52 protein-coding genes and 3 tRNA genes (2 of these 55 running past the window's edge) are annotated in these 56,117 nt (G+C 71.3%); 28 read left to right on the top strand and 27 right to left on the bottom strand.

Annotated features, from left to right (window positions below; genetic code table 11):
• A protein-coding gene (locus ACIHFD_RS43275; RefSeq protein ID WP_397371868.1) for a VOC family protein crosses the window boundary here: on the bottom strand, positions 1-168 show its 5' end (the start). The gene continues 600 nt to the left of window position 1, outside the view; the window shows 168 of its 768 coding nt (coding positions 1-168); the start codon lies at positions 166-168; its stop codon lies beyond the left edge, outside the window.
• A gap of 173 nt (positions 169-341) precedes the next feature.
• On the opposite strand from ACIHFD_RS43275, the gene ACIHFD_RS43270 reads away from it, so the two are divergent.
• Positions 342-971: an alpha-ketoglutarate-dependent dioxygenase AlkB gene (locus ACIHFD_RS43270; protein ID WP_397371867.1), complete on the top strand. Its 630-nt coding sequence runs from the start codon at positions 342-344 to the stop codon at positions 969-971.
• A gap of 14 nt (positions 972-985) precedes the next feature.
• Here ACIHFD_RS43270 and ACIHFD_RS43265 read toward each other — a convergent pair whose 3' ends face one another.
• From ACIHFD_RS43265 to ACIHFD_RS43250, 4 genes are all read right to left on the bottom strand, one after another.
• Entirely contained in the window at positions 986-2,047 is a 1,062-nt protein-coding gene (locus tag ACIHFD_RS43265) for a WD40/YVTN/BNR-like repeat-containing protein (protein WP_397371866.1), read from the bottom strand.
• 57 nt (positions 2,048-2,104) lie between these two features.
• Positions 2,105-3,010 carry a D-alanyl-D-alanine carboxypeptidase family protein gene (locus ACIHFD_RS43260; RefSeq protein WP_397371865.1) on the bottom strand — a complete coding sequence of 302 codons (906 nt, stop codon included), beginning with the start codon at positions 3,008-3,010 and terminating at the stop codon, positions 2,105-2,107.
• 97 nt (positions 3,011-3,107) lie between these two features.
• Complete coding sequence (locus ACIHFD_RS43255) at positions 3,108-4,298, bottom strand: glycosyltransferase family 4 protein (protein WP_397371864.1); 1,191 nt, start codon at positions 4,296-4,298, stop codon at positions 3,108-3,110.
• The gene (locus tag ACIHFD_RS43250; RefSeq protein WP_397371863.1) at positions 4,295-5,140 is read right to left on the bottom strand and encodes a sulfotransferase family protein; all 846 of its coding nucleotides are present in this window, start codon (positions 5,138-5,140) and stop codon (positions 4,295-4,297) included. The genes ACIHFD_RS43255 and ACIHFD_RS43250 overlap by 4 nt, the downstream gene beginning before the upstream one ends.
• An 89-nt stretch (positions 5,141-5,229) precedes the next feature.
• Here ACIHFD_RS43250 and ACIHFD_RS43245 point away from each other — a divergent pair, with 89 nt between their 5' ends.
• The gene (locus ACIHFD_RS43245; RefSeq protein WP_397371862.1) at positions 5,230-6,408 is read left to right on the top strand and encodes a hypothetical protein; all 1,179 of its coding nucleotides are present in this window, start codon (positions 5,230-5,232) and stop codon (positions 6,406-6,408) included.
• On the opposite strand, the gene ACIHFD_RS43240 is transcribed toward ACIHFD_RS43245, so the two are convergent.
• The 3 genes from ACIHFD_RS43240 to ACIHFD_RS43230 are packed head-to-tail and all read right to left on the bottom strand — an operon-like array spanning position 6,402 to position 9,483.
• Positions 6,402-7,235 carry a carbohydrate ABC transporter permease gene (locus ACIHFD_RS43240; RefSeq protein ID WP_350727033.1) on the bottom strand — a complete coding sequence of 278 codons (834 nt, stop codon included), beginning with the start codon at positions 7,233-7,235 and terminating at the stop codon, positions 6,402-6,404. The two genes, ACIHFD_RS43245 and ACIHFD_RS43240, sit on opposite strands and share 7 nt — an antisense overlap.
• Positions 7,232-8,152: a carbohydrate ABC transporter permease gene (locus ACIHFD_RS43235; RefSeq protein WP_397371861.1), complete on the bottom strand. Its 921-nt coding sequence runs from the start codon at positions 8,150-8,152 to the stop codon at positions 7,232-7,234. The genes ACIHFD_RS43240 and ACIHFD_RS43235 overlap by 4 nt, the downstream gene beginning before the upstream one ends.
• Positions 8,149-9,483: an extracellular solute-binding protein gene (locus ACIHFD_RS43230; RefSeq protein ID WP_397371860.1), complete on the bottom strand. Its 1,335-nt coding sequence runs from the start codon at positions 9,481-9,483 to the stop codon at positions 8,149-8,151. The genes ACIHFD_RS43235 and ACIHFD_RS43230 overlap by 4 nt, the downstream gene beginning before the upstream one ends.
• Before the next feature lie 207 nt (positions 9,484-9,690).
• Between ACIHFD_RS43230 and ACIHFD_RS43225 the strand changes: the two genes are divergently transcribed.
• Positions 9,691-11,187: an alpha-N-arabinofuranosidase gene (locus tag ACIHFD_RS43225; RefSeq protein WP_397371859.1), complete on the top strand. Its 1,497-nt coding sequence runs from the start codon at positions 9,691-9,693 to the stop codon at positions 11,185-11,187.
• Positions 11,188-11,406: 219 nt separating this feature from the next.
• On the opposite strand, the gene ACIHFD_RS43220 is transcribed toward ACIHFD_RS43225, so the two are convergent.
• Positions 11,407-12,390 (bottom strand): LacI family DNA-binding transcriptional regulator, encoded by a 984-nt coding sequence (locus ACIHFD_RS43220; RefSeq protein WP_397371897.1) that lies wholly within the window; start codon positions 12,388-12,390, stop codon positions 11,407-11,409.
• Positions 12,391-12,750: 360 nt separating this feature from the next.
• The gene (locus tag ACIHFD_RS43215; RefSeq protein ID WP_397371858.1) at positions 12,751-13,191 is read right to left on the bottom strand and encodes a MarR family winged helix-turn-helix transcriptional regulator; all 441 of its coding nucleotides are present in this window, start codon (positions 13,189-13,191) and stop codon (positions 12,751-12,753) included.
• A 118-nt stretch (positions 13,192-13,309) separates the two neighbouring features.
• Between ACIHFD_RS43215 and ACIHFD_RS43210 the strand changes: the two genes are divergently transcribed.
• From ACIHFD_RS43210 to ACIHFD_RS43200, 3 genes are all read left to right on the top strand, one after another.
• Positions 13,310-13,816: a nuclear transport factor 2 family protein gene (locus ACIHFD_RS43210; RefSeq protein WP_397371857.1), complete on the top strand. Its 507-nt coding sequence runs from the start codon at positions 13,310-13,312 to the stop codon at positions 13,814-13,816.
• 259 nt (positions 13,817-14,075) lie between these two features.
• On the top strand, positions 14,076-15,701 hold the full coding sequence (locus tag ACIHFD_RS43205) for an ABC-F family ATP-binding cassette domain-containing protein (RefSeq protein WP_397371856.1): 1,626 nt from the start codon (positions 14,076-14,078) through the stop codon (positions 15,699-15,701).
• A complete protein-coding gene (locus ACIHFD_RS43200; RefSeq protein ID WP_397371855.1) occupies positions 15,694-17,427 on the top strand; it encodes an ABC-F family ATP-binding cassette domain-containing protein in 1,734 nt (577 codons plus the stop codon). Before ACIHFD_RS43205 ends, ACIHFD_RS43200 begins: the two co-directional genes overlap by 8 nt.
• A gap of 37 nt (positions 17,428-17,464) precedes the next feature.
• Here ACIHFD_RS43200 and ACIHFD_RS43195 read toward each other — a convergent pair whose 3' ends face one another.
• The gene (locus ACIHFD_RS43195) at positions 17,465-18,277 is read right to left on the bottom strand and encodes an LLM class flavin-dependent oxidoreductase (RefSeq protein ID WP_397371854.1); all 813 of its coding nucleotides are present in this window, start codon (positions 18,275-18,277) and stop codon (positions 17,465-17,467) included.
• Between the two features lie 415 nt (positions 18,278-18,692).
• Between ACIHFD_RS43195 and ACIHFD_RS43190 the strand changes: the two genes are divergently transcribed.
• The gene (locus ACIHFD_RS43190; protein ID WP_397371853.1) at positions 18,693-18,965 is read left to right on the top strand and encodes a hypothetical protein; all 273 of its coding nucleotides are present in this window, start codon (positions 18,693-18,695) and stop codon (positions 18,963-18,965) included.
• A gap of 189 nt (positions 18,966-19,154) precedes the next feature.
• Here ACIHFD_RS43190 and ACIHFD_RS43185 read toward each other — a convergent pair.
• From ACIHFD_RS43185 to ACIHFD_RS43170, 4 genes are all read right to left on the bottom strand, one after another.
• Positions 19,155-19,229: transfer RNA gene (locus ACIHFD_RS43185), tRNA-Val, on the bottom strand.
• A gap of 1 nt (position 19,230) precedes the next feature.
• Positions 19,231-19,304: transfer RNA gene (locus ACIHFD_RS43180), tRNA-Cys, on the bottom strand.
• A gap of 16 nt (positions 19,305-19,320) precedes the next feature.
• Positions 19,321-19,392, bottom strand: a tRNA-Gly gene (locus ACIHFD_RS43175).
• A gap of 65 nt (positions 19,393-19,457) precedes the next feature.
• On the bottom strand, positions 19,458-20,093 hold the full coding sequence (locus ACIHFD_RS43170; protein WP_355198235.1) for an ACT domain-containing protein: 636 nt from the start codon (positions 20,091-20,093) through the stop codon (positions 19,458-19,460).
• Between the two features lie 241 nt (positions 20,094-20,334).
• On the opposite strand from ACIHFD_RS43170, the gene dusB reads away from it, so the two are divergent.
• Complete coding sequence (gene dusB, locus ACIHFD_RS43165; protein WP_397371852.1) at positions 20,335-21,447, top strand: tRNA dihydrouridine synthase DusB; 1,113 nt, start codon at positions 20,335-20,337, stop codon at positions 21,445-21,447.
• Positions 21,448-21,468: 21 nt separating this feature from the next.
• On the opposite strand, the gene ACIHFD_RS43160 is transcribed toward dusB, so the two are convergent.
• Positions 21,469-22,248 carry a phytanoyl-CoA dioxygenase family protein gene (locus tag ACIHFD_RS43160; RefSeq protein WP_363972350.1) on the bottom strand — a complete coding sequence of 260 codons (780 nt, stop codon included), beginning with the start codon at positions 22,246-22,248 and terminating at the stop codon, positions 21,469-21,471.
• Between the two features lie 56 nt (positions 22,249-22,304).
• Between ACIHFD_RS43160 and ACIHFD_RS43155 the strand changes: the two genes are divergently transcribed.
• Entirely contained in the window at positions 22,305-23,201 is an 897-nt protein-coding gene (locus ACIHFD_RS43155; RefSeq protein ID WP_397371851.1) for a helix-turn-helix domain-containing protein, read from the top strand.
• Between the two features lie 10 nt (positions 23,202-23,211).
• Here the strand turns inward: ACIHFD_RS43155 and ACIHFD_RS43150 are convergent, their stop codons facing one another.
• A complete protein-coding gene (locus ACIHFD_RS43150; protein WP_363972344.1) occupies positions 23,212-24,366 on the bottom strand; it encodes an ROK family protein in 1,155 nt (384 codons plus the stop codon).
• Between the two features lie 166 nt (positions 24,367-24,532).
• Between ACIHFD_RS43150 and ACIHFD_RS43145 the strand changes: the two genes are divergently transcribed.
• From ACIHFD_RS43145 to ACIHFD_RS43115, 7 genes are read left to right on the top strand one after another with little or no spacing between them, the layout of a single operon-like run.
• Positions 24,533-25,834 (top strand): glycoside hydrolase family 36 protein, encoded by a 1,302-nt coding sequence (locus ACIHFD_RS43145; RefSeq protein ID WP_397371850.1) that lies wholly within the window; start codon positions 24,533-24,535, stop codon positions 25,832-25,834.
• Positions 25,831-26,757: a carbohydrate ABC transporter permease gene (locus tag ACIHFD_RS43140; RefSeq protein WP_397371849.1), complete on the top strand. Its 927-nt coding sequence runs from the start codon at positions 25,831-25,833 to the stop codon at positions 26,755-26,757. The genes ACIHFD_RS43145 and ACIHFD_RS43140 overlap by 4 nt, the downstream gene beginning before the upstream one ends.
• Before the next feature lie 14 nt (positions 26,758-26,771).
• Positions 26,772-27,581: a carbohydrate ABC transporter permease gene (locus ACIHFD_RS43135; RefSeq protein WP_397371848.1), complete on the top strand. Its 810-nt coding sequence runs from the start codon at positions 26,772-26,774 to the stop codon at positions 27,579-27,581.
• 14 nt (positions 27,582-27,595) lie between these two features.
• A complete protein-coding gene (locus tag ACIHFD_RS43130; protein ID WP_397371847.1) occupies positions 27,596-28,900 on the top strand; it encodes an ABC transporter substrate-binding protein in 1,305 nt (434 codons plus the stop codon).
• An 8-nt stretch (positions 28,901-28,908) separates the two neighbouring features.
• A complete protein-coding gene (locus tag ACIHFD_RS43125) occupies positions 28,909-30,453 on the top strand; it encodes an alkaline phosphatase D family protein (protein WP_397371846.1) in 1,545 nt (514 codons plus the stop codon).
• A gap of 10 nt (positions 30,454-30,463) precedes the next feature.
• Complete coding sequence (locus ACIHFD_RS43120; RefSeq protein ID WP_397371845.1) at positions 30,464-32,401, top strand: NPCBM/NEW2 domain-containing protein; 1,938 nt, start codon at positions 30,464-30,466, stop codon at positions 32,399-32,401.
• Positions 32,402-32,406: 5 nt separating this feature from the next.
• Positions 32,407-34,008 (top strand): beta-N-acetylhexosaminidase, encoded by a 1,602-nt coding sequence (locus tag ACIHFD_RS43115; RefSeq protein WP_397371896.1) that lies wholly within the window; start codon positions 32,407-32,409, stop codon positions 34,006-34,008.
• A 10-nt stretch (positions 34,009-34,018) separates the two neighbouring features.
• Here the strand turns inward: ACIHFD_RS43115 and ACIHFD_RS43110 are convergent, their stop codons facing one another.
• From ACIHFD_RS43110 to ACIHFD_RS43095, 4 genes are all read right to left on the bottom strand, one after another.
• Entirely contained in the window at positions 34,019-34,537 is a 519-nt protein-coding gene (locus ACIHFD_RS43110; protein WP_397371844.1) for a DUF2087 domain-containing protein, read from the bottom strand.
• Between the two features lie 607 nt (positions 34,538-35,144).
• Positions 35,145-37,652, bottom strand: a complete 2,508-nt coding sequence (locus ACIHFD_RS43105; protein ID WP_397371895.1) for a DEAD/DEAH box helicase — start codon at positions 37,650-37,652, stop codon at positions 35,145-35,147.
• Positions 37,653-37,693: 41 nt separating this feature from the next.
• On the bottom strand, positions 37,694-38,191 hold the full coding sequence (locus ACIHFD_RS43100; protein WP_397371843.1) for a GNAT family N-acetyltransferase: 498 nt from the start codon (positions 38,189-38,191) through the stop codon (positions 37,694-37,696).
• A gap of 73 nt (positions 38,192-38,264) precedes the next feature.
• On the bottom strand, positions 38,265-39,536 hold the full coding sequence (locus tag ACIHFD_RS43095) for an acyltransferase (protein WP_397371842.1): 1,272 nt from the start codon (positions 39,534-39,536) through the stop codon (positions 38,265-38,267).
• 194 nt (positions 39,537-39,730) lie between these two features.
• Between ACIHFD_RS43095 and ACIHFD_RS43090 the strand changes: the two genes are divergently transcribed.
• Both ACIHFD_RS43090 and ACIHFD_RS43085 read left to right on the top strand, forming a co-directional pair.
• Positions 39,731-40,966 carry a sensor histidine kinase gene (locus tag ACIHFD_RS43090; protein ID WP_397371841.1) on the top strand — a complete coding sequence of 412 codons (1,236 nt, stop codon included), beginning with the start codon at positions 39,731-39,733 and terminating at the stop codon, positions 40,964-40,966.
• Positions 40,957-41,604 carry a response regulator gene (locus ACIHFD_RS43085; RefSeq protein ID WP_397371840.1) on the top strand — a complete coding sequence of 216 codons (648 nt, stop codon included), beginning with the start codon at positions 40,957-40,959 and terminating at the stop codon, positions 41,602-41,604. The genes ACIHFD_RS43090 and ACIHFD_RS43085 overlap by 10 nt, the downstream gene beginning before the upstream one ends.
• A gap of 104 nt (positions 41,605-41,708) precedes the next feature.
• Here ACIHFD_RS43085 and mihF read toward each other — a convergent pair whose 3' ends face one another.
• The 3 genes from mihF to ACIHFD_RS43070 all read right to left on the bottom strand — a co-directional run bounded on the left by mihF (position 41,709) and on the right by ACIHFD_RS43070 (position 43,857).
• Positions 41,709-42,014, bottom strand: coding sequence for an integration host factor, actinobacterial type (gene mihF, locus ACIHFD_RS43080; RefSeq protein ID WP_043641121.1), 306 nt, complete (start codon positions 42,012-42,014; stop codon positions 41,709-41,711).
• A gap of 102 nt (positions 42,015-42,116) precedes the next feature.
• A complete protein-coding gene (locus tag ACIHFD_RS43075) occupies positions 42,117-42,521 on the bottom strand; it encodes a heme-binding protein (RefSeq protein WP_357735945.1) in 405 nt (134 codons plus the stop codon).
• Positions 42,522-42,639: 118 nt separating this feature from the next.
• The gene (locus ACIHFD_RS43070) at positions 42,640-43,857 is read right to left on the bottom strand and encodes an ROK family protein (RefSeq protein WP_397371839.1); all 1,218 of its coding nucleotides are present in this window, start codon (positions 43,855-43,857) and stop codon (positions 42,640-42,642) included.
• Between the two features lie 23 nt (positions 43,858-43,880).
• Here ACIHFD_RS43070 and ACIHFD_RS43065 point away from each other — a divergent pair, with 23 nt between their 5' ends.
• From ACIHFD_RS43065 to rbsK, 10 genes are all read left to right on the top strand, one after another.
• Positions 43,881-45,116 (top strand): MFS transporter, encoded by a 1,236-nt coding sequence (locus ACIHFD_RS43065; protein ID WP_397371838.1) that lies wholly within the window; start codon positions 43,881-43,883, stop codon positions 45,114-45,116.
• A 286-nt stretch (positions 45,117-45,402) separates the two neighbouring features.
• The gene (locus tag ACIHFD_RS43060; protein WP_397371837.1) at positions 45,403-46,461 is read left to right on the top strand and encodes a LacI family DNA-binding transcriptional regulator; all 1,059 of its coding nucleotides are present in this window, start codon (positions 45,403-45,405) and stop codon (positions 46,459-46,461) included.
• Positions 46,458-47,375: a carbohydrate ABC transporter permease gene (locus ACIHFD_RS43055; RefSeq protein ID WP_397371836.1), complete on the top strand. Its 918-nt coding sequence runs from the start codon at positions 46,458-46,460 to the stop codon at positions 47,373-47,375. The genes ACIHFD_RS43060 and ACIHFD_RS43055 overlap by 4 nt, the downstream gene beginning before the upstream one ends.
• On the top strand, positions 47,375-48,193 hold the full coding sequence (locus tag ACIHFD_RS43050; RefSeq protein ID WP_397371835.1) for a carbohydrate ABC transporter permease: 819 nt from the start codon (positions 47,375-47,377) through the stop codon (positions 48,191-48,193). Before ACIHFD_RS43055 ends, ACIHFD_RS43050 begins: the two co-directional genes overlap by 1 nt.
• 9 nt (positions 48,194-48,202) lie before the next feature.
• On the top strand, positions 48,203-49,510 hold the full coding sequence (locus ACIHFD_RS43045) for an ABC transporter substrate-binding protein (RefSeq protein WP_397371834.1): 1,308 nt from the start codon (positions 48,203-48,205) through the stop codon (positions 49,508-49,510).
• Positions 49,507-50,466: an ADP-ribosylglycohydrolase family protein gene (locus ACIHFD_RS43040; RefSeq protein ID WP_350727066.1), complete on the top strand. Its 960-nt coding sequence runs from the start codon at positions 49,507-49,509 to the stop codon at positions 50,464-50,466. Before ACIHFD_RS43045 ends, ACIHFD_RS43040 begins: the two co-directional genes overlap by 4 nt.
• 6 nt (positions 50,467-50,472) lie before the next feature.
• A complete protein-coding gene (locus tag ACIHFD_RS43035; protein ID WP_397371833.1) occupies positions 50,473-51,450 on the top strand; it encodes an ADP-ribosylglycohydrolase family protein in 978 nt (325 codons plus the stop codon).
• A complete protein-coding gene (locus ACIHFD_RS43030; protein ID WP_357735971.1) occupies positions 51,447-52,586 on the top strand; it encodes an ADP-ribosylglycohydrolase family protein in 1,140 nt (379 codons plus the stop codon). The genes ACIHFD_RS43035 and ACIHFD_RS43030 overlap by 4 nt, the downstream gene beginning before the upstream one ends.
• Entirely contained in the window at positions 52,583-53,980 is a 1,398-nt protein-coding gene (locus tag ACIHFD_RS43025) for an ADP-ribosylglycohydrolase family protein (protein ID WP_397371832.1), read from the top strand. Before ACIHFD_RS43030 ends, ACIHFD_RS43025 begins: the two co-directional genes overlap by 4 nt.
• Positions 53,977-54,861, top strand: a complete 885-nt coding sequence (rbsK, locus tag ACIHFD_RS43020) for a ribokinase (protein ID WP_397371831.1) — start codon at positions 53,977-53,979, stop codon at positions 54,859-54,861. Before ACIHFD_RS43025 ends, rbsK begins: the two co-directional genes overlap by 4 nt.
• On the opposite strand, the gene ACIHFD_RS43015 is transcribed toward rbsK, so the two are convergent.
• The 3 genes in view from ACIHFD_RS43015 to ACIHFD_RS43005 are tightly spaced (at most 54 nt apart) and all read right to left on the bottom strand, a layout consistent with a single transcriptional unit that may run on beyond the window.
• The gene (locus tag ACIHFD_RS43015) at positions 54,858-55,424 is read right to left on the bottom strand and encodes a dihydrofolate reductase family protein (RefSeq protein ID WP_397371830.1); all 567 of its coding nucleotides are present in this window, start codon (positions 55,422-55,424) and stop codon (positions 54,858-54,860) included. The genes rbsK and ACIHFD_RS43015 overlap by 4 nt on opposite strands.
• A gap of 54 nt (positions 55,425-55,478) precedes the next feature.
• Positions 55,479-56,003 carry an NUDIX hydrolase gene (locus ACIHFD_RS43010; protein ID WP_397371829.1) on the bottom strand — a complete coding sequence of 175 codons (525 nt, stop codon included), beginning with the start codon at positions 56,001-56,003 and terminating at the stop codon, positions 55,479-55,481.
• Between the two features lie 34 nt (positions 56,004-56,037).
• On the bottom strand, positions 56,038-56,117 hold the final stretch of the coding sequence (locus ACIHFD_RS43005; protein WP_397371828.1) for a FadR/GntR family transcriptional regulator. It continues 610 nt past the right edge of the window; the window shows 80 of its 690 coding nt (coding positions 611-690); its start codon lies beyond the right edge, outside the window; its stop codon occupies positions 56,038-56,040.

Raw genomic sequence — 56,117 nt, 5'->3', positions numbered from 1 at the left:
GACCGTCCTGCCGTCGACCTGGCAGAAGCGATACTGCATGTACTCGGGGCCCAGCGTGACGGACTCCCAGCCGAACAGCCCCGTGTAGAAGACGTTCGCCGCCTCCGCGTCGGGGGTGTTGACCTCGATCCAGCAGGGGGCTCCCGGTAGGTAATCGGTGGTGAGCATGGCCTGCTCCTTCGTGTGACGAAGCGATGGGTGGCCTCTTCGCCTCACGGTGCGGGCTGAGGGCGGCGATGCCACTCGTATCCGGCGATTGCCAGCCTCGCACGACCCATCGGCAAAGGCGAGCCGACACCCCAGTCGAATGCGTGTTTGAACAAAGGCATACACTTGACCGCATGACAGCCTCGTTCCAAGCATCTCTGCTCGGCCTCGACGAGGAGCTCGGGGTCGGGCCGCTCGGCGCCACGGTCCGTAGGACTCACCTCGACCACGGCGCCTGGATCGACCTGCGGCCGGGCTGGCTCACGGGGGCCGACACGCTGTTCGAGGGGCTGGCCGGGACGGTGCCGTGGCGGGCGGAGCGGCGGCGCATGTACGACCGGGTGGTGGACGTGCCGCGGCTGCTGAAGTTCTACGACGAGGACGAGACCCTGCCGGATCCGGTGCTCGAGGACTGCCGCCGGGCCCTCGACGATCATTACGGGGAGGAGCTGGGGGAGCCGTTCCGTACGGCGGGGCTCTGCTTCTACCGCGACGGGCGCGACAGCGTGGCCTGGCACGGCGACACGATCGGGCGGGGGAGCACCGAGGACACCATGGTGGCGATCGTCTCGGTCGGCACCCCCCGCCCGCTCCTGCTCCGGCCCCGCGGCGGCGGGCCGTCCATCCGGCGGGATCTGGGGCACGGGGATCTGATCGTGATGGGCGGGAGTTGCCAGCGCACGTGGGAGCACGCGATCCCGAAGACCTCCCGGCCGGCGGGGCCGCGCATCAGCATCCAGTTCCGCCCCCGCGGCGTCCGCTGACACCCCCTACGCAGTTATCGGAGGGTCAGGTGGGCGAGGCGGCCCTGGTCGCCGGAGGCCCAGCAGGAGAGGTCGCGGGTGCAGGACACCGTGTCGAACGATCCGTTGTCGAAGGTCTCCCAGGTGCGCCCGCCCGACCACGTCACGTCGCTGCCCGAAGGCCCCACCGCGATGGCGGCGAACGGCAGGTGGGGGAGCCACGCCACGCCGGAGCGGTAGGCGGGCGGCGGGGTGGTGGCGGGTTGCCAGGTGGTGGCGCCGTCCCGGGTGAGGGCGGCGGCGCTGGGGGAGGGCTGGTCGGGGCGGTAGTCGCCGCCGACCGCGAGGCCGTGGTGGCGGTCGCGGAAGGCCAGGCCGAAGACGCCGCGGGCCGGGTCGCCCGCGGGGATCGGGGTGTCGGAGACCGTCCAGGTGCGTCCGCGGTCGCCCGAGTGGAACACCCGTGACCGCTCCGCCCCGCCGCTGGCCAGCCAGGCGTCCCGGCCGCCCGCGGTGACCAGGCACTGCCCGCTCGCCGCGAACCCCGCTTCGCCCGGCAGCGCCTGCGGCATCCCGTCGGCCGGCAGCACCCGCCAGTTCCGCCCGCCGTCGTCCGTGGCCAGGATCCGGAACCTGCCGTCCACCGGGTCGCTCATGGCCAGCCCGTGCCGCCGGTCGAAGAAGGCCAGGCAGTCGTAGAACGCTCGGGGCTCGTCGTTCCTGAACGTCTCCGTCCACGTGCGCCCGCCGTCCTCCGTCCGGTAGACGCGCGAATCCGTGCCTTCGCCGATCGACAGCGCCACGGCCCTGCGCTCGTCGAACGCCTCGATGTCGCGGAACTGGAGCGCGGAGGTGTCGGGCGGGGAGACGTTCTGCCAGTTCCGCCCGCCGTCGACGGTCCTCAGCACGGTGCCGCCCGAGCCCGAGGCCCACACCACGTCCCGGCTGACGGGCGACAGGCCGCGCAGGCGCGCGGTCACCCCGGTCTCCTTGAGCTCCCAGCCGAGCTTGGGGGTCCCGGCGTGGGCGGCGGGGACCGGGGCGGCGAGTACGGCGGCGGCAGCTGACAGCGCACTCAACGCGATTCGAAGCTTCATGTCGGGCAAACTAGTCCAAAGGATCAACACCGTCCATGGTGTCCGCCCGCGCTTCGGTCAGGCGGACTCGCGGGCCGCACCCCAGGACAGCAGCGCCTCCGCCGTGTCGAAGCGGCGGCTGGAGTCCGACTCGCCGAGCAGCACGCCCACCAGCGTGTGGCCGCGCTTCTCGCCCGCGAACGCCAGCGTGAACCCGGCCGCCCGGGTGAACCCGGTCTTCAGCCCGAGCGCACCCGGCGTCCCGAGCAGCTTGTTGGTGTTGCGCCAGCTGTACGAGCGGTGCTCGGAGGTGGCGTCCAGCGAGTGGTACCGGGTCCCGGCCACTTCCTTGATCAGCGGCACCTGCACGGCCTTGGCCGCCAGCATGCTCTGGTCGCGGGCGGTGGAGTAGCCGTCCCCGCCGCGCTTGGGCAGGCCGTCGGCGTTGACGTACTCGGTGTCGTTCATGCCCAGCTCGCGCGCGGTCGCGTTCATCTTGCCGACGAAGCCGCCGACGCCGGGGCCGTAGGTGCGGGCGAGCGCGTGGGCGGCGTCCGCGCCGGAGGGGAGCATGAGGCCGTACAGGAGCTCGCCGACGGTGAGGCGGTCGCCGGGCCGCAGGTCGGCGGTGGTGCCGCCGCCGTCCTCCGCGTACTGGACGTCCTCCCGCTTGACCTGCACCACGTCCGTGGGCTTGGCGGTCTTCAGGACGACGTACGCGGTCATCATCTTGGTGACGCTGGCGATCGGGAGGCGGTCGTCGGCGTTCTTGCTGAACAGTTCCTTGCCGGACGAGACGTCCATCAGGTAGGCGGCGCTGCCGTACACCGAGGGCGCGTCCTGCTGGACGGCGTGGACGGGTCCAGCGGCGGGCCCAGCGGCGGGCACGGCGGCGGGGGCGCTGGCGTGTGCGGGTGCGGTGAGCCCCGTGACCAGGGCAAGGGCACCTGCCGCAGCGGCCAGGTGGGCTTTCCGGATACGCATCGCTCCAGATTGCCGCGCCCTTTGAGATGCTTTTGCCGAAATGGGCGATATTTCGCGACAAAGGGCGCGGAAAGCCCGGCCATGCCGAAGGAATCGGTCAGGTAAATCTTTTCCCGGACGTCCAGAAGTTGTCGGCCACGCGCTCACCCGCCAGCAACTCCGAGAACAAATCCTCCCACAATGGCATCACCAATTCAGGCGCGTACGCACGCGACGCTTTGTGCGCCGCCTTCCCCATCCGCACCCGCAGCTCCCGGTCACCCATGACCCGGCTCAGCGCGGCGGCCAGCGCGTCCACGTCCCGTGGCGGCACGAGCACGCCGTCCACCCCGTCGGTCAGCACGTCCCGGGGGCCGGTCGGGCAGTCGAAGGCGACCACGGGCAGCGCGTGCGTCATGGCCTCGATCATCACCATCGGCAGGCCCTCGAACCGGGAGCTCAGCGCGTACACGGAGGACTCCGCCAGCTCCCTGTCCAGCCGGTCGGTGCGCCCGGCCAGCGACACGTGCTCGCCCAGCCCGAACCCGTCGATGAGCCCCTGCAACTGGCCCTTGCGCGGCCCGGTGCCGAAGATGCGCAACCGCCATTCCGGATGTTCCCGCACCACCTGCGCGAAAGCCGTGATGAGCAGGTCGAACCCCTTCTGCGGCACCAGCCGCCCGGCCGCGACCACGACGGGATTGACCTGCTGGGAACGTTCCTGGTCGGCCTGATGGACCGCGTTCGGGATCTGCACGATGGGGGTCGAGGGCAGCAGGCGCTGGTACTCGAGGCGGTTGGTGCGCGTCAGCACGGTGACCGCGTCGAACCGGCCGTAGTGGCGGGCGATCTCCCTGCGGATGGTGTCGGGGTACGCCGACAGGTTCATGTGCTCCTGGGCGACCTTGACGACGTCCTTGGCGGCGCGGCGGGCGGCGATCAGGTTCAGGGCGGGCCTGGTGGTCACGAGGACGCCGTCGCGCAGGCCGGAGACGTACTCCATCGCCGCCCACTCCACCCGCTCGGTGAAGTAGTCGGCCGCGAACTCGCCCCTCGGCACGATCTTGCCGCGTACCTTTCGCCAGGCCCGGCGCCCGAACGAGTCCGGCACCCTGCCGTCGCGCTGGTCCACCAGCGCGGTGATCCCGACCCGCGGGTCGAGCGCGAACTGGGGGGTGTCGCGCCGCCGCACCAGGCTGACCAGCTCGACGTCGTGGCCCGCGGCGGCCATCGCGTTGGCCTGGTTGACGACGGTGCGGATGGTGCCGCCCATGCCGTACGCGTGCAGCATGAGGTAGCGGATCTTCACGTGAGGTACCCCCAGGTCCGGCACATGGGTTTCAGCGCGTCCGGGACCTGGTCCGCGGAGGGGAGCTCCCGCGCGGGCTGCACGGCGCCGGAGCGGATCTTGTCGCGCCAGTCCCCGAGGCCCTTCTCCAGGACGGACTGCTTCCCGTACGCGAGCATCCCCGGCTCCCACTCCAGGCCCAGGAACTCGCAGATCTCGCGGGTCACCTTCTCCGGGTCGGCGCTCAGCTCCTCGTACCTGACGGTCAGGCCGGGCAGGGCTGACCTGGCCCGTTGCACGGCCTTCATGTACCGCAGCGCGTCCAGCGCGGCCTCCTCGGGGGTGCGCCTGTCGGGGCTGGCCTCATGCCAGGACGCGGCGATCGAGGCGGGGTGGCGGAGCAGGAAGACGAAGCGCGCGTCGGGCCAGCAGGCGGCGATGCGCTGGTAGGCGAAGGCGTTCGCGGGGGTCTTGTCCACGATGAACCGTTTGCCGCTGCGTACCAGCTCCCGGTGCAGGACGCGGTCCCACAGCAGATGCTCCAGATCGGCCTGGTTGTGCCCGAGGGCCGCCATCGCCTTGGCCGCCAGGCTCGTGTCGAACTGCACGCGGAGGCGGCGTACGTGCAGCTCGTGAGGGGCGTGCAGGGCGGAGTGGGCGTTCAGAATCGCGCGCAGGAGCGTCGAACCGGACCGCACGGGGGACAGGAGGAACACGGGGGAGTCGAGCAACCGGTCGGTCGCCGGATCCGCGGGCGGTCTGATCTCGGGAACGGGCTGGGGAGGAGCCGCTTTTCCTGCACGTTCGATCTGGAATCCGGTGAACCTGACCAGCGCTTTGTTCATTTTGCGCTGCCAGTTCATGCCGAGGGAGACTACCCATCGTTCCTGGCAATTCCCTGGCAACGGTAAACGGCGGACGTAATCCGATATTTGCCGATACGCTCGCGCGCGTGGACGATCTCGATCGCGTTTCCTGGGGCAAGCTGAAGCACGCCTACGGCCGGGCCACGGACGTGCCCGGCCAGATTCGGGCGCTCGCGTCCGCCGACGAAGGCGAGCGCCAGAAAGCCATGTCGGCGCTCTACGGCAACATTTTCCACCAGGGCACGCGCTTCCCGGCCACCCCGCACGCGGTGCCGTTCCTGGCCCGCCTGGCCGCCGACCCCGCCACGCCCGATCGCGAGCTGATCCTCCATCTGCTCGCCTCCCTGGCCCTCGGCTACGAGGAGGGCCACCTGCCGGAAGGCGTCGGCATCGCGCGCTGGCGCGAGGAGAGCGCGGGCGTGCAGTCCAGGACCAAGGAGGAGGCCGACGCCCACCTCGAGCAGTGGGTGGCCGAGGCGCCGAACGACGCCGTCCGCAGGGACCGGGCCTACGTCCGGCAGACGTACGACCACAAGCTGGAGCGCATGTTCGACGCCGCCATGCTGGCCTCCTACGACGCCGTCAGGGAGAACCTGCCGATCTCCCTCCTGGCCGACGGGGATCCGCACGTCAGGACGGCCGCGGCGTACCTCGTGAGCTGGTTCCCGGAGGAGGCGGACACCACCGGGCCCGCGCTCGCCGGCCTCGTCGAGGCCGACGCCGAGCCGGTCACGGTCGCGACGGCGATGTTCGCGCTCTCCCTGCTGCCCTGGTTGACAGAGGCGTCGGCAGAGGCGTCGGCAGGGGCGATCGAGCCCGGGCTCGGCCACGCCGACGGCCTCGTGCGCGACGCCGCCGCGCTGGCGCTGGTCAACCTGCACGGTGAGGACGCGCCCCCGCAGGCCCGCGACGCCGTCGTCAGGCTGCTCACCGCCACCGGCGACACCCCGCTCCCGTACGCCGAGGGCGACCTGGCCACGCTGGCCGCCCGCGTCAGCAAGCGACGCCTGCCCGGTGAGGCGCCCGCCAGGGCCCAGGCCCTCATCGCCCGCCTGGCGGCCGCCAAGCCCGTGGACGCCTTCCCGATCGCGGGCGACCTCCTGGAGACCGTCGCAGACGCGCCGGAGCTACGGCGCGCCGCCCTCACGGCCATCGCCGACCTGAGTGACGACGCGTGGAGCTGGATCAACCTCCAGGAGGTCCTGCGCGCCCACGGCGTCCCGGACGACCGGGACGCCCTGCGGGAGCACCTGCGGGATCACTGACCGGCCAGGCCGGTGTGGGCGACGCCGCGTACGATCTGCCGCTGGAAGAGCACGAACACCACCAGCAGCGGCAGCCCTGCCAGCACGACCGAGGCCATGATCTGCGCGTACCGCAGCCCGAACGTCCCCTGCACCACGTTGGCCAGCCCGACGGGCAGCGTCATCGTGTTCGGGTCGGTGGAGACCAGGAACGGCCAGAGGAAGTTGTTCCAGGTCGTGATGAACGTGAAGATCGACACGGCGGCCAGCACCGGGCGCGACAGCGGCAGCACGATCGTGAAGAACACCCGCCACCGCCCGGCCCCGTCCACGAAGGCCGCCTGTTCCAGCTCCGGCGGCACGTCCTGGAAGAACTTGAACAGCACGTACACGATCAGCGGTGCCGCCACCTGCGGCAGGATGATCGCCCACCAGGTGTCGACCAGCCCGAGCGCCACCATCTCCGCGAACAGCGGCGCGATCAGCACGTGCGGCGGCACCATGATCCCGGCCAGGATCACCGCGAGCAGCACCCGCTGCCCCTTGAACTGCGTGCGCGCGAACCCGTAAGCCGCCATCGCCGAGAACAGTACGGTCAGGAACGTCACGATCACCGCGGTGACGGTCGAGTTGATCGCCCACTTGACGATGCCGCCGGTGCCCAGGACCAGCCGGTACGAGTCCAGCGTGATCTCGCTGCCGAACCACTGCAGCGGGACCTTCGTGGTCTCGGTCTCCGGCTTGAGCGAGGTGGCGATCGCCCAGGCGATGGGCGCGAGCCAGACGACCGCCAGGGCCAGGGCGACCACCAGCAGGACGAGCTGGCTGAAGCTGAACCGCTTGGTCATGACGAGACCTCCGTCCGCTTGCGGAACAGCCGCAGCTGCGCCAGGGAGACGATGACGATCAGGACGAACAGGATGTACGAGACGGCCGAGGCGTAGCCGGTGCGGTAGCCGGTGAAGCCGACGTCGTAGGCGTACTCGATGATCGGCCTGGTGGAGTCCTGCGGCCCGCCGGCGGTCATCAGGTAGATCTGGTCGAACACCTTCAGCGACGCCAGCAGCTGCAGCACCACGATGAGCGCGGTCGTGCGGCCGAGCAGCGGCAGGGTGATCGAGCGCAGCTTGTCCCAGGCCGAGGCTCCGTCGATGGCGGCGGCCTCGTACAGGTGCTGCGGGATCGACTGCAGCGCGGCCAGGTAGAGCAGGAAGTTGAAGCCGACCGTCCACCAGACCGTGGTCAGCACCATCGACCACATGGCGACCGACGGGTCGCCCAGCCACAGCGTGTCGGTGCCGAGCGTGCCGTTGAGCAGGCCGTAGTCGGGCGGGTAGATCATCTGCAGCCACAGCAGCGACACGACGGCGGACGGCAGCAGGAACGGCCCGAAGAACGACAGCCGCCACAGCCACTGCACGAACCGCAGGTGGTGCACCAGCAGCGCGAACCCGAGACCGAGCAGCACCAGCGGGACCGTGCTCAGCACGGTGAACACCAGCGTGTTCCACAGCGAGTGCCACATGCGCGGGTCGGCGAACGCCTCGGCGTAGTTGGCGAACCCGACCAGGTGGTTGTTGCCGCCCGCGATGTTCACGCTCGACAGGCTCATCCGGAAGCCGAGCACCGTCGGCCAGACCAGGAAGGCCAGGTAGATCAGCAGGAACGGCGCCACGAACAGCAGCCCGTGCTGCGTCCAGCCGCGCCGGACCTTCGCCTGGGCGACGGGGGTGGCGGTCGCGGGGGCCGTGACAACGGTGGTCATTGGCGCTCCTCGGCGGGGAAGGGGTTCGGGGCGGACAGCAGCCGGTCGAGCGCCGCCTTGGCCGCGGCCAGGCCCTCCTCCGGCGTGTGATCCCCGGTGATGACCGGGGAGAAGGCCTGCCCGAACTCGAGCCACAGCCGCGACGCCGACCCGGTGAACCACACCTGCGGGTCGAGCGCGACGTCGGTGATGACCGAGCGGTACTCCGACTGCGGCTGGAGAGACAGGTACTCGGGCTCCTCCAGCGCCGGCAGGTACGCGGGCACGTGCCCGGCGACCGCCCAGTCCGCGCTGTTCTTGACCAGGTAGGCGATGAACCGGTAGGTGGCCCGCTCCACCTCGGGGTCGCGGTTGCGCTGGTGCGGCAGCACGAACGAGTGGCAGTCGGCCTGCGCCGCCCCCGAGCCGAACACGTTGGGGAACCGGGTCATGCTGAACGGCGTCTTGCGCTCCTTGAGCCCGGTGGTCTCCCAGTCGCCGTTCCACAGGAACGCGGCCTGGCCGTTGGTGAAGTTGGCCACCGAAGCCCCGTAGTCGGTGCGCCGGTCGCACAGCCCCTCCTCCCCGAGCCGGCGCATGAACCGCAGCACCTCGAGCGCCTTGGCGTCGTCGATGGCGATCTTGGTGCCGTCGTTCGACAGCAGCGTGCCACCGCTCTGCGGGTAGAGCGAGTACCACACGCGCCAGGGGCCCACGGTGCCGATGCCGAGCGCGTCGTAGGCCAGCGGGGGCTTGCCGCCCATCACCTCCTTGGCCTTGTTCAGCGCCGCCACCAGCTCGTCCACGCCCGTCGTGGGCTTGAGCTTGCCGTCGGGGCCGAGCAGCCCGGCCTTCCCGCAGATGTCGGTGTTGTAGTACTGCACCATCGGGTGGGCGTCGAACGGGATCGCGTACAGCACTCCGTCGAGGTGGGCACGCTCCCAGATGGGCGGGCTGAAATCGGCGGCCCGCAGGCCGACCTCCTCCAGCAGCTTCACGTTGATGGGGTCGAGGATCTGCCCCGCGCCGATCCCGGCCAGGCGGGCCAGGTGGAAGGTGGCCAGATCGGGGGAGCGGCCGCCGGAGCCGGCCATCGCGATCTTCGTGTAGTACGGCTCGCCCCAGGCGAGCACGTTCTCCTCGACGAAGACGTCCGGGTTGTCCTTGGCGAACGCCTGGACCATCTTGTTCATGATGATCCCGTCGCTCGCGCCGAGGAAGTGCCAGTACTGGACGCGGGTCTGGGACGAGCCGAGCCCGACGGGGATGGCGCATCCGGTGGCGGCGGCGCCGGCGAGTGCGAGGCTTCCGCCGAGAAGCAGGCGGCGGGAGATGTGAGGGGGATCTTGCACGGTGGCCTCTTCCTGCGAGCTGTCGCTTTCCGCTGAGGTCGGGGGCCGTTTGTTTCGTTGGGGTTACCCGAGTGTTAGCGGTAACAACCGGCGTGTCAAGTCCCCTCCCTGACCAGCGCCACCTGGTGGCGCACCCCTTGACCGGCCTCCTTGTTATCGCTAACAATCTGGATCACGTAACGCCCGCGAAACCCAGGAGATCTCTCCGTGTACCAGGCAAAACTCACGCTCGATCCCGCGTTCAAGGTCGCCCCGGTCCGGCGGCGCACCTTCGGCACGTTCGTCGAACACCTCGGGCGCTGCGTCTACACCGGCATCTACGAGCCGGGCCACCCGTCCGCCGACGAGGACGGCTTCCGCGGCGACGTGCTCGACCTGACCAGGGAACTGGGGGTTTCCACGGTCCGCTACCCGGGCGGCAACTTCGTCTCCGGCTACCGCTGGGAGGACGGCGTCGGCCCCGTCGATCGGCGCCCCCGCCGCTTGGACCTGGCCTGGCACAGCACCGAGACGAACGAGGTCGGCGTGGACGAGTTCGTGCGCTGGTGCCGCAAGGCCGGCGTCGAGCCCATGATGGCGCTCAACCTCGGCACCCGCGGCATCGAGGCGGCCCTCGACCTGCTGGAGTACTGCAACCACCCGTCCGGCACCGCGCTGTCCGACCAGCGCATCGCCAACGGCTCCAAGGAGCCGCACGCGATCAGGATGTGGTGCCTGGGCAACGAGATGGACGGCCCCTGGCAGACCGGGCACAAGACCGCCCACGAGTACGGCCGGCTGGCCGCCGAGACCGCCCGCGCCATGCGCATGGTGGACCCGTCCCTGGAACTGGTCGCCTGCGGCAGCTCCAGCTCCAGCATGCCGACCTTCGGCGCGTGGGAGGCCACGGTGCTGGAGGAGGCGTACGACGTGGTGGACTACATCTCCTGCCACGCGTACTACGAGGAGAAGGACGGCGACCTGGGCAGCTTCCTGGCCTGCTCGACCGACATGGAGTACTTCATCCGCTCGGTCGTGGCCACCGCCGACTCCGTCGGCGCCAGGCTGAAGTCGCGCAAGCGGATCGACCTCTCCTTCGACGAGTGGAACGTCTGGTACCTGTCGCGCTTCCAGAACGCCGCGCCGCCCGCCGACTGGCCGATCGCGCCGCGGCTGCTGGAGGACCACTACCACCTGGCCGACGCCGTCGCCTTCGGCGGCCTGCTGATCACCCTGCTGCGCAACAGCGACCGGGTCACGGCCGCGTCGCTGGCCCAGCTCGTCAACGTCATCGCACCCATCGTGACCGAGCCCGGCGGGCGGGCGTGGCGCCAGACCACCTTCCACCCGTTCGCGCAGGCGTCCCGGCTCGCGGCCGGCGACGTGCTGCGGGTGGAGCCGGTGTCGCCGTCGTACGAGACGGCGCAGTTCGGCGAGGTGCCGCTGCTGCACGCGGTGGCCACGCACTCGGAGGAGGGCACGACGCTGTTCGCCGTCAACCGCTCGACCGACGGGCCGCTCTCCCTGGAGATCGACACCCGGGCGCTCGGCGGCGCCCGCATCGTCGAGGCCACGACCCTGACGGACCCGGACGTCTACGCCCGCAACACCGCCGACGACCCGGACCGGATCGCGCCCCAGGCCAACACGGACGTGGAGCAGGACCCGGCCCGCGTGCTCCTGCCCCCGGTCTCCTGGAACGTGATCCGCCTGGCCCGCCCGTAACCACCACACCGGGCTGACCACTGGTGCTCAGCCCGGCACCTTCGCGGGGCTGACCGCTCATGCTCGGCCCGGCACTTTTGCTGGCTGACCGCTCGCGCTCGGCCCCGCACCTTCCCGGGGCTGACCGCCGATGCTCGGCCCGGCACCTGCGCCGGGCTGAGCACGGGACCACGCCGCAGACTTCACCGGCGGATCCTCGCCTCCGGTCCTTGCCGCCTCCTACGCCTCCGGGGCCGGGGCGGTGCTCTCCCTCACGACCAGCTCGGGCTCCACCAGCCGCCGCGCGTCGACCGACGCTCCCGCCATCCGGTCCAGCAGCAGGTGGAAGGCGTGCCGGCCCACCTCGTGGAAGTCCTGGCGTACGGTCGTCAGCGGCGGCCAGAAGTACGCCGACTCGGGGATGTCGTCGAACCCGACCACGCTCACGTCCTCCGGCACCCGCCGCCCGGCCTCACGCAGGGCGCGCAGCACGCCGAGCGCCATCTGGTCGTTGGCCGCGAACACGGCGGTGACCTCAGGATTCCGGGCCAGCTGCTGCCCGAGCTGGTAGCCGGAACGCGAGCTCCAATCACCCCGCAGCACGTCGGGCACCGGCCGGTCGGCGGACTCCAGCACGCCCCGCCACCCCTCGATGCGCCCGTTCGCGTCGAGCCAGTCGGCGGGCCCGGCCACGTGCCACACCGTGCGATGGCCGAGGCTGAGCAGGTGCCGGGTGGCCCTGGCCGCGCCCGTACGCTGATCCACCTTGGCCACGGGCACGGGGATGTCGTCCCCGGCGTCGACCGCGACCACGGGCATCTCGGCCGGCAGATGCCGCAGCCCGTCGGCGGCCGACTCGTGCGGCGCGACGATGATCACCCCGTCCACGGCCTGGTCGCGCAGCCGTTCCACGCCCTCCTCCATCGACTTACGGCTGAGCGAGGGCAGGCTGGCGATGCTCACGTTGAACCCGGCGTTCCTGGCGGCCTGCTCGATGCAGTAGAGCGTGGAGGCGGGCCCGTACAGGGTGGTGTCGATGCTCACCACCCCGAGAACCCCGGACCGCCCGGTGACGAGCTGGCGCGCGGCCTGGTTGGGCCGGTAGTCGAGCTCCTGCACGGCGGCGAGCACGCGCGCCCTGGTCTCGGCCCGCACCCGATCCGGCGCGTTGAGCACGCGCGACACGGTCATGGCCGAGACTCCGGCGAGCACGGCTACGTCCATGAGCACCGCAGGCCTGCCGTCCCTGGATCTCACGGAGGCTCACCCCCTTGCCGATAACGCTAACAGCCGCCGACCCCGAACGCGCGGACCATTATCACCGCCCGACCCGCCTCCAGAAAAGCACGGCCTTCCACGACGGGGCCGCTTCGCACCCGGGATTCCAGCCACCGCCTCCCAGGGGCCTGCCGCCCCTTCGACCCTCGAAAACCTCCGCTATACGTGGTTGCCGAGTGGGCCTGCCGGAGCCCGCCCGGATACCCCGCTCGCCACCCCCAAGTCACCTGGTCACGCGGCGGGTCGTGGGAGCACGCCCCGATCCCGACGAGATTGCGCTGAGCACCACTCAGGGACGGCGCTGTTTCAGGCGCCTTCGACGATGCTCCACAGCATGCTGTGGAACTTGGCATGCTCGGAAGCCGGGATGGCGGCGAGGCGTTCGCTGATGGCCGCGTCGCGGGCCACGGCGACCTGGCTCTTCACCTCGACGCCCCTCGGCGTGGCCGCCGGAATGCGGACGCGCCGGTCGCGTTCGGAGACGTTGCGGACGATCAGGCCGTCCTTCTCCAAGCGGTCGATGATGGCCACCAGCGTCGTCTTGTCGATGTCGAGCTCGCGGGCGATCTCGAGCTGAGTGCGCTGCGAGCCGTCGCTGACCAGGGCGAGGACGAGCCAGTCCCGCAGGTCGGCGAGGCCGGCCGCGCGCGACACCCTGTTGAAGGACTCCTTGAGCGCCTCGGCGGCGCGATGGGCCAGCCAGGTCAGGTCTTCGGCCGGCACGGAGCGGTCACTGTCTCGGGGCACGAGCGGATGCTATCGCATGTTCCTCGGATGGTCTGGTCTCATATCGTCTTGCTTCGGATAATCCATCATCGTATGGTTGAGCACTCGGAGACCGCCCTCAACGGCTGGGAGAACGCGCATGGCCACCGACCTCGGAGCCCGGATCCGCCGGCTCGAAGACCGCGTCGAGATCGTCGAGCAGATCACCAAGTACGCGATCAGCGTCGACCGCCGTGACTGGGAGCTGTTCGCCGCCTGTTTCACCGACCCCGTGTACACCGACTACTCCGAACTGGGCAGCCCGGCCGGAAGCTTCGCCCGCGACGAGGTCGTCCGCCGCATCAGCGAGGCCCTCGACGGGTTCACCGCCACACAGCACATCAGCCCGAACCATGTCGTCGAATTCGACCCGGACGATCCCGACCGGGCGATCTGCCACTCCGCCATGTACGCGCAGCACCTCCTCGAAGGGTCCGAGGGCGGCGACTTCTACCTGCTGCGCGGCTCGTACACCAACCACATGCTCCGCACCCCGGACGGCTGGCGCATCGAGCGCGTCGTCCAGCACGTCGGCTGGGCCGACGGCAACCGCGGCGCGGTCGCGGAAGCCGTGGCCCGGACCCGGGCGAAGAGGATCAGGGGATAGTCGCGGCCCGGTCCCGAGCGAAAGGGACCAGGGATAGCCGGCGCTCGGCGGGTGCTATGGTGTGAAACGCTCGTGATCAGAAGCTAGGAGACCAGACGTGGCAGGTGACGACGACATCTCCGGGTGATACCGGAGATTGACCGGCCCCGGCAGGCGCACATGACCGCCGCCGATGTGGCCCTCGTCGTCATTCCCGAACCCCTGTCCCCATTACCGGGTGGCTTCGGCGCGCCCGCGTTCTTTCACGAGGTCTTCTCGCATGTCCGACGCGTTCATCATCTGCTCCAGCCTGTCCTTCTCCTGGCCTGACGACACGCCCGTCTTCAGCGACCTGTCCTTCACCGTGGGCGGCGGCCGTACGGGCCTCGTCGCCCCCAACGGCGCGGGCAAGAGCACGCTGCTCAAGCTGATCGCCGGCGAGTACCGGCCCGGAGGCGGGAGCGTGTCCGTCAGCGGGCTGCTCGGTTACCTGCCGCAGAGCCTGCCCCTCACCGGCGACCTGACCGTGGCCGAGGTCCTCGGGATCGCCCCGGTGATCGCCGCGCTGGACGCCATCGAGTCGGGCGACGCCAGTGAGGAGCACTTCGCCACGATCGGCAACGACTGGGACATCGAGGAGCGCACCCGCGCCCAGCTTGACCGGCTCGGGCTCGGCGATCTCGTGTTCGACCGCACGCTGCGGACGCTGAGCGGCGGCCAGGTCGTCTCGCTCGGCCTGGCCGCGCAGCTGCTCAGGCGGCCCGACGTCCTGCTGCTCGACGAGCCGACGAACAACCTCGACCTCGCCGCCCGCCGCCGGCTCTACGACGTGCTCGGCGACTGGAACGGCTGCCTGCTCGTGGTCAGCCACGACCGGGCCCTGCTCGACCGGATGGACCGCATCGCCGAGCTCGACCGGGGCGAGGTGCGCTTCTACGGCGGCGACTTCACCGCGTACGAGGAGGCCGTACGCGCCGAGCAGGAGGCCGCCGAGCGGAACGTGCGCAGCGCCGAGCAGGAGCTCAAGCGCGAGAAGCGGGAGATGCAACAGGCCCGCGAGCGCGCCGACCGCCGGGCGAGCAATGCCGCCCGCAACCTCAAGAGCGCCGGGCTGCCGCGCATCTTCGCCGGGAACATGAAGCGGGGCGCCCAGGAGTCGGCCGGGCGGGCGGGCCAGATGCACGCCGCCCGCGTCAGCGACGCCAAGGCCAGGCTCGACGAGGCCGGGCGGGCGCTGCGCGACGACCAGAAGATCACGCTGGAGCTGCCGGGTACGAACGTGCCCGCCGGGCGCACGGTGTTCCACGGCGAGCACCTGCAGGCCCGTGGCCTGTTCGCCGAGCCGGGTGTCGACCTGACGGTCCGCGGGCCCGAACGCATCGCGCTGACCGGCCCCAACGGCGCGGGCAAGTCGACCCTGCTACGCCTGATCAGCGGCGACCTGGCGCCCGACGGCGGCACGACCAGGCGGGCCGACGGCCGGGTCGCCTACCTGTCGCAGCGGCTCGACCTGCTCGACGTCGAGCGCACCGTGGCCGAGAACCTGGCCGCGTTCGCCCCCCGCATGCCGGAGGCGGAGCGGATGAACCTGCTCGCCCGCTTCCTGTTCCGCGGCGCCCGCGCGCACCTGCCGGTGGGCGTGCTGTCGGGCGGCGAACGGCTGCGCGCCACGCTGGCCTGCGTGCTCTGCGCCGATCCGGCTCCGCAACTCCTGCTGCTCGACGAGCCCACCAACAACCTCGACCTGGTCAGCGTGGGGCAGCTGGAAAGCGCGCTCGGCTCGTACGAGGGGGCGTTCGTGGTGGTCAGCCACGACGAGCGGTTCCTGGCGGAGATCGGGGTGGAGCGCCGGCTGGAGCTGTCCGGCGGCCGGCTGCTGGAGACCGGAGGGCCCGCCGGTGAGTGACGCGCTGCTCGCCCGCGACCTCGTACGGACGCTGGGCACGCGGCGCGTGCTCGACGGCGTCACCCTCACCGCCGCCCCCGGCCACCGGATCGGGCTGATCGGCGAGAACGGCGTGGGCAAGTCCACCCTGCTGCGGCTGCTGGCGGGGGTGGACCAGCCCGACTCCGGCACCGTCGTCCGCCCCGCCGACCTCGGCTACCTGCATCAGGAGCTGCCGTTCGACGGCGATGCCACGGTCGCCGAGGTGCTCGACGACGCCCTGCGCGAGGCGCGCGCAGACCTGGCCGAGCTCGACCGGCTCACCCGGGCGCTCGCCGGGGCCCCGGATGACGCCGCTCTGCTCGAAGCGTACGGGGCCCGGCTCGACCAGGCGCAACAGCGCGAGTCCTGGGACGCCGACCGGCGCGCGGAGATCGTCCTCGACCGGCTCGGCCTGGGTGGCGTGCCGCGTTCCCGCGCGCTCGCGTCACTGTCGGGCGGGCAGCGCGGGCGGCTCGCCCTGGCGGCGCTGCTCATCAGGCGGCCCGCGGCACTCCTGCTGGACGAGCCCACCAACCACCTGGACGACGCCGCCGCGGTGTTCGTGGAGGAGCAGTTGCGCGGGATGACCGGGGTCGTGGTCGTGGCCAGCCACGACCGGGCGTTCCTGGACGCGGTCTGCACGGACCTGATCGACCTCGACCCCGCGGTGGACGGGCCCGTCCGGTACGGGGGCGGGTACGGCGCGTACCTGGCCGAGAAGCGGGCCGAGCGGGAGCGCTGGGAGCGGCGGCACGTGGAGGAGCAGGCCGAGCTCGGCGAGCTGCGCCGGTCCGTCGCGGTGACGGCGCGGCGGGTGGCGCTGGACGGGCTGCGGCGCGACAACGAGAAGATGGGGTACGGGCACCGTGGCGGGCGCGTGCAGAGCCAGATCTCGCGCAGGGTACGCAACGCCGCCCGGCGGCTGGCCGAGCTGGAACGCGACCAGGTCCCCGCCCCACCGGCGCCACTCCGCTTCCACCCTCCGGCCCTGGCCTCCCACGCGCCGGACGACGCCACTCCCGCCCTGAGCACCCCCGCGCCCGAGGACGCCGCCCCCGACGCGCCGGAGAACGCCGCTCCCGACGTGCGGGAGAACGCCGCTCTCGACGTGCCGGAGAACGTCGCTCCCCACGCGCCCCTGCTGTCGTTGCGGGACGTGCGGGTGCCGGGACGGCTCGCGATCGACCGGCTCGACGTGTCGCCAGGGGAGCGCCTGCTGGTCACCGGGCCGAACGGGGCGGGCAAGTCGACGCTCCTGGCAGTACTGGCCGGCCGGCTCGACGCGGAGGGCGAGGTGCGGCGGCGGCGCGGCCTGACCGTCGGGCTGCTGGCCCAGGACACCGTGTTCGAGCGGCCGGACCGCACGGTGCGGGAGACGTACGAGCTGGCACTGGGAGCGGAGCGCGCGGAGTCCGTGCCGCTGCGCTCCCTCGGCCTGATCGGCCGGCGGGACGTGGACCTGCGGGTGGGCGAGCTGTCCGTCGGCCAGCGCCGGCGGCTCGCGCTGGCGCTGCTGGTGGCGGACCCGCCCGAGGTGCTCCTGCTCGACGAGCCCACGAACCACCTCTCGCCCCGCCTCTCCGACGAACTGGAGGAGGCGATGGGCTCGGCGGGACCCGGCGCGATCGTGATCGCCAGCCACGACCGGTGGTTGCGGGCACGCTGGCAGGGCCGTCACCTCCGGCTTCACCACCGTGACAGGTGACGCCGGCACCGGCCTGGGGGCGCGAATGACAAAGGCCTCAGCCCACGTGCGGCGGCCCCGCCTTGACGCGCTCCACGAGTTGCTCCACGGAGCCCCGATATCCGTGGAGGTGCTCCAGCCACCAGGTAGCGCCCGCGTCGGCGTAAGCCTTCACCGAGGAGCCGGGCTCGCTGACCCCGATGATCGCCACGTCGAAACCCGCGGCCGAAGGCCGGTGCCGGAGCACCTCTCCGACCTGAACGGCGAGCGAGTCCGGCGACAGCGTCATGCGGCACTCCTGGTCGTCGCCGCCGACGATCCACCCGTCCCAGCGAGCGGCCCGGCGAAGAGCGCCCGGAGCCGAGCCGCCGACCCACACCGGGACCCGGGGCCGCTGGAGGGGCAACGGCGACAGGCGTACCCCGTCGATCGTGTAGTGGGCACCCCGGTGGTGCACCTCGGCGCCGGACCAGAGCGAGGAGATGATCTCCAGCGCCTCGTCGAGCACGTTCCCACCGGGCCGGGACGAGCCGAACGCGGTGAACTCGGCGGTCACTCCGCCCAGCCCGGCACCCAGGATCGCCCGGCCGCCGCTCAGCCGATCGAAAGTGGCCACGGTGTGAGCCAGCGTTTCCGGACGGTGCCGGGCCACGGCGGTCACCGCGGTGCCCAACCGGACACGGGAGGTTTCCTGGGCCGCGGCGGCCAGCACCACCCACGGGTCGGCCGATGGCGTCCCCCAGGCGAAGGCAAGGTGATCCCACACCACCACGGCATCCCATCCGGCGGCCTCGGCCTCCCGAGCCAGACGAACCAAGCGCGATGGCTCTGCGAGCTCACCGAGGATCGCGATGTCGATGCCGTAACGCATGGGCCCACCCAAGCACTTGGCACCGACATTTCAGGGCGTCGGATCTTGATCGACCTGGGCTGCGGCGTCAGGTGTAACCGGCTCAGGGGGCCGTTCTCGGCGCTCGCCGCCTCGATGGCGAACTCGCTGTAGTCCCTGGGACGGATGGGCGGGAGCGTTGGCGGCTGTGCCGACTCCGCGCAGAGCCCTGCAATCCAGGCGAGCGCCGCGCAGGTTGGCGGGCCTTCGCTGAGCCGCCTGTTGCGGCGAACCGCGTTCTGCTTCGGGGCCGGCCCTCTGCAGCCATGCGTTACCTCCCATGGCGCTTCGGAGCACTTGCTCACGCGATGCCCGTGCTGGCGGACACGCGGTCATGGGGGGGAAGACGCGCAAGCGTCTGGGAAGTGACCCAACGGACCGTGGACCGGGATCGCAGATGATCGTTCTAAACGCAACCTGGCAGCGAGTGGCGCTCGGCGCGCTCTTGGTTCTTCTCCTCATCCCGCTTGTCGCCATAATGGCGCCGGCGTTGCCCATCCTGATCTGGCGGTCGGAGGGGCGTGAGTTCGTTCTCGCCCTGTTCGACAAGGTCACGGAACTTGCACGGGCACTCGTGCCACGGGATGACGGCAACGGCGAAGCCGTCGAAGGTGAGGGCCTCAAGGTCGCCCCGGCCGATCAAAAGAGCGTCGAGCCGGCAGCGAGCTGAGCGTGATGGAAGGACTCGAGCCCCCATCAGGTGGTGGGGGTGAGTCGGGCGTCAGCACAACGTCAGCACCGGTGCTGACGGCAACCATGATTGACCGAGGACAACAAGAAGCCCCAGACTCCCGGCGTGGGCCGTGAGCTGGGGCTTAACTCCTGTCTGACTAGGTCGGACCTAGTTCGCAATGAAGCCTGGTGGACGATACTGGGATTGAACCAGTGACCTCTTCCGTGTCAGGGAAGCGCTCTCCCGCTGAGCTAATCGTCCGTGGAGGTGGCGACGGGATTTGAACCCGTGTGGACGGCTTTGCAGGCCGCTGCCTCGCCTCTCGGCCACGCCACCGAGTCGAATCTCTCCGAGCGGAAGACGGGATTCGAACCCGCGACCCTCACCTTGGCAAGGTGATGCTCTACCACTGAGCCACTTCCGCGTTGCTGCCTCGACAACTCTAGCGCGTTCGCCGACCGGATGGTTACGCGTAGCGGTGGAGTGCGCCTATTTGCGGAGCTGGCGGGCCACGCTCCGCTCGGTGGCGGGCAGGCTGAGGAAGATCTCCAGGATGCGGGTGAGGCGGTGGACCTCGATGCGGTGGAAGGCGGGGCCTTCCGAGCGGGCCAGGAGGAGGGAGAGGGCCAGAGGCGGCAGCGGGGCGTGAATGACGTGCAGCCCCTCCTCCAGGGTGACGGCCGTCGGGCGGGACGGGGTCTCCTCCGGGACGATCAGGTCTTTCGGGGCGCGCCAGCTGGCGTACAGGACGCGCCGCTCGGCCGTCGTGGCGGCCCAGTCGGCGCTGAACAGGACCGGGAGCGAGTCGACGAGCGTGGTGAGCGCGCGGTCGCCCGCCGTGGTGATGTACTTGAGAATCTCCAGCTCAGGGTACGTGCCCGGGGCCTCCCGCGTGGTCCAGATGCCCTCGACCGCCACGCCCTCCACCGTCTCCAGGCTCTTGACCAGCGACTGCCTGGGCGTGCTCTCCGCGCAGAAGACCGTGATGTCGTCAACGGCCTGGCCGGCGCCCCGGTCGAGCACGGTCACCTGCGTGATGTCGGCCCCCGACGCCCCCAGAACCTTGGTCACCTGTGCGAGCGAACCCGGCTTGTCGGGCAGCGCCACCCGTACGCGAAGAAGCATCCGTCCTCTCTCCGCTGAAGATGCGAATAACAACGTCTCTGATCAGCTTAGCCATCCTGCGTCAGGAATACCCGGCTGGGATCGTTGCCCACCTGGGCGGGGAGGCGTAGGCGCTCACCCTGAGTGACCATGAGATTACCAGGCTTTGGCCTGTGCGGGTAGAACGTGTGAGCGATGCGCGAGTGGCAACCTGACGTTTGCGAATACCGGTTACGACCTGACCTGCGCTACAACTGACGGAGTGAAGATTGGGCCGATTGGGGTTTGGCCGCCCGTGGTGCTGGCGCCGATGGCGGGCATCACGAACGCGCCGTTCCGGGTGCTGTGCAGGGAGCAGGGCGCGGGCCTGTTCGTCTGCGAGATGATCACGACGCGCGCGCTGGTCGAGCGTAACCCGAAGACGCTGCGGATGATCAGGTTCGCGGAGTCGGAGCGGCCCAGGAGCATCCAGCTGTACGGGGTGGATCCCGACATCGTGGGACGGGCGGTCAAGATGATCGCCGAGGAGGACCTGGCCGATCACGTCGACCTGAACTTCGGCTGCCCGGTGCCCAAGGTGACCAGGCGCGGGGGCGGGTCCGCGCTGCCGTACAAGAGGAATCTGCTGCGGCGGATCCTGCGGGAGGCGGTGGCCAACGCGGGGTCGTTGCCCGTCACGATGAAGATGCGCAAGGGGATCGACGACGATCACCTGACGTACCTCGACGCGGGGCGGATCGCGGCCGAGGAGGGCGTCGCGGCGATCGCGCTGCACGCCCGCACGGCCAAGCAGCATTACGGGGGAGTGGCCGACTGGGAGGCCATCGCCCGGCTGAAGGAGGCCGTGCCGGAGATCCCCGTGCTGGGCAACGGCGACATCTGGTGCGCCGACGACGCCCTGCGCATGGTGGCGCGCACCGGGTGCGACGGCGTGGTGGTCGGGCGGGGCTGCCTGGGGCGGCCGTGGCTGTTCAAGGACCTGGAGAACGCGTTCAACGGCAGCCCCGAGCGGGCCCGGCCCACCCTCGGCGAGGTCGCCGAGGTGATGGCCAGGCACGCCGAAGGGCTGACCGAGTGCTTCGACATCGAGCGGTACGCGGTCGCCGACTTCCGCAAGCACGTCGGGTGGTATCTGAAGGGGTTCACGGTCGGGAGCGAGCTGCGGCGGGAGCTGGCCACGGCCGAGTCGCTCGATGGGCTGCGCGAGGGGCTGGCGAAGCTGGAGCACGACCAGCCGTGGCCGCCGAACACGGACACGCCTCGGGGGAAGTCGGGGGAGCGGACCAAGGTGCTGCTGCCGGACGGGTGGCTGGACGACCCCTGGGACTGCGTGATCCCCGACGGCGACGCGGAGTCCGACATCTCCGGCGGTTGACCTCTTCTGCGGGTACGCGGCTCAGTGGGGGCCGGTGATCTCGGTGCCGCAGGGGCCGCCGCCCACGGACGTCTCCAACCGGACGGGTTCGCCCGACATCGTGAGCGTCGGGTAGTACTCGGCGATCCGCTCGGCCGAGCGGCCCACGTAATGGCAGATGAAGCTGCGCCTGAAGCGGTCGGCCGTGCTGTTCGGCTCCGAGCCGTGCACCAGGCTGCCGTTGAAGAACAGCACGTCCCCGGGCTCCATGTCCACCGGCACCTTCGTCAGGCCGGGCGGCGGCGGCACGTACTCCCTGGTGAAGGAGATGTCCTGGTCCGCCTCCTCCGGGCAGAACAGGTCCATGAGGTGTGTCCCCGGAACGACCTCGAGGCCGCCGTTGGCCCGGTCCACCTTGTCGAGCGCCACCCATGCGGCCACGCACGTGCCCGGTTCGACCCGGAGGTAGAAGTTGTCCTGGTGCAGCGCCTGGCCCCTGGCGCCCGGCGGCTTGAAGTAGAACATGCTCTGGGCTGCTATCGGCTCCTCTCCTAGGATGTCGCGGAGAATCGCGGCGATGCGCGTGTCGAGCAGATACCGCAGGGCCAGGTCGTTCACCTGGTGAGGGTGCATGATCCGCGGGTAGTCACGGAGGATGTCGTACGGCCGGCCGGGTTCCTGCGGCTGCGGCGCGAAGTGACCCGGGATCGGCCCCTTGGCGTGCAGCGCCATGAACGCGTCGCGCAGTTCGGCCACCTCTTCCGGGGCGAGGAGACCGGGCACCAGCAAGTACCCCTGATCGTGGAAGTCGTTGAGCCTCATGTTTCCCACGCTAGAGACCGGGATCGTGGAACGGTATGCCTGTGACCGCTGAGGACATGTCTGTTCCTGCTGCCGAGCTGACGATCGTCGGCCACTACGACAAGGCGCCCGGGTACGCCACCCGCCGTCCCGCCGGGTCGCCGAGCTGGCTGCTGCTGTGGACGGAGGCGGGGGCGGGGTTCGTGGCGCAGGGCGGGGCGTCGTTCGAGGTCCGGGCGGGGGACCTGGCGGTGCTCGGGTCCGGGGTGTCGCAGTACTACCGGGTGCTGCCGGGCGCGGAGCGGTGGCGGTTCTGGTGGGTGCACTTCCAGCCCCGGCCCTCGTGGACGGCCTGGCTGGGGCCGTTCGCCCGGGGTGACGGGTGCCATCTGGTCGGGGGCGTGCCGGTGGGCGTGCGCGGGCGGATGGGGCTGGCGTTCGAGCGCGCGCTCCAGGACGCCCGGTGGGTGCCGGCCGCGCCCCTGCCCGACGTGTACCCGCCCGTGGCGGCTTCCGCCGAGGCGCGGCTGCCCGCCGTCGTCCTGTCGGGGCCGGCGCGGGAGCTGGTGCTGGGGGCCGTGGAGGAGGCGATCGTCCTGGCCACCGCCTCCGCCCGGCCCGAGGGGGCGCGGCGGCCGGACGAGGGCGACGAGCGGGTACGCCGGACGCTCGCGCTCATCGCCGCCGAGCCCGGAGCGGCGCACTCGGTCGCCTCGCTCGCGCGTGCCGTCGCGCTCTCGCCGTCCCGCTTCGCCCACCTGTTCGCCGCCGAGACCGGGCGTAGCCCGATGCAGGCCGTCCGCGAGGCGCGGGTACGGCACGCCGCGAGCCTGCTGGAGGTGACGGACCTGGACGTGGGGCAGGTGGCGGCGGCGTCCGGCTTCGTCAGCCCGTTCCACTTCAGCCGGGCCTTCAGCCGCGAGTACGGCCTGCCACCCCGCGACTACCGCGCCCGCCGCCGCCCGCCCTCCTGACCCAAGGGTGTCAGCGGGTGAACGGGAGGGGGCCTCTGTCGGGGGTGAAGAGCTGGTCGTCGAGGTGGTCGACCGCGTAGTCGATGGCCCCCACCACCACGCACTCGTCCCCCAGTGTCGACGCCCGCACCTCCGGCATCCGCATGCACGTACGCTCCAACCGCTCCCGCAGCCGCCCCAGCAGCACGTCGGAGGAGCGGGAGAAGCCGCCGCCCAGCACCACCATCTGCGGGTCCAGGATGAGCACCATCGCGGCCGTGCCCACCGCGAGGTCGTCCACGTACCGCTCGACGGCGGCGAGCGCCACCGGGTCCCCGTTGCGGGCGGCGGCCAGCGTCCAGCCGGCCGCGTCCTCGGGCGGCGTGCCCTCGGGGAGGGACGGGCAGGTGTTGAGGTGCTCGGCGGGGTCGTACCAGCGGGCCTCGGGCAGCATGGAGATCTCCCCGGCCGCCGCCCCGAACCCCCTGTGCACCTTCCCGCCGATGATCAGCCCGGCTCCCATGCGCCGGCCGACGTGCATGAACACCACGTCCCTGGCGCCCTTGGCCACCCCGCGCCGGGTCTCGGCCATGGCGGCCAGGCGGCTGTCGTTCTCGATGAGGATCTGGCAGGGGAACATCTCGCGCAGCTTGCCCGCGAGGTCGAGGTCGCGCCAGGCGGGCACGGCGGCCGAGTAGATGACGCGCCCCTCGACGTCGATCACGCCGACCGTGCCGACCGAGATCATCCACAGGTCGGAGACCGACGTACGGCTGAGCGCCAGGCAGCCGGAGACGGCGCGTTCGATCGCCGCCAGGCGCTCCTCGATCGGGTCGTCGGGCAGCACCGGCTGCCGGGTCTCGGCGAGGATCTCGCCGTCCAGGTCGGACAGGGCGGCGCGGATGTTGTGACCCCCTATGTCCACCCCGACCAGGTAGCCGCTGTCGGCGCGGAAGCGGTAGCGGCGGGCCGGCCGGCCCATCGTGCCGGGGCTCGGCGGCACCTCCTCCACCCAGCCCAGGCCCATGAGCTCGTCGGTGACCTCCTTCATGGACGGCCGGGACAGGCCGGTGCGCTCGGCGAGCGCCGACAGGGTGAGCGGCCCCGCCCTGCGCAGCTCCCGGATGGCCGTCAGCGAGTTGAGCTGCCGCAGCCGGGACAGGTCGCCGCCGCGAACGTCCGCCATCGCCGTCCTTAAGTAGGTCTCCTCTGTAACCAGAGATTATGCCAGCGATTGACGGCTGTACGCGCCGCCTCCACCTCCTGTTATTGCGGCAAAAATCCGTCATTGACCCCGCCGGAGCGCCGGTGCTACTAATGAAGTGCTCCTTCGTAAGTCGAGAGGATTGAGGATGTCGTTCGAAGACATCGGCGAGATCAGGTGCGGCCCTGGCGAGGCGCGGGTGTTCGAGCACGGCTGGCAGTCGTGGAGCCCCACCGGCGCGTACCGCCTGACGGACGCCCCGCCCCGGCCCGCCGACGAGACCATCCAGATCCTCGCCTACCGCCCCGAGGCCCCCATCCCCCGGGGGGTGTTCCAGGGCGAAGGGCTGCTGGCCGTCGAGCCGGGCGACGGCTCCGTCGAGCTCTGGTCCGCGCCGAGCCCCCTCCAGGTGCCCTCGATCAGGGCGCGTGAAGAGGGCGGCCGCCTGGTGATCTCCGCCGACGGCCCGGTACGCCACCACCGCGCCGAAGGCGGCCTGGACCAGGCCCTGCGCGACTGGGCGGACACCATGACGGAGAAGCGGACGTTCCCAGCCGTCCCGCCCATGTGGTGCACCTGGTACGGCTACTGGGACAAGGTCACCGACGCCGACGTCATCGAGAACCTCCAGCGCTCCGAACGCCTCGGCCTGGGCGCCGACATGTTCCTCGTCGACGACGGCTACGAGGCCGAGATCGGCGACTGGCTGGAGGGGCGGCCGGAGTTCGGCTCGCTGGCGCGGGCCGTGGACGCCGTCACGGGCGCCGGGCGGCGGGCCGGGATCTGGACCGCGCCGTTCCTCGTCGGCCACCGCAGCCGGATCTTCCGCGAGCACCCCGACTGGCTGGTCAGGGACGCGTACGCCGGGCGCATGTGGGACCAGGAGCTGGCCGTGCTCGACGTCACCAACCCGGAGGCGGCCGAGCATCTCGTGAACGTCTTCCGCACGTTCAGCGCCATGGGCATCAGCCACTTCAAGCTCGACTTCATCTACGCGGGAGCCCTCGCGGGCGGGCGGCACGAGGACCTCGACCCGATCGCCGCGTACCGGCGGGGCCTGGAGCTGATCCGCCGGGGCGCGGGCGCGGACGCCACCCTGCACGGGTGCGGCGCGCCCATGCTGCCCAGCATCGGCCTGGTCGACGTCATGCGGGTCAGCCCGGACATCGCGCCGACCCTGCAGCCCAAGTCCGGCGACATCAGCCAGCCGTCCCAGCTCGGCGCCCGGCTCACCGGCGCGGCCCGCGAGTTCCTGCACGCCCGCTGGTGGGTGAACGACCCCGACTGCATCATCCTGCGCCCCGAGGTGGAGGCGCGGGAGGAGTGGGCCGCGCACATCGCCGGCACGGGCGGCCTGCGCGGGTCGAGCGACCCGATCGCGGCGCTGGACGACTGGGGCCTGGAGACGACCAGGCGCCTCATGGTCCCGACGGCGACGGACCCCTCGTGACCACCCACATCGCGCGGAGCAGCCTGGTGGCGGATGTCAAGGTGGCCAAGAGGCGGGGGAGCGGCTGGCACGCCTACCTCTTCGTCGCCCCCAGCCTCTTCGGGGTGATCGCGTTCCTCCTGCTGCCGATGCTCATCGTGCTCGTCCTCAGCCTCTTCGACTGGGAGCTGCTCTCGTCCCCCGAGTTCGTCGGGCTGGACAACTACCGCCGCCTGGCGGGGGACGGGCAGGCGTGGCACTCGCTCGGGGTGACGGTCGCGTACGTGCTGCTGTGCATCCCGCTCCAGACCGTGCTCGCCCTGGCCCTCGCCATGCTGCTCAACCAGCGCGTCAAGGGCGTCAGGTTCTACCGCTCGCTCTTCGTGGTCCCCTGGATGGCCACGCCCATCGTCCTCGCCCTGATCTGGAACTGGATCTTCGACCCCCGCGAGGGCGCCATCAACAGCGCGCTCGCGCTGGTCGGCGTCACCGGCCCCGACTGGCTGTCCGACCCCGCGTGGGCGCTGCCCGCCGTCGCGCTGGTCAGCATCTGGCAGTACACCGGCTACAACATGCTGTTCTTCCTGGCCGGCCTGCAGGGCATCCCGAAGGAGCTGCACGACGCGGCCGAGACCGACGGCGCGACCCCGGCCCAGCGGTTCTGGCGGGTCACGCTGCCGCTGCTCAACCCCACGATGTTCTTCGTCAGCGTGACGAACCTGATCGGCGCCTTCCAGGTGTTCGACACGGTGTTCGCGATGACGGACGGCGGCCCCAGCCACACCACCGAGGTGCTGAACTTCCGGATCTACCAGACCGCGTTCAAGGAGTTCGACTTCGGCTACGCGGCCACGCTGTCGACGCTGCTCTTCCTGATCATCTTCCTGGTGACGATGGCGCAGGTCAGGTTCTTCGGCAAGCGCACCACCTACGACCTGAGCTGAGAGCTGTGAGACTCGTGGCCAAGCGAATTTTCCTGTACGCCGTGCTCGCCATCGGTGCGTTCGTCTCCGTATTCCCGTACCTGCTCGTGGTCCTGACCGCGTTCAAGACACAGGGGCAGCTCAGCGAGACGGCCCCGTGGCTGCCGGGGCTGCCGCCGACCACGGACAACCTGGCGAAGATGCTGGCCGGCGACTTCCCCCGCTACCTCCTCAACACGGCCGTGATGACGGCGCTGCTGACGGCCGGGCAGCTGGTGTTCACCACGTTCGCGGCGTACGCGTTCGCCCGGCTCCGGTTCAGGGGCAGGGACGCGCTGTTCTGGCTGTTCGTGGCCACGATGATGGTGCCCAGCGCCGTCACCATGATCCCGCTGTTCCTGATCATGCGGCAGCTGGACCTGGTCAACACCTGGTACGGCCTGCTCGCCCCGTACGTGCTCGGCACCCCGTACGGGATCTTCCTGATGCGGCAGTTCCTCAAGACCCTGCCCGCCGGCCTGGAGGAGGCGGCGCGGATCGACGGGGCGGGCCCGCTGACGATCCTGCTGCGCGTCATGCTCCCGCTCTGCCGCCCGGCGCTCGGCACGCTGGCGATCATCACCGTGATCTCGTCCTGGAACAGCTTCCTCTGGCCGCTGATCATCACCAGCGGCGACGACACCAAGGTCATCACGGTGGCCATCGCCACGCTCAAGCAGGGCATCGGCGTCGACTACAACCTCATGATGGCCGGCAGCCTGATCGCGCTGGTCCCGATGGTGGCCATCTTCATCTTCTTCCAGAAGCACATCGTCAGATCCGTGGTCCTCACGGGTCTCAAGTAAGAAGAGGTCAGCGAATGTTGCGCAACCCCCCGATTCGCTGGGCGCTGCTCGGCGCCGCCCTGCTCGCCCTCACCTCCTGCGGCTCGGGCTCGGGCGGCGGAGGCGGGTCCGATCAGGTCACGTTGACGTACCGGCTCTGGGACGACCAGCAGAAGGTCGGCTACGAGAAGGTCATGGCGGCCTTCGAGAAGGCCAACCCCGGCATCCACGTCAACATCGAGCTGCTGCCGTACGACCAGTACTGGACGAAGCTCACCGCCGACGTCGTCGCGGGCACCGCGCCGGACGTCTTCTGGATGACCCCCACCCAGTTCCCCGAGTACGTCACCAAGGGCGTCCTGTCGCCCGTCCAGGTCGACGCGTCGAAGTACCACCAGACCGTCGTCGGCTCCTTCACCTACGAGAACAAGCTCTACGGCGTCCCGAAGGACTGGGGCATCGTCGGCCTGCTCTACAACAAGGACCTGTTCAAGCAGGCCGGCGTCGAGATGCCCGACAAGCTGACCTGGGCCAAGGACGGCACCGGCACCCTGCTCGACACCGCGCGCAAGCTCACCGTGGACGAGGCCGGCAAGCACCCCGGCGACGCGGGCTTCGACCCCGCCAAGGTCAAGACGTACGGCTTCGCCTCCTGGAACCACTACCAGACGCAGTGGATGAACTGGGTCAGCTCCAACGGCGGCAAGCTCGTCGACAAGCCCTTCGGCAAGTACGCCTTCAACGACCCGGCGTCGGTCGAGGCGCTGCAGTTCGGCGTGGACCTGGTCAACAAGCACCACGTGGCCCCGCCCGCCACCCAGACGAACCCGCCCACCGGCAAGATCACCGACATGTTCAAGGCGGGCAAGGTCGCGATGTTCCCCGCCAACAACGCGCTGCTGCCGTTCGTGGCGCCGGAGGCCACGTTCGAGATGGGCGTCGCGGCCATGCCCGAGGGGCCGCAGGGCCGCTCCGTCAACCTGAACGGACTGGCCGAGGCCGTCTACGCCAAGAGCAAGCACCCCAAGGAGGCCATGAAGCTGGCCGAATACCTCGGCACCCAGGAGCCGCAGAAGATGATGGCCGACGGCGGCTACGTCTTCCCCGCGCTCAACGGCCTCAGCCAGGGCTACGTCGACTACTGGAAGGCCAAGAAGATCGACGTCACGCCCTTCGAGCAGGAATCCACGGGCTCGACCTTCCCGCTGCCCGTCACCACCGGCTTCACCGGATTCGAGACCAAGCTCAACCAGATCTTCAACGAGATGTACCTCGGCAAGCTCACCCCCAAGGCCGCCGCCGACCAGGCCGTGGCCGAAGGCAACGCCACCGTCAAGTAAGGACCCCCATGATCACCCGGCGTTCACTCTTCGCCGGGGGCGCGAGCCTGGGCATTTCCGCCGCACTGGGTGCCGAACCCGTGCGCGCGGCCGTCCGGCGCGCCCCTCTCTCCGACCCCTTCCAGCTCGGCGTCGCCTCCGGCGAGCCCACGCCCGGCGGCGTGGTCCTGTGGACCCGGCTCGCCATGAACCCGGTCGCCCTCGACGGCCTCGGCGGCATGCCGGACCGCCCGGTGCCGGTCCAGTGGCAGCTCGCCAAGGACGAGAACTTCCGGCATGTCGTACGGAGCGGCGCCGAGGTGGCCCGCACCGACGCGGCCCACAGCGTGCACGTCGAGCTCGACGGCCTCCAGCCGGGCGCCGAGTACTTCTACCGCTTCAAGGCCGAGGGCGAGCTCAGCCCCGTCGGCCGCACCCTCACCGCCCCCGCCCCCGGCACCCGCAGCCGGGCCCTGAACCTGTCGTTCACCTCCTGCGCCGACTACCAGGTGGGCTGGTTCACGCCGTACCGCAGGATGGCCGAGGACCAGCCCGACCTGATCGCCTTCCTCGGCGACTACATCTACGAGTACGGCGACTACAAGTACCCGGTCCGCGACCAGGCCGGCGGCGAGTGCTTCGACCTGGCCGGATACCGGTTACGCCACGCCCAGCACAAGGCCGACCCCGAGTCGCAGCTGGCCCACGCCATCGCCCCCTGGGTCGTGGTGTGGGACGACCACGACATCGAGAACGCCTGGGCCGGCGACGTGCCCGAGCAGCCCGATCCGCCGTTCCTCGCCCGCAGGGCCGCCGCCTTCCAGGCGTACTACGAGAACATGCCGCTGCGCCGAGCCCAGAAGCCGAACGGGTCGGTGCTCAAGCTCTACCGCAGCATCCGCTGGGGCGCGGTGGCCAACCTGCACCTGCTCGACACCCGCCAGTACCGCGACCTGTACGCGTGCACCGGCAAGAGCGGCACCGTCGGCCCCGACTGCCTCGACCGCCTGGAGCCGAACCGCACGATCCTGGGCCGCGACCAGGAGGCCTGGCTGGACGGCGAGCTGAAGGGCTCGCGCGCCACCTGGGACCTGCTCGGCCAGCAGGTCTTCCTCATGGAGATGGACTGGACGAACGGCGAGGGCAAGGGTTACTCGAACGAGGGCTGGGACGGCTACGTCGCCTCCCGCAACCGCCTGACGGCCGCCATCGACACCTACAAGCGCAACGCCGTCGTGCTCACCGGCGACGTGCACAGCCACTGGGCCGGCGAGGTCAAGCGGGACTACCAGGACCCGGAGTCGAAGTCCGTGGCCGTCGAGCTGGTCACCACCTCGGTGACGAGCGCCGGCAACGGCCTGGACGAATACCCCAACACGCAGGTGCTGCTCAACGAGAACCCGCACGTGAAGTTCTTCAACGGCCGCCGGGGCTACGTGCGCACCAAGCTCACCCAGCAGGAGATGAAGGTCGACTTCCGGTCGCTGTCACGCGTCACCGAGCCGTACGCCCCCGCCTACACCTCCGGCTCCTTCGCCATCGAGCCGGGCGCCGCCAGACTCAACCCCGCCTGACAGGACTCCCATGCGCATCCTCACGGCCGCCGCCGCGGCGGCCCTCCTCGCCATGCCCTTCGTGCCGTTATCCAGCACCGCCGAAGCGGCGGCCGGCCCGCCGATGGGCTGGAGCAGCCGCTCGCTCGGCTGCTCGGTCTCCGAGTCGTCGGTACGCAAGGCCGCCGACGCCCTCGTGCCCCTCGTCCCGCTCGGCTACCGGTACGTCATCGTCGACGACTGCTGGCTGGCCGCGCAGCGCGCGGGCGGCGCCCTCGCCCCTGATGCCACCCGCTTCCCCGGCGGCGTCAAGGCCCTGGCCGACTACGTCCACGGCAAGGGCATGAAGCTGGGGCTCAGCCTGTCGGCCGGCACCAAGGCGTGCTCCGGCGGCGGTCCCGGCTCGTACAAGAGCGAGGCCGCCGACGCCGGGCAGCTCAAGGGCTGGGGCGTCGACTACGTCAAGTACGACTGGTGCAACATCCCCGCCGCCGACTTCCCCGGCCAGAACGTGCAGCAGATCGCCCAGGTCCTCTACCCCCGCATGCGCCAGGCCCTCGGCGCGGACGTCGTGTTCGCCATGAACAACGAGGACGGCAGCACCGTGCCGTGGCTCTGGGGCAAGGGCGCGGGCGCCACCACCTGGCGGACGAACGTCTACAACCGCCCCATCCCCGACACCTACGCCACGATGGTGGACATCTGGGAGACCAACCAGCTCAGGGCCGAGTACGCGGGCCCGGGCAGCTGGGCCGACCCGGACCTGATCCAGGCCGGGCGCGGCGGGATGACCGAGGCCGAGTACCGCGCCCAGTTCACCCTCTGGGCCGTCGGCGCCGCGCCGCTGATCCTGCAGGCCGACCCGGCCGCCGCGCCGCCCTCGGTCGTGGCCAACCCCAAGGTCGTCGCCGTCGATCAGGACTCGCTGGGCGTCCACGGCACGTTCGTCAAGACCGACGGCTGGTACCACGTGCTGTCCAAGCCGCTGGCCAACGGCGACCGGGCCATCGCGCTGTTCAACGAGAGCGACCGGGCGGCCACCATCGCGACCCGGCTCGGCGGCTCGCGCCACCGGGTCGAGGAGCTGTGGAGCGGCGCGGTCGCCTCGTCCAACGGCGAGCTGTCGGCCCAGGTCCCCGCGCACGGGGCGCTGCTCTACCGGGTGAGCGAGAGCCGCGAGCAGGCGCCGCCGCTGGTGACGTTCGAGGCCGACCCGCCCGCGTTCCTCGGCGACGACCGGCCCTCGGTGCTGGAGCCGGGCAAGGCCGGCGAGATCGTCACCCGGGTCACCAACACCGGGGCCACCGCGCGGCTGCGCGACGTCGAGGTCGCGGCCCGCGTACCGGACGGGTGGCAGGTCGCCGCGCGCACGCCCGCCAGGGCGAGCCGGCTCGACGGCGGCGAGACGCTCACCGTGAAGTGGGCCGTCACCCCGCCCGCCGGCGCGACGCCGGGGAACTACGAGCTCACCTTCACCCAGGGCACCCAGACCGCCGTGGCCGTCGTGACGGTCGCGACGGCGCCGGGCCCGGGGCGGACCTCCCTCAGCGACGTGGCCTGGACCAGCGCCAAGAACTACTTCGGCCCGGTCGAGAAGGACACCAGCAACGGTGACAAGGCGGCCGGCGACGGCAAACCGATCACCATCGAGGGCGTCACCTACGCCAAGGGCCTCGGCGCCCACGCGCCCGCCGAGATCGAGTACTACCTCGCCGGACGCTGCTCCACCGTCGAGTTCCAGGCCGGGATCGACGACGAGGTCGGCGCGGCGGGCTCGGCCGACTTCGAGGTCTGGGCCGACGGCGGCCGGGTCGCCCACTCGGGCGTGCTCACCGGCGCCATGCCCGCCCGCAAGGTCACCGCGTCCGTCGAGGGCGCCAGATATGTCCGGCTGGTCGCGACCAACGGAGGCGACAACGCGACCTCCGACCACGCCGACTTCGCCGACGCCGCCATCACCTGTAAGTAAGGAGTCTGCCGTTGTTGATCGTTCCCAAGCCCGTCAAGCACGAGCCCAGGCCAGGGGCGTTCGTTCTCGACCGCGAGACCTCGCTCGCCGCCGACCCGGCGCTCGGCGAGGTGGCCGCCTGGCTGCGCGGCGAGCTCGCCCCCGTCACCGGTGGCGAGCTGCTGCCGGGGGGCTCGGGAACGATCACCCTGGCGCTCGGCGACCTGCCGCCGGAGGCGTACCGGCTGACCGTCGGCGCCACGGTGGAGATCGTCGCGGGTGGTCCCGCCGGGGCCTTCTACGGGGCGCAGACGTTCAGGCAGTTGCTGCCGCCTGAGGCCTTCAGGAAAGCCGGGGGCGGCCCCTTCGAGGTGCCCGGCGCGTACGTCGAGGACGCGCCCAGGTTCGGGTGGCGCGGGGCCCTCCTCGACGTCGCCCGGCACTTCATGGTCAAGCGGGACGTGCTCCGCTTCATCGACCTGCTGGCCCTGCACAAGCTGAACGTCCTGCACCTGCACCTCACCGACGACCAGGGTTGGCGGGTCGAGATCCGCCGCTACCCGAGGCTGACCGAGGCCGGCTCCTGGCGCAAGGAGAGCCAGACCGGCTGGGACGGCCCCATGGACGGCCGCCCGCACGGCGGCCACTACACCCAGGACGACATCAGGGAGATCGTCGCCTACGCGGCCGCCCGGCACGTGACGGTGGTCCCCGAGATCGACCTGCCCGGCCACACCCAGGCCGCCATCGCCGCCTACCCGGAGCTGGGCAACCTGGACGCTCCCCTGGAGGTGCGCACGACCTGGGGCGTCGGCCACAACGTGGTCAACGTCGAGGACAGCACGATCAAGTTCTTCCAGAACGTGCTGGACGAGGTGCTCGACCTGTTCCCCAGCCCGTACATCGTGCTGGGCGGCGACGAGTGCCGCAAGGACCAGTGGCGGGCCAGCCTCGCGGCGCAGCGGCGCATCGCCGAGCTGGGGCTGCGGGACGAGGAGGAGCTGCAGAGCTGGTTCATCCACCAGTTCGACGCCTACCTGACGGCGCGCGGCCGCAGGCTCGTCGGCTGGGACGAGATCCTGGAGGGCGGCCTCGCGCCCGGTGCGGTGGTCGCGTCCTGGCGCGGCGAGCTGGGCGCGGTGACCGCCGCCAGAAGGGGCCACGACGTGATCAACTGCTCGAACACGAGCCTCTACCTGGACTACCGGCAGGGGCCGGGGGAGGAGGAGCCGGTCCCGTTCGGGACGGTGCTGGCGCTGGAGGACGTCTACGCCTTCGAGCCCGTGCCCGCCGACCTGCGCGGCGAACCGGCGGCCGACCGCGTGCTGGGCGCGCAGTGCTGCCTGTGGACGGAGCTGATCGACTCCGCCCGGCACGCGGACTACATGGCCTTCCCCCGGCTCACGGCCTTCTCCGAGACGGTGTGGAGCTCTCCCGAGCGCGACCTGGCCGACTTCCGCACGCGGCTGGCGGCGCACCTGCCCCGCCTGGAGGCGATCGGCGTGGAGTACAGGCACGAGGAGGGGCCGCGGCCCTGGCAGACCCGGCCCGGCGTGCCGGGCCGGCCGGAGGACCCGGAGCGCTGGCAGGCCAAACTCGACGCCTGGACCAGCAACCTGCGCCGTTAGACCTCTGCTGTCAGACCTCTACGGTGCCGATGTCCACGTGCCCGCCGCTGCGCCAGTAGACGTTGCCCTCCCTGGAGAGCAGCCCCTCGTCCACCAGGTAGCGGCGCAGCGCCGCGTAGTCGTCGTGGAAGGCCCGCAGCGTCACGTTGACGTCCTTCTCCGGGTAGCGCACACCCGGCTCGAACAGCGTGGCGATGTAGCGCAGCACCACGAGCCGCTTGTCGCGGCGCATCCCCATGGTCGTCAGCCGCCCGTCCACCAGGAACGTGCGCAGCACCCGCTCATCGGCGCTCAGCGCCTGCGCCGGCTCGGCCCGCGCCCGCAGCAGCTCCCTGAACCGCTCGGGCGCGGCCCGCCACTTGCCGCTCTCGTCACACGTCGCCAGGCCGCCGCCGGCCAGCTTGTGCAGTGCCTTGGGGGACAGGCCGTCGGTCTCGCCCAGCACCAGGGAGGCGAAGGTCCGTAACGTGTCGTCCTGATAGAGCAGGCCGAGCACGCGCCTGAGTTCTTCGTCGTTCACCCCTACCATTTTGTCGCATGATCCCAGCGCGGTCGCGGGCGGTCGCCGTACGCGCCTGCTCCCGATCCGACTACCGCTCCACCGCCCGCACGCTCGCCAAGGTCTGCACCTTGAAGCGCTCCCCGCGGCTGATGCCCGGGGATTTCAGCCGTCCGAGCGTCCCGTCAACGCGGCGACTCCAGACGCTGTTGCTTGGCGATTCACCTTCCGGCCCCGCACATGCGGGTTTCCACGCCCCAACCCACGCAGCCGGTCTGGCCTGCACGGGCTCCGCCCTCCCGGCGGTGAGTAACACTGGCAGCTTGGTTGTCACTGCCAGTGAAGGGGATATTACCCTCTACGTCTCCGGCTTCGCATGAGCTTTCGAAAGAAGGGCTCACTCCAATGGCTGAAGCCTGGGTCCGGGCCGTAGACCTTCGATCGCCGATCGCTGATCGTGAGAAATGTCTCGATCTTGGGACATTGTCATGACACGACCCCGACGTTCCACCGAGGACACTTGATCCGACAGGCGTGTGCCGGGGCGCCCTTGCCAGTCCGTTCCGGCACACGGCTTGTCATTTTCTGGGGCTGCATTGGGCTTCGGGGGCAGCCCCAGCGCAGCTTTCCAGCCGCCTCAGAGCCGGTTGAGGCCGGTCACGTGCAGGACCGCGCGGCCCTCCTCGTCGGAGGCCGCCAGATCCACCTGGGCGTCGATGCCCCAGTCGCCGTCGCCGGCCGGATCCTTGATCGTCTGCCGGACCTTCCAGAGCCCGCTCTCCTCCTCGATCCGCAGCAGCGCGGGCCCGCGCGCGTCGGCGTCGGTGAAGATCTCCTCGTGGTCGGCGTAGTACGCGTCCAGCGCCGCGCCCCAGTCGACGTCGGGAGCCAGCTCCTCCAGCTCCTCCTCCTTCTCGATGGCGCACAGCTCCACCAGCCGGAACATCGCGTTGCGCACCAGCACGCGGAAGGCCCGCGGGTTGGCCGTGACCGGTCGCACCTTGGCCTCCAGCTGGTCCTTCTGCTCCAGCGCCTCGGCCGGGTTGGTGAGCTTCTCCCACTCGTCGATCAGCGAGGAGTCGACCTGGCGGACCAGCTCGCCGAGCCACTCGATCAGATCGACCAGATCGTCGGTCTTGAGGTGCTCGGGCACCGTACGCGACAGCGTCCGGTAGGCGTCGGCCAGATAGCGCAGCACCGTGCCCTCGGACCTGGTCAGCTCGTAGAACTGGATGTAGTCGCTGAACGTCATCGCCCGCTCGAACATGTCGCGGATGACGGCCTTGGGGCTGACCGTGTAGTCGCCCACCCACGGATGCCCGCGCCGGTAGGTCTCGTAGGCCCCGAGCAGCAGGTCCTCCAGCGGCATCGGGTACATGACCTCGGCCAGCTGCTCCATGCGCTCTTCGTACTCGATGCCGTCGGCCTTCATCTGCGCGACCGCCTCGCCGCGCGCCTTCTTCAGCTGCGCCGACAGGATCTGCCGCGGATCGTCGAGGATCGACTCCACGATCGAGACGATGTCCAGCGCGTACGACGGCGACTCGCGGTCGAGCAGGTCGAACGCGGCCAGCGCGAACGTGGACAGCGCCTGGTTGAGCGCGAAGTCCTCCTGGAGGTCGATCGTCAGCCTGGCCCGCCGGCCCTGCTCGTCGGGCTCGGCGAACTGCTCGACGATGCCGCCTGCCAGCAGCGACCGGTAGATCGCGATGGCCTGACTGATGTGCCGCCGCTGCCACTTGCGGTCCTCGTGGTTGTCGGTCAGCAGGTGCTTCATCGCCTGGAAGCAGTCGCCCGGCCGGTTGATGACCGCAAGCAGCATCGCGTTGCTGACCTTGAAGCGGGAGTTGAGCGGCTCCGGCTCGGCCTCCTGGAGCTTCTGGAACGTCTCCTCGCTCCAGCCCACGAACCCCTCCGGCGGCTTCTTGCGCGCGTACCCGCGCCGCCGCTTGGGGTCGTCGCCGATCTTGGCCAGGGCCTTGGCGTTCTCGATGTCGTGCTCGGGGGCCTGGCAGGCGACGTAGCCGATGGTGTCGAACCCGGCCCGGCCCGCCCGGCCCGCGATCTGGTGGAACTCGCGGGCGCGCAGCCGCCGCACCTTGTTGCCGTCGTACTTGGACAGCGCCGTGAAAAGCACCGTCCTGATCGGCACGTTGACGCCGACGCCGAGGGTGTCGGTGCCGCAGATGACCTTCAGCAGCCCCGCCTGGGCCAGCCGCTCCACCAGGCGCCGGTACTTCGGCAGCATCCCCGCGTGGTGCACCCCGATGCCGTGGCGCACCAGCCGGGACAGCGCCCGCCCGAACCGCGTCGTGAAGCGGAAACCCCCGATCATCGTGGCGATGGCCTCCTTCTCGGCCTTCGTCGCCATGTTGATGGACATCAGGGCCTGCGCCCGCTCCATCGCCGCCGCCTGCGTGAAGTGCACGACGTAGACCGGCGCCTGCCCGGTCTTGAGCATCTCCTCCAGCGTCTCGTGCAGGGGCGTCATCCGGTAGGAGTAGATCAGCGGCACCGGGCGCTCGGCGTGCTTGACCACGGACGTCGGCCGGCCGGTGCGCCTGGTCAGGTCGCGCTCGAACATCGACACGTCGCCGAGCGTGGCCGACATGAGGATGAACTGCACGTTGGGCAGCTCCAGAATCGGCACCTGCCACGCCCACCCGCGGTCGGGCTCGGCGTAGAAGTGGAACTCGTCCATGACGACCTGGCCGATGTCGGCCCCGGCGCCGTCGCGCAGCGCCACGTTCGCCAGGATCTCGGCCGTGCAGCAGATGATCGGCGCGCCCGGGTTGACGCTGGCGTCGCCGGTCATCATGCCGACGTTCTCGGTGCCGAAGATCGCGCACAGGTCGAAGAACTTCTCCGACACCAGCGCCTTGATCGGCGCGGTGTAGAAGGTGCGCTGGTCGCGCGTCAGCGCCGCGAAGTGGGCGCCCGCGGCCACCAGCGACTTGCCCGAGCCGGTCGGGGTGGCCAGGATCAGGTTGCTGCCGGAGACGACCTCGATGAGGGCCTCCTCCTGAGCGGGATAGAGAGTGAGCCCCCGCTCGGAGTTCCACTGGACGAACGCGTCGAAGATCGCGTCCGGGTCGGCGTCGATGTCTTCGGGCAGGCGGTCAACGAGTAGGCTCACGCTCTCTATCCTGCCGAAGTTTGCCGTGTGGTCGAACCGGCAGGGGCCTTTTATCGCAAGTCGAGCTGAAGCAGCACGGTGTCGATCCAGCGCCCGTGCTTGAATCCGACCGCCCGCAGCCGCCCGGCCTCCTCGAATCCGAACGCCTTGTGCAGCCGGGCCGACGCCGGGTCGCCCGAGTCCGCGATCACCGCGATCATCTGGCGGGCGGGGGTCTCGCCGGTCTTCTTGATCAGTTCGGCGAGGAGCAGCTTCCCGAGGCCCCGTCCGGTGAAGGCGGGCGCCAGGTAGATCGTGTCCTCGACCGTGTGCCGGTAGGCCGGCTTGGGGCGGTACTGGGCGACGTAGGCGTACCCGGCGACCGCGCCGTCCACCTCGGCCACCAGGAACGGCAGCCCCGCGCCCGCGATGCCGTCGGCCTTGGCCCGCCACTGGCCGATGTCGAGCGGCGTCTCGTCGAACGTGGCCACGCCGCCGGTCACGTAGTGGGCGTAGATGTCGGCGACGGCGGGCAGATCGGCTTCGGCAAGGGCGCGGATACTCATCATGGCTCACATTCTGCGCAACGGCGTGTGACGGCGGTGTTTCGCGATCCTCACCCGTGCCTTGGCACCCGTGCCTTCAGGTCCGTGCCCGCGGCGCCGTCAGCAGCAGCCCGCCGAGCAGGGCGAGCACCGCGAGGAACGGCCCGCCGCCGGGCGCGAACCCGCCCACCGTCAGCGTCAGCACCCCGCCGCCGATCAGCACGACCGAGGCGAGCGTGCCGCCCCATCCGCCCTTCCCGTACGGCAGCGCGGGCGGCGTCTCGAACCTGTGGAACCCCTTCAGCAGCGGCCACATGACCAAGCACAGCAGCCCGAACCAGATCGGCCACCCGGCCAGCCAGAACGCGCTTCCGGGCCGCGGCGTGTCGATCCCCAGCAGGACCACCACCACGCCGGTCACCGCGAACAGGGCCGGCATGTGCCAGAGGTACACGGTCATGATCCTGGGGCTCGCCCAGGCCAGCAGGCGGCCGGTGCGCAGCCGGAGCAGCCACGGCCGCAACAGGGTGACCAGGCCGATCTGGCCGATCCCGACGGCCAGCATGGCCAGGGTGGGCGGGGCCATGTTGGACACCTCGGCGCCCGGCAGGCCGATCATGCTGCCCGGGTAGGGGCCGTAGGCCACCAGCAGGGCCGCGGCCCCGTACCCGCCGATCGCCAGCGCCCACGGGCGCCGCAGCCGGCCCTCGGCGTAGAAGAAGCCGAGCTGGTGCACCGCCAGCCAGACGAACACGATGTTCAGGTAGCCCAGCGCCTCGAAACCGGTCGAGAAGCGCACCACGTCCGTCAGCACCGCTCCGGCCGCCAGCGCCGCGGGGACGCGCAGGCCGTACCGCTCGTGCAGGCGCAGCGCGTACGGGGTGGCCGTGACGGCGATCAGGTAGACGGCCAGGAACCACAGGAGCTGGCCGGTCAGTCGCGCGCCCGTCTCCAGCGGCTGCGGCGGCACCCCCAGCGTGAGCAGCACGTGGGGGAGCGGGATCCACACCGCCGCCAGCGGCAGCAGCGGCCAGGCCAGCCGGCGCAGCCTCGTGGCCAGCCACCGCTGCGCGCCCTTGTCCGCCCGGGCGAAGCTGATCGCGTTCGCCGCGCCGCCCGCGAAGAACACCAGCGGCATGACCTGGCTGATCCACGTCACCACCCACACGCCGGGCGTCGAGAGCGCGTTCCCCGTGGTCAGCCGGCCGCCGTCATAGGTCAGCACCGGGATCGTCCAGTGCTGGAACACGATGAGCGCCATGCCGAAGACACGCAGCAGGTCGATGAACGGGTCCCGCACCGCCGTGCGGGTGCCCGCGCGGGACGGCGCCGCGGGAGCGGCGGTGGGGCGGTCCAGCAGGACGGTCATGGGGAGCCTCGATTCGCACGGAGCAGACGAGTCAAGGCTCCCGCCGGGGGCGTCCGCGCACATTGCCGCTCACCACCGTCTTGCGGTGGAGATCACGTGACCCTCCGGGGTAGGGCTGGCCCTACCCTCAGACACCCGTACACCCGCTCGTGCCGGTGACCGCCACGCCATACGGTGATTCCATGCGCTCCCGGATGAGGCGTGTCCTTCTCGACACCCGTTACACGCTCGTCGGCTTCCCCACGGCCGTCATCGGCTTCGTGATCATGCTCGCCGGCTTCGCGGCCGGCCTGGGCACGGCGATCGTGTGGCTGGGCGTGCCGCTGCTGGCCGGCACGCTGCTGGCCGCCCGGGGCTTCGCCGACGCGGAGCGCGGCTGGCTGGCCGACGTGCTGGACCGCCCGCCCGTACGGCCCCGCTACAAGCCCGCGCCGCCCGGAGCGGGCCGCTTCCGCCGGGCCGTCAACCCGCTGACCAGCGGGCAGTCCTGGCTCGACCTGCTGCACGGCATCATCAACCTGCCGTTCGCCATCCTGTCGTTCGTGCTCACCGTGGTGTTCTGGGCGCTCCCGCTGGCGGGCCTGACCTACCCGGTGTACGGCATCATCACCTCGCGCATCCCCGGCAACGTGGAGCTGCCCGAGCTGCTCGGCCTGGGCGACGGCTACGGCGTCAACTCGATCTTCTACGTCTCCCTCGGCCTGGTCTTCGCCCTGATCATGCCGTTCGCCGTGCGCGGCTCCGCGCTGCTGCGCGCCGGGCTCGGCCGGGCCCTGCTGACCGGCGTGGCCGAGCTGCAGGAGCGCATCGACGACCTGGCCCAGGGCCGCGCCGCCGCCGTCTCCGCCGAGGCCAACGCGCTGCGCAAGCTGGAGCGCGACATCCACGACGGGCCGCAGCAGCGGCTGGTCTCGCTGGCCATGGAGCTGTCCAGGGCGCAGCGGCAGATGGCCAAGGACCCCGAGGCGGCGCAGGCCACGATCAAGTCGGCCATCTCCGCCACCCGCGAGACGCTCGACGAGCTGCGTGCGCTCTCGCGCGGCATCGCGCCGCCCATCCTGTCCGACCGCGGCCTCGCGCCCGCGCTGGCGGCCCTGGCCGGGCGCTGCACGGTCCCCGTCGACCTCGACGTGCAGACCGCCGAGCGCTACCAGGCGGCGGTGGAGAACGCCCTCTACTTCGTCTGCGCCGAGACCCTCACCAACGTGGCCAAACACAGCCGCGCCACCAGCTGCGCGATCCAGCTGGTCCGCCTCGGCGACATCCTCATGCTCACGATCGGGGATGATGGGGTCGGCGGCGCGCACGTCGCCAAGGGACACGGTCTCGCCGGGCTGGCCGACCGGCTCCGCGCCGTCGACGGGGAGCTGAGCGTGCAGTCGCCGGACGGCGGGCCGACAGTGATCGTGGCGGAGGTGCCGTGCGGGTAGTCGTGGCCGATGACGCGGTTCTGATCAGGGAGGGCCTGGTCAGGTTGCTGGAGGAGTTCGGCTGCGAGGTGGTCGCGACCGTCGGTGACGGTGACGCCCTCGTGCTGGCGATCGCCGAGCACAGGCCGGACGTGTCGGTGGTCGACGTGCGCATGCCGCCGTCGTTCACCGACGAAGGGCTCAAGGCGGCCGTGGAGGCGCGGCGCAGGGTGCCCGGGGCGCCCGTGCTGATCCTCTCCCAGTACGTCGAGGTCTCCTACGCCGACGACCTGCTCGCCGACGCCAGGGGCGCGGTGGGTTACCTGCTGAAGGACCGGGTCGTCGACGTGGACGAGTTCCTGGAGGGCCTGCGGCGGGTGGCCGCGGGCGGGACGGTGTTCGATCCGCAGGTGGTGTCCCAGTTGATGGTGCGCAGACGTAAGGACGATCCGCTGGCGCAGCTGACGCCGCGGGAGCGCGAGGTGCTCGGGCTGATGGCCGAGGGGAAGTCCAATCCGGCCATCGGACGGCAGCTCGTGATCAGTGACGGGGCCGTGGAGAAGCACATCAGGAGCATCTTCAACAAGCTCGGCCTCTACGCGGAGGACAGCGACCAGCATCGCCGGGTGCTCGCCGTCCTGGCCTACCTGCGTTCCTGATCGTCCCACCGGTCGAGGGCCGGTCCGGGGGAGGGGGCGAGGGGGTGTCGAGGGGTGGTGGCCGGTCCGCGCGGCGTCGCGCGCGGACCTGGCCGCTCGGGGGATTAGCCGAGCGCGTCGACCAGCTTCTTGCGCTGCTGGGCGCCCAGGCCGCCGAGGCGACGCTTCTCGTCGACGCCCGCCTCCTCCATCAGCGCGGTGGCCTTGGCCGGGCCGACGCCCTTGACGGCGCGCAGGGCCTGCGACACCTTGATCTTCTTCGCGATGTCGTCGTCGCGCTCGAGCAGCTGGGCGAACGTCAGCTCGCCGGCCTTGACCTTGGCGAGCAGGGCGGTGCGGGCCGCACGCGCCTCGGCGGCCTTGGCCAGAGCCGCCTGACGCTGCTCGGGGGTGAGAGTGGGAAGTGCCATCTCGGTTCTCTCCTCGGGGAGTTTACGTTCGGGCTTTTGTTACCCGTGGTGCAGTGGCTAATCATGGCGGATACCAGCGGTTCGTGTTGCGAAAAGCGCCGCTCAACGTGTCCGCCAGACTTCCGCGGCCGCTTCAGCGCACACCACGTCCTGCGTGATCGTGCCTCCGCTGACGCCTATGCCGCCGACCACGCGTGCTCCCCCACCGTAGTCCGCCCAGAGCGGGATGCCGCCTCCGACGCAGACGTAATCATGCCTGGGCAGGCCGTACAGGTCGCCTCCCGGAGCCGTCCGTACGGCCAGCTCCGCGGTGGGTCTGCGCAGGGCCACCGAGGTGTACGCCTTGCCCTGCGCGAGACCCGGCCCCGCGATCTCCGCACCCTCCATACGCTGGAAAGACACCAGATGTCCGCCCTCGTCGACGACCGCCACGGAGATCACCGCGCCTTCACGGATCGCCCGCCTGACGGCGGCCTCTGTCATGCGGAGCGCGAGCTCGAGATTCACGCGTGCTTCCCTCGGATCGCCGGGGTCATGATGGGTCTCCCTCTCATGCGTACAGTCCTTGGCCGGGCGCGGCAAGATCGCTGGCATGGCTCGGAAGGGGGAGCGGGCCGGAGGGGCTTCACCCCTTCAGCGTGGAATTCATCACATTCTGCCGCTCGGGCGTGTCGCGACCCTGGTCAGGCCGGTTTTCCCGCCACATTTCGACACACTCCGGCGTGAGGAACGCGTCGAACACCGACTCCATCGCCCCCACCAGCGCCCCGCGCCAGCCCAGCGCCGAGCCCTCGATCCTGGGCGGGTGGTCGCGGCGGATGGCCATGAGGCGGGGCTCGCAGGCCGCGAGGAGCGCCTTCCCGGCGCGCTCGCGCAGCTCCACGCCGTGGCCCGAGAGGGTCACGACCTCGGGGTCGTGGGCGTTGACGAGCGCCGCGATGCCGCGTCCGAGCGCTCTGGCGTTGGCCGCGACGGCCTCCTCGCTGGTGGCCAGCACCCGCTCGGCCTGGGCGCGCCCCTTGCCGCCGCCGTGGGCCAGGCCGACGTGGCGGAGCAGGGCGTTCGTGCCGACGTCCATGCTCCAGCAGCCGATCGCGCCGCATGGGCAGGGGCGGTCGCCGCCGGTCAGCGGCATGTGACCGAACTCGGCCCCCGCGCCGCTCGCCCCGCCCAGCGGCCGGCCGTCCACGACGAGCACGCCGCCGAGGTCGAAGTCCACGTGCAGGTGCAGGCCCACCTGGACGCCCCGCAGCCGCCCCCTGCGCGCCTCGGCCAGCGCCGCGAACGCCGTGTCGTTGCCCACGACGGGCGCCGGGACGTCCGGGCCGAGCAGGCGCGGGACGTCGACCGACCGCCAGCCCAGGTGGGCGATGTCCACCAGGCCGCCGTGCCGGACCGGACCCGCGAAGGCCACCCCGAGGCTCACCACCCGGTGTCCGAGGCGGCGCCGGTGGGCGGCGACGGCCTCGCCCAGAGGCCTCAGGACGCCTTCGGGGGTGCCGTCGTGCGGGCGCAGGTCAAGCGTCTCCGTCCGGCCGCCGAGCTCGCAGGCCGCCAGCTCCCAGGCGTCCTCCCGTACGTCGACGGCCAGGGCGAGCGGGCCGCGCGGATGCGGCCCCGGCACCTGCGTCGGGCGTCCCCGGGCGTGCTCCCTGGCGGGTTCCTCGTGCAGCAGTTCGTCCTCGGCGAGCCCGGCCACCAGCACCGACGCCGTCCCTCGCGCCAGGCGCAGGTCGCGGGTCAGCTGCGACCTGGTGCGGGTGGCCCCGCAGTCGTGTACGGCGCGCAGCAGCCGGACCCGGTTGTGCGCGCGAAGCTCGCCACTCGTCGTAGCACCGATCACGGACCACAGTTTATGCTCTAGCCGTGAACAAAAGCCTCATTGACGCCAGACGTGCTCGTGCCGGAGTTTTCGGATTCTTCTTCCTCGCCGGGTTCGTGATGGGTTTGTGGGCCGCCGGGCTCCCGTCCCTGAACGACCGGCTCGGCCTCGGCCCCGCCAGGCTGGGCAGCGTCCTGCTGCTGATCTCAGGTGGCGCCCTGGTGTCGATGCTGGTGGCGGGGCCGCTGGTGGACAGATGGTCCAGCCGCCGGGTGTGCTGGTTCGCCGGTCCCTTCTCGGGGCTGGTGCTGCTCGGCCCCGCCCTCGCGTCCTCGTACTGGGCTCTGGCGGCGCTCGCGGTGCTGTTCGGGATCGGGCTCGGGGTGACCGAGGTCGCCATGAACGCCCACTCCGTCGAGGTCGAACGCCGCTACGGCCGCCCGATCATCTCGGCCTTCCACGGCACGTGGAGCCTGGGCGGGGCGGCCGGCGGCGGGCTCACCTCGCTCGCGCTGCAGACCGGCGTGGACGCGCAGTGGCTGCTCATCGTGGCGGCCCTGGTCGTGCCCCTCCTGTACGTGCCGGCGGCCCGCCTCCTGCTCCCCGACCCGCCCGCCCACACCACCGCGTCGGAGACCGGCGCCTCCTCCGGCTCGTCGCTGGGCTGGGGCCTGATCGCCCTGCTCGGCCTCGCCGCCTTCGCGGGGCACCTGAGCGAGGGCGCCGCCATCGACTGGGCCGCCCTGCACGCCCGGTGGGTGCTGGACACGGATCCGGCCATGGCGCCGCTGGCGTACACGATCTTCTCGGTGGCCATGACCACCGTCCGCCTGCTCGGCGATCCCATCCGCGCCCGGCTCGGCTCGGTGCGCACCATCCAGCTCGCGGGCGTGTTCGCCACGGCCGGCTACATCCTGGTCCTGGTGTCACCGGCGGTCGGAGGCATCCTCCAGATCGTCTGCGCCTGGACCGGCTGGGCACTGGCGGGCGTCGGGCTGGCCACGGTGGTCCCGGTCCTCTTCAGCGCGGTCGGGGCCGCCGGGGGCCGCGTCGGCCGCGCCCTCGCCATGGTGACCGCCTTCGGCTACAGCGGCCTCCTCCTCGGGCCCGCCGTCCTCGGCTACGTGGCGGAGGCCTCGTCCCTGCCGGTCGCCTTGATCATCCCGGCGGTCCTCGCCGCCGTCGTCGCCCTCAGCGGCGCCCCCGCCATCCGCACCCTGACCCACCTCCCCACCTCAACACCCAACCCTGACCCCACCCCGGCCCCTGCCCACGACTGACCCCACGCACGGCGGGGCGCCTCACAGCGGCTCCCGGTCCCCGCCGGCACCACCGCGCACCGCCCACCGGGCGCCGGATTGGCGAGGTGTGGAGCGGTGGTGCTCGGCGCGACTTGCGCGGGGGCCGGTTGCCGTGTGGGCGTGGGAAACTGCGGAAAGTGGGTTTGACCTGGTGTTATGCGATCGTGACTTGACCTGCAAGTTACGCGCATATTTCATGTCCCAAACACCGTAAACGTTTACAGCACCTAGATCGTAAACGTTTACAGGACATGGAAGGACAGCCTTGGCCGACGGACCCACGATCAACACGATCGCCGAGCGCGCCGGTGTCTCGATCGCCTCCGTCTCGCGGGTGCTGAACGGCCTGCCGACCAGGCAAGAGACCGTGCGCAAGGTGATGGCCGCCGCCGACGAGCTCGGCTACGTGCGCAACGCCGTGGCCAGATCGCTCAAGTCGCGCCGCACCCACCAGGTCGCCTTCGCCATGGCCGACGTCGGCAACCCCGCCTACCTGGCCATGCTCCGCCAGATCCAGCCCGTGCTGAAGGCCGCCGGGTACCGGCTCGTGCTGCACTCCACCGACGCCGTCGTGGCCGACGAGATCGACGTGCTGCACAGCCTGGGCGAGCGGTACGTGGACGGGCTGATCATGAGCCCGCTGCGGGTCACCGAGGCGCATCTGCAGATGCTGGCCGCCGCCCGCACCCCCGTCGTGATCATCGGCTCGGTGCCCGAGGGCACCCGCGTGGACAACGTACGCGCCGACTCGCGGACCGGTGTCAGGCTGGCGATCGATCACCTGTACGCGCTCGGCCGCCGCCGGATCGCCATGGTCAACGGCCCGCTGGACACCGTCCCCGGCGCCGCCCGCGGGGCCGCGTACCGGGAGGCGCTCCAGGACCTGGGCCTGCCCTACGACGAGAACCTCGTGCAGATCGGCGACTTCTACCGCGCGGAAGGGGGCCGGGCGGTGGCGGAGCTGCTCGCCAGGGTTCCCGACGTGGACGCGCTGATGTGCGCCAACGACCTGATCGCGCTCGGCGCGCTCGACGTGCTGCGCGCGGCGGGCCGGCGGGTGCCGGAGGACGTGGCGGTGGTCGGCATGGACGACACCGACCTGGCCGCCGCCTCCTGGCCGTCGCTGACCAGCGTCTCACTGGGGTCCGCCGAGCGCGGCAAGGCCGCCGCCGAGCTGCTGCTCGAACGGCTGCAGGGAGGCGATCGCGAGCCGAGGCTGGTCACCGTGCCGCCCGAGCTCGTGGTCCGCGCCTCCACCGCCGGATACGCGCCCGGATACGAGCCCGGATACGAGCACCGTACGGACGAAAGGGAAGAGGCGTGACGGCGACCGTGACGAGACCGGCGCCGCCGCGCGGGACGCGGCGCGCCAAGCGCCGCCGGATCTCGCGCCAGACGCGCGAGATGTGGCTGCTCATGCTGCCCGCCCTGGTGCCGGTGGCGCTGTTCAGCGTGGGCCCGCTGCTGTACGGCATCGGCCTGGCGTTCACCGACGCCCGCAACACGCGCAACCACGAGACGAGCTTCGTCGGCCTGGAGAACTTCGGCCGGCTGCTGACAGACGACGAGTTCTGGTCCTCCTTCAAGATCGGTGCGATCTGGGGCGTCTCGGTGACGGTGCTGCAGTTCCTGGCCGCGCTCGGCCTGGCGCTGCTGCTCAACGAGAACCTGCGGTTCCGGGGCGTGGCCCGGGTGCTGGCGGTGGTGCCGTGGGCGATGCCGCCGGTGGTCATCGGCCTGATGTGGAAGCTCGTCTACCACCCCGACGCGGGCATCCTGAACGCCCTGCTGGGCACGGACATCAACTGGCTGGCCGACTTCTCGCTCGCGCTGCCGGCGATCATCGTGGTCGGCATCTGGACGGGCATGCCGCAGACCACGGTAGTCCTGCTGGCGGGCCTGCAGGGCATCCCCAAGGAGCTCTACGAGGCGGGCGAGGTGGACGGCGCGACCCGCTGGCGGCGGTTCTGGAACATCACGCTGCCGCAGTTGCGGCCGGTGATCGTGGCGATCACCTCGCTCGACTTCGTGTGGAACATCAACCAGTTCGGCCTGGTCTACGTGCTCACGCAGGGCGGGCCGGGCGGGCAGACGCGGCTGCCGATGCTGTTCGCGTACGAGGAGGCGTTCAGGTACCGGATGGCCGGTTACGCCTCGATGCTCGGCCTCGCGATGGCGATCGTCGTGCTGGCCGTGCTCGCGCTCTACCTGGGACGCCAGATGAGGGAGGCCAAGTGATGAGGCGCTTCTCGCAGTACGCGGCGCTGGTCGCGTATGTCGTCTTCCTGGCGTTCCCGCTGGTCTGGCTGCTGTCGACGGCGCTGAAGACGCCGCGGGAGATGGCCCTGGCCGACCCCACGTGGATCCCGCGCGACCCGACGCTGGCCAACTTCGCCGACGCGTTCGGCGAGCAGGATCTGGTGGGCGCGGGGCTGCGCAGCCTGGTCGTGGCGCTGTTCAGCAGCGTGATCACGGTGCTGATCTCGCTGCCGGCGTCCTACGCGATGGCCCGCTACCGCAGCCTGCTCAACCGGATCGCCATCGGGTGGGTGCTGGTCAGCCAGGTGTTCCCGTTCATCCTGATCATCATTCCGCTCTTCATGATCCTGCGCGATCTGGACCTGGTGAACACGCTGCCCGGCCTGGTGGTCGTGCACGTGACGTTCACGCTGCCGTTCGCGCTGTGGATGCTGCAGGGGTACGTGCGCTCGGTGCCGCGTGAGCTGGAGGAGGCCGCGGCCGTGGACGGCGCGACCCGGCTGCGCTCGATCGCGAGCGTGGTCGCGCCGCTGCTGGCGCCGGGCGTGGTGGCCACGCTGCTGTTCTCGTTCATCTCGTCGTGGAACGAGTTCATGTTCGCGCTCGTGGTCCTGCAGAACCCCGATGTCATGACGCTCCCGCTCACTCTGGTGCGGTTCACCGGTCCTGAGGGGGTGGCCAGGCTCGGCCCGCTGGCCGCGGCGTCGCTCATGGCGACGATCCCGAGCCTGATCTTCTTCGCAATCATTCAGCGGCGACTGAAGTCCGGCCTGATGGCCGGCGCCGTGAAGGGCTAGGAGGCTCACATGCGAATCACGTCCGCTCTGGCGGCTGCGGCGATCCTCACGCTGGCCGCCGCGTGCGGCGGGGGAGGCGGCGGCACGCAGTCGTCGTCCGCCCCCAACGAGCCAGTAAAGATCAATTTCCTCAGCCTGGCGTGGCAGAAGGAATCCGTCGCCGCGAACAAGCAGCTCGTGGACGAGTGGAACAAGGCCAACCCCAACATCCAGGTCACCTACGTCCAGGGCAGCTGGGACAACGTCAACGACCAGCTCGTCACCCAGTTCGCCGGTGGCACGGCGCCGGACGTCATCCACAACGACTCGCCCGCGCTGTCCGGCTTCGCTTCCGACGGCTACCTGCTCGACCTGAAGGACAAGGTGCCCGCCGAGCTCAAGAGCGACATCCCGCAGCCCGCCTGGGACACCGTCACCTTCGACGACGGCAAGGGCCAGCAGGGCGTGTACGGCGTGCCGTTCCTGCAGGAGTCGCAGGTCATCATCGCCAACAAGAAGCTGCTCGACGCCTCCGGCGCGCGCGTCCCGACGGCCGACAACCCCTGGACGTGGGACGAGTTCTCCGAAGCCGCCAAGAAGATGACCAAGGGCGGCAACTTCGGCGTGGCCTGGCCGATGAAGTCGCCGGTCAACAAGACGCTCAACCTGGCGCTCAACTTCGGCGGCACGTTCTTCCAGACGGCCGACGGCAAGACCACGGTCAAGGTCGGCCCCGAGGAGCGCGAGGTGCTCCAGCGCATCCACGACCAGCTCTACAAGGACAAGTCCGCCGACCCGGCCGCGCTCGGTCAGGGCACCGCGGACCCGCTGCCGGCCTTCTACAAGGGCAAGTTCGCGCTGCTGCCGGCCGGCGTCTACCTGCGTCAGCAGGTCGCCGAGCAGGCTCCGCAGGGCTTCGAGTGGGTCACGCTCCCCGCGCCGAAGGGCACGAGCGCCCAGCAGGGCGCGGTCTCGCAGACGCTGTCGATCGCGCAGGACAGCAAGCACGCGGACGAGGCCATGAAGTTCATCGCCTTCTTCCTGAACGGCGCGAACCAGGCCAAGCTCGCCAAGGGTGACTGGCTCCTGCCGACCTCCCAGGCGGCCGCCGCCGACCCGGCGATGACCACCAAGGAGAACGGCTGGGACGTGGCCACCGCCTCCGCCAAGAACCTCGTCGTGGCGCCGTTCCTCAAGGTGAACGGGTTCGACGAGTGGAAGACCAAGGTGGCCACGCCGACGCTGCAGGAGTACTTCGCCAATAAGATCACCATTGACCAGGCGGCCTCGAAGCTGGTCGAGGACGGCAACAAGGTGTTGGAGCGGTACCAGCGGTGATTTATCGGGATAAAGCCCGTGGGTGTCTCCTCGGCCTCGCGGCCGGGGACGCCCTCGGGGCCCCGGCCGAGAACCTGTCGCCGTCGGAGATCCGGCGGCGGTGGGGCCGGCTCACGGAGATCGAGGGCGGCGGGACCGACGATACGGAATACGCCATCTTCGCCGCCTCGCTCCTGGTGCGCCACGGGCACGCGCTGACCTCCGCCGACGTGGCGCAGGCGTACCGGCGGGAGATCATCCCGCGGATCGCCGGGCCCATGCGCGGTGCCGGGTTCTCCGAGCTGGGCACCGTCGAAGCGCTTCGCCGAGGGCTGGAGCCGCCGCTGACAGGGCTGGTGCACTCGCACGGCTGGTCGGACGGGCTCGCGATGCGCGCGGCGCCGTACGGGGTGTTCTGCCCGGGCGATCCCGCGGAAGCGGCCCGGCTGGTGGAGCAGGACGGGCTGGTCAGCGGGTCCGGCGAGGGCATCCTGGGCGGCCGCGCGGTCGCCGGGGCCGTGGCCGCCGCGATGGGCGGGGCCTCGGTCCAGGACGTCGTACGGGCGGCGCTGTCGGTGATCCCCGCCGACTCGTGGACGGCCCGCAACGTCGTGCGGGCCTGCGCGACCCTGCCGGCCACGGACGAAGAGGCGCTCGTCGAGGCGCTGCACGAGGCCGTGGTCGTCAGGCACTACCCCTGGACCGACGTCGCCCCCGAGGCCGTGGCGCTGGCGCTGGCGGCCGTGCTGGCCGGGGACGGCGACGTCGAGGCGTCCGTGACGTTCGGGGTGAGCCTGGGCAGGGACGCCGACACGATCGGCGCCATCGCCGGGGCGATCGCCGGAGCCATGCGCGGCGAGGGCGGCGTGCCCGAGCGGTGGGCGGCCAGGATCGGACCCGTGACAGGCAAATGCCTGCCCGTCGTGGCCGGAAAACACGTACTGGACGTCGCCGACGAACTGGCGGGAGGACTGTAGATCACGATGTCGGGGGACAGAATCAGAGGGGCCTTCGCCGGGCTCGCCGTCGGTGACGCCGCCGGATGGCCGGCGGCCAGGCACCGGGCGGCCCTGCACGCCCCCTGGAGCAGACGCCTGCACAGAGAGCTGGACGCCTTCGCGGAGGAGCACGAGGTCACCACGCTGCCGGTCCCGTTCGCGCTCAACCAGCCCACGGCCCCGCTGGCCGTAGGCCCGTCCGACGACGCCGAATGGCTCGCCTGGACGGCGCTCACGATCGACCGCCCGAGAGCCGAGGCGTTCAGGGAGCTGCGGCGGGACGGCGTCAGGGGGCGGATCTCGGTGGCCACCGCGCTCGACAACCTCGCCAAGGGCGTCGAGCCGCCCGCGTCCGGCCACGACAACCCGCACCACTTCGACGACGCCGCCGCCGTCAGGGCCGTGGCGTTCGGGGTCCTGGGACGGGACCCCACGCAGGACGCCCAGGTGACGAACGCCTACGACGGCGTCCTGGGCGCCCTGGCCATGGCCGCCGCCGTGGCCGAGGCCGTGCGGTCGGGATCGGTGGCCGGGGCGGTGGAGGCGGCGCTGGCCGTGCTGCCCGAGGACACCGCCATCGGCCACAACGCCCGCGCGGCGCTGGCCGTCACGCGCAAGGCGGGCGACCCGTTCGCGGCCGTGCCCGCGCTGGACGCCGCGCTGCTCGACCACGTCTACAGCTACGGCGTCGGCGCCGCGCAGACCGTGCCGGTGGCGCTGGCGCTGGCCGAGGCGGCGGGCGGCGAGCTCACGCGGGCGGTGCCCGCGGCCGCCTGCCTGGCCGCGCTGGCCGACTCGGCGCCCGCGCTGACCGGCGCGCTCGCGGGCGCGTGCCGTGGGCTGGAGGCGATCCCGGAGGGGTGGATCGCGTCGGCCCGCACGCTGGCCGGTTGTTGCCTGCCTGATCTGGCGGGCCGGGATCTGATCCAGCTATCGACAGGACTATCGGAGGGAATCGCATGACGCCGCTTGAAGACAGGGCCACTGGCTGCGTGGCGGGGGCGGCGGTCGGTGACGCGCTGGGCGGCGCCACCGAGGGCTGGACCCCCGAGCAGATCGTCGAGAGGTACGGGGGGCGCGTCGAGGGCATCGTGCCGCCGTTCAACGAGGACTGGCGCAACGCCCGTCCCATCGCCCCGTACCACAAGGGCGACGGCCACATCACGGACGACACGTTGATGACGCACGCCCTGATCCGCGTGTACGAGAAGGCCGGCGGGCACCTGACCGCGTACTCGATGGCCGAGCACCTGGTGCCCGAGCTGATGGGCGAACGGCGCTGGATCCCCGAGCTGGAGGCCGAGGCGCTGCCGCTGCAGCGGATCTTCCTGGCCGAGAAGTGGATCGTGGCCAGGCTCCACTACGGGCACGTGGACCCGCGCGAGGCCGGCGTCGGCAACATCGTCAACTGCGGCGCCGCCATGTACGTCGCCCCCGTCGGCATCGTGAACGCCGCCGACCCCGACGCCGCCTACGCCGAGGCCGTCGACCTGGCCGGGGCGCACCAGTCCAGCTACGGCCGGGAGGCCGCCGGGGTGATGGCCGCCGCCGTGGCCGAGGCCATGCGACCGGGCGCCACCGCGGACTCCGTGATCGCGGCCTGCCTGCGCCTGGCCAAGGACGGCACGAGGGCCGCCATCGAGTCCGTCTGCGAGGCCGCCGCCGGGCTGGGGCACTGGGACGGGTCGTTCGAGACGTTGCGCGCCGCCATGCGGCCCTACGACACGGTCGCCGACACCTACCGCGACCAGGGGCTGGGCGCGCGGCGGCCGAGCCGGGTGCACAGCATCGAGGAGCTGCCGCTGGCGCTCGGGTTCCTGGTGATCGCCAAGGGCGACTACCGCGAGACCGTGCTGGGCGGCGTCAACTACGGGCGCGACGCCGACTCGATCGCGTCCATGGGCGGGGCCATCGCGGGCGCTCTCGGGGGGCTGTCCGCGGTGCCGTCGCAGTGGGTCTCGCAGGTGGGGGCGGCCAGCCGTACGGACCTGGTGGCCCCCGGGCTCGCCATCGCGGAGGTGGCGCGCCGGGTGCACGCCGACGACCTGGTACGGCGCCGCGGCCACGAGGCCGCCTTCGCCGACCTCGACCGCCGGTGATCCGCCTCACCTGGGTCCAGCCGGAGGACCTGATCGGGCACGAACTCCGCCAGGCCGCCGAGGACGGCCGGGTCACCGGCCCCGACGCGGAGCGCGTGCGGGAGATTGCGGCCCGCTGGCACGCGGCCGGCGGCCACGACGCGCCTCCGCGCGCCGGGGCTTCCGAGCCGGGCGCGGCCCGGCTGCGGGACCTGGCCGGAGAGCTGCTGGACGAGCTGGCCGCCGTCCCGTCCCCGCTGCCCGAGCCCTCGGACCTGGCCGGCATCGTCGCCGCCTGCCCGTCCTGGCCGGGCACAGCCCCGGGAACGGCCCAGGGAGCGGCCCAGGGAGCGGCCCAGGGAGCGGCCTCGCGAGCGGCCGTGGATCCGGCGCGGGTGCTGGGCGCGTGGCAGGGGCGGGCGGCCGGGTGCGTGCTCGGCAAGCCCGTGGAGAAGATCCCGCGCGAGGGCATCAGGCAGATCGCCGAGGCCACCGGCAACTGGCCCATCCGCGGCTGGTTCACCGCCAAGGGGCTCCCGGACGACGTCGCCCGCCGCTGGCCGTGGAACCGGCGCAGCGCCGTCAACTCCCTGGCCGAGAACATCGACGGCATCCCCGAGGACGACGACCTCAACTACCCGCTGCTGGCCCTGTCCGTCCTGGAGCGCCATGGGCGCGGCTTCACCACCGACGACGTGGCCAAGCTGTGGCTGGACGAGCTTCCCGCCGGCCGTACGTTCACCGCCGAACGGGTCGCGTACCGCAACCTCCTGGACGGCGTCGAGCCGCCCGCCACGGCCACCCGCCGCAACCCGTTCAGGGAGTGGATCGGCGCCCTGATCAGGGCCGACGTGTACGGCTGGAGCAACCCCGGCGACCCCGCCACGGCGGCGGAGCACGCCTGGCGCGACGCCCGCCTGACCCACACCGCGAACGGGATCTACGGGGCGATGTTCGTGGCCGCCATGTGCGCGGCCGCCCTGGTCGCCACCTCGCCCGAGGAGGTCGTACGGGCGGGCCTGTCGGTGGTGCCGGAGCGCTCGCGCCTGCACGAGGCGGTACGCCTGGCCGTCGCGGACGCCGCCCGCGAGGACGACTTCGAGCGGGTCGTCGACCTCCTGCACGAACGCCATGGCGGCCTGCACTGGGTGCACACCGTCAACAACGCCGCCCTCGTCGCGGCCACGCTGATCCACGGCCGGGGCGACTTCACCGCCACGATCGCCGGAGCGGTGGCCGGCGGCTGGGACACCGACTCCGCCGGGGCCACGGCCGGCTCCGTCGCGGGCGCGCTGAACGGCGGCGTGCCGGACCAATGGCGGATGCGCGACAGCCTGGCCAGCAGCCTGACCGGGTACGACGGGGTGGGGCTGGCCGCGCTGGCCGCCCGTACACAGGAGATGATGGGGCCATGATCTCGGTTTTCGGCAGCGCCAACATGGACCTCGTCGCGTACGTCTCCGAGGCCCCCAAGCGGGGCGAGACGGTCACCGGGCACCGGTTCCGCACCGTGCCCGGCGGCAAGGGCGCCAACCAGGCCATCGCCGCCGCCCGCGCGGGCGCGCACGTGGCCTTCCTCGGGGCGGTGGGCGACGACGGGTTCGGGGCGGAGATGCGCGCCACGCTGGCGGAGGCCGGAATCGACGTACGCGGCCTGCGCGAGGTGCCCGGGCCCAGCGGCATCGCGCACATCGTGGTGGACGACGAGGGCGGCAACTCGATCATCGTCGTCCCCGGCGCGAACGGCACCATCGCCGGCCCTTCGGGCGAGGACCTGGCCGCCATCGCCCGTTCGGACGCGCTGCTGCTCCAGCTCGAGCTGCCCATGGAGGCCGTCGTGGCGGCCGCGCAGGCCGCCCAGGTCTCCGGCGTGCATGTCTACCTGACCCCGGCCCCCGCCCGGCCGCTGCCGGACGAGCTCCTCGACGCGGTCACCACGATCGTCCCGAACGAGCACGAGGCCGCCGCCATCACCGGCGCCGCCGGCCCGGACGCCGCCCTCGACGCGCTGCTGGAGCGGGTCGAGGAGGCGCTGATCACGCTGGGCTCCGAGGGCGCGCTGTACGGGTCGCGCTCGGGGGAGCGGCTGCGGGTGCCCGCGGTGAAGGTGGAGGCCGTGGACACGACCGCGGCGGGCGACACCTTCGTGGGCGCGTTCGCCGTGGCCAGGTCGGAGGGGATGAGCGTGGCCGACGCGCTGGGCTTCGCGTCCACGGCGGCGGCGCTGTCGGTGCAGCGGGAGGGGGCCAGCACGTCCATGCCGACCCGCCACGAGATCGAGGCCGCGCTGCCCTAGCCCTCGGCCCGCTCGTAGCGCAGCAGCGCCACCCCGGCGTCGAACGTGCGCGTCTCCACCAGGCGCAGGCCGGTCCGCTCCTTGAGCGGCGGGAACACCGGCCGGCCGCCGCCGAGGACGACCGGGTGCACCATGATGTGATATTCGTCGATCAGTCCCAGCTCGGTGAGCGCGCCGGCCAGCCGGGAGCCGCCGTTCAGCAGGAGGTCCTTGCCGGGCCCGCTCTTCAGCTCGGCGACCTCCTTGGCGAGGTCCCCGGAGATGATCCGGGCGTCCCAGCCGGCCTCCTGCAGCGTGGTGGAGAAGACGATCTTCGGGGTGCTGCGCCAGACGGGGGCGAACTTGAGGTCGTGCGGGTCGTCCGAGATCGACTCCGCGTGGGGCCAGTAGTTGGACATCATCTCCCAGACGACGCGGCCGTACAGGAAGGTGCCGACGCGGGCGTGGACCTCGTCCCCGTACGCCGACAGCTCCGGCCCCATGGTCGGCCAGTCGAACTCCCCGTTCGGGCCCTCGATGTGGCCGTCGACGGAGGTGTGGACCCAGTAGATGAGCTTGCTCATGGTGTGCTCCTTCGCGTTGTGCTCATGACCGGGTCGGAGCCGCCCGCGCGTTCTTCACATCCCTTCCGAAGATTTTTTCTCCTGCGTCCAGAGAAGTCTCACGGGGGCCTCGGGTCGCACCCCGGCCAGGAGGTCCGGCACCAGCCCGGCCAGCCCGGGCGGGAACACGCGCTCCTCGGTGGCGGCCAGCTCGTCCGCGCGCCACCAGCGGTGGCCGAGCTTGAACTCCTCCGTCTCGTACTCCTCCAGCGCCGTGGGGGTGACGGTCGCGGACGGCACGCGGGCGAAGAAGTACGTGTGCACGGTGTAGAAGTGGCGGCCCAGGTTGGACCACGCGCCTTCGTTCACCGCCACGGGGTCGCCGAGGTCGGCGGCGCCGAGCACGTGGCCGGTCTCCTCCAGCGCCTCGCGTGCCGCCGCCTGCGCCGGCGACTCGCCCGGCTCCAGGCCGCCGCCGGGCAGGTGCCAGGCGGGCTCCTTCGGCCACGGGTCCGGCGGGATGAAACGGAGCAGCAGGACGCGGTCGTCGGGGGCGGCCAGGATGACGCGGGCCGCGGGGCGCTGCGTGCGGATGGTCACGGTCGAACCGTAACGAACAGAGGGCTGCGCGGGGCTACGAGTCGTGCAGGTGGGCGAGCGTCTGCTCCAGCTCCGCCTGCAGGATCGCGCCCGCCGCGGCCCCGTCCCCGTCCC

It is taken from the genome of Nonomuraea sp. NPDC051941 (genome assembly GCF_044593615.1).
Note: the sequence above shows the minus strand (reverse complement) of the source record. Positions and strands in the feature narration are given on the sequence as shown.

What these genes read in the sequence shown, in the direction of transcription:
- ACIHFD_RS43045 (WP_397371834.1), top strand. Translation starts at nt 48,203, where the DNA reads ATGCGAATCACGTCCGCTCTGGCGGCTGCGGCGATCCTCACGCTGGCC.
- ACIHFD_RS43190 (WP_397371853.1), top strand. Translation starts at nt 18,693, where the DNA reads ATGATCGTTCTAAACGCAACCTGGCAGCGAGTGGCGCTCGGCGCGCTC.
- ACIHFD_RS43150 (WP_363972344.1), bottom strand. Translation starts at nt 24,366, where the DNA reads ATGGCGGACGTTCGCGGCGGCGACCTGTCCCGGCTGCGGCAGCTCAAC.
- ACIHFD_RS43155 (WP_397371851.1), top strand. Translation starts at nt 22,305, where the DNA reads ATGTCTGTTCCTGCTGCCGAGCTGACGATCGTCGGCCACTACGACAAG.
- ACIHFD_RS43100 (WP_397371843.1), bottom strand. Translation starts at nt 38,191, where the DNA reads ATGATGAGTATCCGCGCCCTTGCCGAAGCCGATCTGCCCGCCGTCGCC.
- ACIHFD_RS43220 (WP_397371897.1), bottom strand. Translation starts at nt 12,390, where the DNA reads ATGGACGTAGCCGTGCTCGCCGGAGTCTCGGCCATGACCGTGTCGCGC.
- ACIHFD_RS43035 (WP_397371833.1), top strand. Translation starts at nt 50,473, where the DNA reads ATGTCGGGGGACAGAATCAGAGGGGCCTTCGCCGGGCTCGCCGTCGGT.
- ACIHFD_RS43110 (WP_397371844.1), bottom strand. Translation starts at nt 34,537, where the DNA reads ATGGTAGGGGTGAACGACGAAGAACTCAGGCGCGTGCTCGGCCTGCTC.
- ACIHFD_RS43125 (WP_397371846.1), top strand. Translation starts at nt 28,909, where the DNA reads ATGATCACCCGGCGTTCACTCTTCGCCGGGGGCGCGAGCCTGGGCATT.
- ACIHFD_RS43030 (WP_357735971.1), top strand. Translation starts at nt 51,447, where the DNA reads ATGACGCCGCTTGAAGACAGGGCCACTGGCTGCGTGGCGGGGGCGGCG.
- rbsK (WP_397371831.1), top strand. Translation starts at nt 53,977, where the DNA reads ATGATCTCGGTTTTCGGCAGCGCCAACATGGACCTCGTCGCGTACGTC.
- ACIHFD_RS43090 (WP_397371841.1), top strand. Translation starts at nt 39,731, where the DNA reads ATGAGGCGTGTCCTTCTCGACACCCGTTACACGCTCGTCGGCTTCCCC.
- mihF (WP_043641121.1), bottom strand. Translation starts at nt 42,014, where the DNA reads ATGGCACTTCCCACTCTCACCCCCGAGCAGCGTCAGGCGGCTCTGGCC.
- ACIHFD_RS43210 (WP_397371857.1), top strand. Translation starts at nt 13,310, where the DNA reads ATGGCCACCGACCTCGGAGCCCGGATCCGCCGGCTCGAAGACCGCGTC.
- ACIHFD_RS43195 (WP_397371854.1), bottom strand. Translation starts at nt 18,277, where the DNA reads ATGCGTTACGGCATCGACATCGCGATCCTCGGTGAGCTCGCAGAGCCA.
- ACIHFD_RS43120 (WP_397371845.1), top strand. Translation starts at nt 30,464, where the DNA reads ATGCGCATCCTCACGGCCGCCGCCGCGGCGGCCCTCCTCGCCATGCCC.
- ACIHFD_RS43235 (WP_397371861.1), bottom strand. Translation starts at nt 8,152, where the DNA reads ATGACCACCGTTGTCACGGCCCCCGCGACCGCCACCCCCGTCGCCCAG.
- ACIHFD_RS43095 (WP_397371842.1), bottom strand. Translation starts at nt 39,536, where the DNA reads ATGACCGTCCTGCTGGACCGCCCCACCGCCGCTCCCGCGGCGCCGTCC.
- ACIHFD_RS43145 (WP_397371850.1), top strand. Translation starts at nt 24,533, where the DNA reads ATGTCGTTCGAAGACATCGGCGAGATCAGGTGCGGCCCTGGCGAGGCG.
- ACIHFD_RS43205 (WP_397371856.1), top strand. Translation starts at nt 14,076, where the DNA reads ATGTCCGACGCGTTCATCATCTGCTCCAGCCTGTCCTTCTCCTGGCCT.
- ACIHFD_RS43270 (WP_397371867.1), top strand. Translation starts at nt 342, where the DNA reads ATGACAGCCTCGTTCCAAGCATCTCTGCTCGGCCTCGACGAGGAGCTC.
- ACIHFD_RS43240 (WP_350727033.1), bottom strand. Translation starts at nt 7,235, where the DNA reads ATGACCAAGCGGTTCAGCTTCAGCCAGCTCGTCCTGCTGGTGGTCGCC.
- ACIHFD_RS43050 (WP_397371835.1), top strand. Translation starts at nt 47,375, where the DNA reads ATGAGGCGCTTCTCGCAGTACGCGGCGCTGGTCGCGTATGTCGTCTTC.
- ACIHFD_RS43015 (WP_397371830.1), bottom strand. Translation starts at nt 55,424, where the DNA reads ATGAGCAAGCTCATCTACTGGGTCCACACCTCCGTCGACGGCCACATC.
- ACIHFD_RS43170 (WP_355198235.1), bottom strand. Translation starts at nt 20,093, where the DNA reads ATGCTTCTTCGCGTACGGGTGGCGCTGCCCGACAAGCCGGGTTCGCTC.
- ACIHFD_RS43130 (WP_397371847.1), top strand. Translation starts at nt 27,596, where the DNA reads ATGTTGCGCAACCCCCCGATTCGCTGGGCGCTGCTCGGCGCCGCCCTG.
- ACIHFD_RS43160 (WP_363972350.1), bottom strand. Translation starts at nt 22,248, where the DNA reads ATGAGGCTCAACGACTTCCACGATCAGGGGTACTTGCTGGTGCCCGGT.
- ACIHFD_RS43260 (WP_397371865.1), bottom strand. Translation starts at nt 3,010, where the DNA reads ATGCGTATCCGGAAAGCCCACCTGGCCGCTGCGGCAGGTGCCCTTGCC.
- ACIHFD_RS43250 (WP_397371863.1), bottom strand. Translation starts at nt 5,140, where the DNA reads ATGAACTGGCAGCGCAAAATGAACAAAGCGCTGGTCAGGTTCACCGGA.
- ACIHFD_RS43265 (WP_397371866.1), bottom strand. Translation starts at nt 2,047, where the DNA reads ATGAAGCTTCGAATCGCGTTGAGTGCGCTGTCAGCTGCCGCCGCCGTA.